The organism is Shinella oryzae (assembly GCF_023038235.1).
GTDB lineage: Bacteria > Pseudomonadota > Alphaproteobacteria > Rhizobiales > Rhizobiaceae > Shinella > Shinella sumterensis.
Genome location: NZ_CP081987.1, coordinates 2,594,991 through 2,650,000, shown reverse-complemented (window position 1 = coordinate 2,650,000; position 55,010 = coordinate 2,594,991). Strand labels below are relative to the sequence as shown.

At 63.8% G+C, this 55,010-nt stretch carries 52 protein-coding genes, 1 tRNA gene, 2 rRNA genes and 2 pseudogenes (2 of these 57 cut by a window edge); 22 read left to right on the top strand and 35 right to left on the bottom strand.

Going from position 1 to position 55,010, the window contains the following annotated elements:
• From K6301_RS12950 to K6301_RS12940, 3 genes are all read left to right on the top strand, one after another.
• Positions 1–1,077: ribosomal RNA gene (locus tag K6301_RS12950) — 23S ribosomal RNA — on the top strand; it begins 1,828 nt to the left of the window's first position.
• A 279-nt stretch (positions 1,078–1,356) separates the two neighbouring features.
• Positions 1,357–1,471 (top strand): 5S ribosomal RNA (gene rrf, locus K6301_RS12945).
• 252 nt (positions 1,472–1,723) lie between these two features.
• A tRNA-Met gene (locus tag K6301_RS12940) sits at positions 1,724–1,800 on the top strand.
• 162 nt (positions 1,801–1,962) lie between these two features.
• On the opposite strand, the gene K6301_RS12935 is transcribed toward K6301_RS12940, so the two are convergent.
• Entirely contained in the window at positions 1,963–2,361 is a 399-nt protein-coding gene (locus K6301_RS12935; RefSeq protein WP_247217482.1) for a response regulator, read from the bottom strand.
• Between the two features lie 10 nt (positions 2,362–2,371).
• The gene (locus tag K6301_RS12930; RefSeq protein ID WP_247220613.1) at positions 2,372–3,475 is read right to left on the bottom strand and encodes a histidine kinase dimerization/phosphoacceptor domain -containing protein; all 1,104 of its coding nucleotides are present in this window, start codon (positions 3,473–3,475) and stop codon (positions 2,372–2,374) included.
• A gap of 243 nt (positions 3,476–3,718) precedes the next feature.
• Here K6301_RS12930 and K6301_RS12925 point away from each other — a divergent pair.
• Positions 3,719–3,901, top strand: a pseudogene (locus K6301_RS12925) (PAS domain-containing protein); the annotation flags it as partial.
• A gap of 53 nt (positions 3,902–3,954) precedes the next feature.
• Here the strand turns inward: K6301_RS12925 and istB are convergent.
• Both istB and istA read right to left on the bottom strand, forming a co-directional pair.
• Positions 3,955–4,767, bottom strand: coding sequence for an IS21-like element helper ATPase IstB (istB, locus tag K6301_RS12920; protein WP_220360291.1), 813 nt, complete (start codon positions 4,765–4,767; stop codon positions 3,955–3,957).
• The gene (istA, locus tag K6301_RS12915) at positions 4,757–6,283 is read right to left on the bottom strand and encodes an IS21 family transposase (RefSeq protein WP_220360292.1); all 1,527 of its coding nucleotides are present in this window, start codon (positions 6,281–6,283) and stop codon (positions 4,757–4,759) included. Before istA ends, istB begins: the two co-directional genes overlap by 11 nt.
• 99 nt (positions 6,284–6,382) lie before the next feature.
• Between istA and K6301_RS12910 the strand changes: the two genes are divergently transcribed.
• Positions 6,383–7,099, top strand: coding sequence for a sensor histidine kinase (locus K6301_RS12910; RefSeq protein WP_247217480.1), 717 nt, complete (start codon positions 6,383–6,385; stop codon positions 7,097–7,099).
• A 12-nt stretch (positions 7,100–7,111) separates the two neighbouring features.
• On the opposite strand, the gene xth is transcribed toward K6301_RS12910, so the two are convergent.
• Entirely contained in the window at positions 7,112–7,894 is a 783-nt protein-coding gene (gene xth / locus K6301_RS12905; RefSeq protein ID WP_247217477.1) for an exodeoxyribonuclease III, read from the bottom strand.
• Positions 7,895–7,925: 31 nt separating this feature from the next.
• On the bottom strand, positions 7,926–8,363 hold the full coding sequence (locus K6301_RS12900; RefSeq protein WP_247220612.1) for a DUF1810 domain-containing protein: 438 nt from the start codon (positions 8,361–8,363) through the stop codon (positions 7,926–7,928).
• A gap of 485 nt (positions 8,364–8,848) precedes the next feature.
• On the opposite strand from K6301_RS12900, the gene K6301_RS12895 reads away from it, so the two are divergent.
• The 4 genes and pseudogenes from K6301_RS12895 to epsC form a co-directional block, all read left to right on the top strand.
• Positions 8,849–9,802 (top strand): sulfonate ABC transporter substrate-binding protein, encoded by a 954-nt coding sequence (locus K6301_RS12895; RefSeq protein ID WP_247217475.1) that lies wholly within the window; start codon positions 8,849–8,851, stop codon positions 9,800–9,802.
• Positions 9,802–10,641 (top strand): ABC transporter permease subunit, encoded by an 840-nt coding sequence (locus K6301_RS12890; protein WP_247217473.1) that lies wholly within the window; start codon positions 9,802–9,804, stop codon positions 10,639–10,641. Before K6301_RS12895 ends, K6301_RS12890 begins: the two co-directional genes overlap by 1 nt.
• Entirely contained in the window at positions 10,638–11,381 is a 744-nt protein-coding gene (locus tag K6301_RS12885) for an ABC transporter ATP-binding protein (protein ID WP_247217470.1), read from the top strand. Before K6301_RS12890 ends, K6301_RS12885 begins: the two co-directional genes overlap by 4 nt.
• 5 nt (positions 11,382–11,386) lie before the next feature.
• Positions 11,387–11,902: pseudogene (gene epsC / locus K6301_RS12880) on the top strand (serine O-acetyltransferase EpsC); the annotation flags it as partial.
• A gap of 116 nt (positions 11,903–12,018) precedes the next feature.
• On the opposite strand, the gene K6301_RS12875 reads toward epsC, so the two are convergent.
• The 9 genes from K6301_RS12875 to K6301_RS12835 form a co-directional block, all read right to left on the bottom strand.
• A complete protein-coding gene (locus tag K6301_RS12875; RefSeq protein ID WP_247217468.1) occupies positions 12,019–13,083 on the bottom strand; it encodes a substrate-binding domain-containing protein in 1,065 nt (354 codons plus the stop codon).
• A 61-nt stretch (positions 13,084–13,144) separates the two neighbouring features.
• Positions 13,145–14,176: an ABC transporter permease gene (locus tag K6301_RS12870; RefSeq protein WP_247217466.1), complete on the bottom strand. Its 1,032-nt coding sequence runs from the start codon at positions 14,174–14,176 to the stop codon at positions 13,145–13,147.
• The gene (locus tag K6301_RS12865) at positions 14,176–15,699 is read right to left on the bottom strand and encodes a sugar ABC transporter ATP-binding protein (protein ID WP_247217464.1); all 1,524 of its coding nucleotides are present in this window, start codon (positions 15,697–15,699) and stop codon (positions 14,176–14,178) included. The genes K6301_RS12870 and K6301_RS12865 overlap by 1 nt, the downstream gene beginning before the upstream one ends.
• 227 nt (positions 15,700–15,926) lie before the next feature.
• Complete coding sequence (locus tag K6301_RS12860; protein ID WP_247217462.1) at positions 15,927–16,649, bottom strand: ABC transporter ATP-binding protein; 723 nt, start codon at positions 16,647–16,649, stop codon at positions 15,927–15,929.
• A gap of 1 nt (position 16,650) precedes the next feature.
• Positions 16,651–17,412: an ABC transporter ATP-binding protein gene (locus tag K6301_RS12855; RefSeq protein ID WP_247220611.1), complete on the bottom strand. Its 762-nt coding sequence runs from the start codon at positions 17,410–17,412 to the stop codon at positions 16,651–16,653.
• Between the two features lie 2 nt (positions 17,413–17,414).
• A complete protein-coding gene (locus K6301_RS12850) occupies positions 17,415–18,389 on the bottom strand; it encodes a branched-chain amino acid ABC transporter permease (RefSeq protein ID WP_247217460.1) in 975 nt (324 codons plus the stop codon).
• Positions 18,386–19,264 carry a branched-chain amino acid ABC transporter permease gene (locus K6301_RS12845; RefSeq protein WP_247217458.1) on the bottom strand — a complete coding sequence of 293 codons (879 nt, stop codon included), beginning with the start codon at positions 19,262–19,264 and terminating at the stop codon, positions 18,386–18,388. Before K6301_RS12845 ends, K6301_RS12850 begins: the two co-directional genes overlap by 4 nt.
• Positions 19,265–19,358: 94 nt before the next feature.
• Entirely contained in the window at positions 19,359–20,486 is a 1,128-nt protein-coding gene (locus K6301_RS12840; RefSeq protein ID WP_247217456.1) for an ABC transporter substrate-binding protein, read from the bottom strand.
• A gap of 227 nt (positions 20,487–20,713) precedes the next feature.
• Positions 20,714–21,613, bottom strand: a complete 900-nt coding sequence (locus K6301_RS12835; RefSeq protein WP_247217454.1) for an NAD-dependent epimerase/dehydratase family protein — start codon at positions 21,611–21,613, stop codon at positions 20,714–20,716.
• A 200-nt stretch (positions 21,614–21,813) separates the two neighbouring features.
• Between K6301_RS12835 and K6301_RS12830 the strand changes: the two genes are divergently transcribed.
• Complete coding sequence (locus tag K6301_RS12830; protein ID WP_247217452.1) at positions 21,814–22,872, top strand: Gfo/Idh/MocA family protein; 1,059 nt, start codon at positions 21,814–21,816, stop codon at positions 22,870–22,872.
• Positions 22,873–22,902: 30 nt separating this feature from the next.
• Here K6301_RS12830 and K6301_RS12825 read toward each other — a convergent pair whose 3' ends face one another.
• The gene (locus tag K6301_RS12825) at positions 22,903–24,807 is read right to left on the bottom strand and encodes a bifunctional sugar phosphate isomerase/epimerase/4-hydroxyphenylpyruvate dioxygenase family protein (RefSeq protein ID WP_247220610.1); all 1,905 of its coding nucleotides are present in this window, start codon (positions 24,805–24,807) and stop codon (positions 22,903–22,905) included.
• Positions 24,808–24,920: 113 nt separating this feature from the next.
• Between K6301_RS12825 and K6301_RS12820 the strand changes: the two genes are divergently transcribed.
• Positions 24,921–25,601: a TetR/AcrR family transcriptional regulator gene (locus K6301_RS12820; protein ID WP_247220609.1), complete on the top strand. Its 681-nt coding sequence runs from the start codon at positions 24,921–24,923 to the stop codon at positions 25,599–25,601.
• Positions 25,602–25,607: 6 nt separating this feature from the next.
• Here the strand turns inward: K6301_RS12820 and K6301_RS12815 are convergent, their stop codons facing one another.
• The 5 genes from K6301_RS12815 to pcaD are packed head-to-tail and all read right to left on the bottom strand — an operon-like array spanning position 25,608 to position 29,256.
• Positions 25,608–26,675, bottom strand: coding sequence for a 3-carboxy-cis,cis-muconate cycloisomerase (locus K6301_RS12815; RefSeq protein ID WP_247217449.1), 1,068 nt, complete (start codon positions 26,673–26,675; stop codon positions 25,608–25,610).
• A 2-nt stretch (positions 26,676–26,677) separates the two neighbouring features.
• Positions 26,678–27,298: a protocatechuate 3,4-dioxygenase subunit alpha gene (pcaG, locus tag K6301_RS12810; protein WP_247217447.1), complete on the bottom strand. Its 621-nt coding sequence runs from the start codon at positions 27,296–27,298 to the stop codon at positions 26,678–26,680.
• Position 27,299: 1 nt separating this feature from the next.
• The gene (gene pcaH, locus K6301_RS12805) at positions 27,300–28,040 is read right to left on the bottom strand and encodes a protocatechuate 3,4-dioxygenase subunit beta (RefSeq protein ID WP_134652252.1); all 741 of its coding nucleotides are present in this window, start codon (positions 28,038–28,040) and stop codon (positions 27,300–27,302) included.
• Positions 28,037–28,456, bottom strand: coding sequence for a 4-carboxymuconolactone decarboxylase (gene pcaC, locus K6301_RS12800; protein ID WP_247217445.1), 420 nt, complete (start codon positions 28,454–28,456; stop codon positions 28,037–28,039). The genes pcaH and pcaC overlap by 4 nt, the downstream gene beginning before the upstream one ends.
• Positions 28,453–29,256: a 3-oxoadipate enol-lactonase gene (gene pcaD, locus K6301_RS12795; protein WP_247217443.1), complete on the bottom strand. Its 804-nt coding sequence runs from the start codon at positions 29,254–29,256 to the stop codon at positions 28,453–28,455. The genes pcaC and pcaD overlap by 4 nt, the downstream gene beginning before the upstream one ends.
• 86 nt (positions 29,257–29,342) lie before the next feature.
• On the opposite strand from pcaD, the gene pcaQ reads away from it, so the two are divergent.
• From pcaQ to K6301_RS12765, 6 genes are all read left to right on the top strand, one after another.
• Positions 29,343–30,281 carry a pca operon transcription factor PcaQ gene (pcaQ, locus tag K6301_RS12790; RefSeq protein WP_247217441.1) on the top strand — a complete coding sequence of 313 codons (939 nt, stop codon included), beginning with the start codon at positions 29,343–29,345 and terminating at the stop codon, positions 30,279–30,281.
• 101 nt (positions 30,282–30,382) lie between these two features.
• Positions 30,383–31,174 (top strand): shikimate dehydrogenase family protein, encoded by a 792-nt coding sequence (locus K6301_RS12785; RefSeq protein ID WP_247217439.1) that lies wholly within the window; start codon positions 30,383–30,385, stop codon positions 31,172–31,174.
• 7 nt (positions 31,175–31,181) lie between these two features.
• Positions 31,182–31,994, top strand: coding sequence for a sugar phosphate isomerase/epimerase family protein (locus K6301_RS12780; protein ID WP_247217437.1), 813 nt, complete (start codon positions 31,182–31,184; stop codon positions 31,992–31,994).
• Positions 31,995–32,156: 162 nt separating this feature from the next.
• A complete protein-coding gene (locus K6301_RS12775; protein ID WP_247217435.1) occupies positions 32,157–33,971 on the top strand; it encodes an FAD-dependent oxidoreductase in 1,815 nt (604 codons plus the stop codon).
• The gene (locus tag K6301_RS12770; protein ID WP_247217433.1) at positions 33,934–35,697 is read left to right on the top strand and encodes an FAD-binding protein; all 1,764 of its coding nucleotides are present in this window, start codon (positions 33,934–33,936) and stop codon (positions 35,695–35,697) included. The genes K6301_RS12775 and K6301_RS12770 overlap by 38 nt, the downstream gene beginning before the upstream one ends.
• Positions 35,684–36,295: an NIPSNAP family protein gene (locus tag K6301_RS12765; protein WP_247217431.1), complete on the top strand. Its 612-nt coding sequence runs from the start codon at positions 35,684–35,686 to the stop codon at positions 36,293–36,295. Before K6301_RS12770 ends, K6301_RS12765 begins: the two co-directional genes overlap by 14 nt.
• Positions 36,296–36,353: 58 nt before the next feature.
• Here the strand turns inward: K6301_RS12765 and K6301_RS12760 are convergent, their stop codons facing one another.
• The 4 genes from K6301_RS12760 to K6301_RS12745 form a co-directional block, all read right to left on the bottom strand.
• Positions 36,354–37,148, bottom strand: coding sequence for an IclR family transcriptional regulator (locus tag K6301_RS12760; protein WP_247217429.1), 795 nt, complete (start codon positions 37,146–37,148; stop codon positions 36,354–36,356).
• Between the two features lie 143 nt (positions 37,149–37,291).
• On the bottom strand, positions 37,292–38,497 hold the full coding sequence (gene pcaF / locus K6301_RS12755; protein ID WP_247217427.1) for a 3-oxoadipyl-CoA thiolase: 1,206 nt from the start codon (positions 38,495–38,497) through the stop codon (positions 37,292–37,294).
• Between the two features lie 13 nt (positions 38,498–38,510).
• Positions 38,511–39,200, bottom strand: a complete 690-nt coding sequence (locus K6301_RS12750; protein WP_247217425.1) for a CoA transferase subunit B — start codon at positions 39,198–39,200, stop codon at positions 38,511–38,513.
• Complete coding sequence (locus K6301_RS12745; protein ID WP_247217423.1) at positions 39,197–39,904, bottom strand: 3-oxoacid CoA-transferase subunit A; 708 nt, start codon at positions 39,902–39,904, stop codon at positions 39,197–39,199. Before K6301_RS12745 ends, K6301_RS12750 begins: the two co-directional genes overlap by 4 nt.
• 130 nt (positions 39,905–40,034) lie before the next feature.
• Here K6301_RS12745 and K6301_RS12740 point away from each other — a divergent pair, with 130 nt between their 5' ends.
• Positions 40,035–40,796 (top strand): IclR family transcriptional regulator domain-containing protein, encoded by a 762-nt coding sequence (locus tag K6301_RS12740; protein ID WP_247217420.1) that lies wholly within the window; start codon positions 40,035–40,037, stop codon positions 40,794–40,796.
• On the opposite strand, the gene pobA is transcribed toward K6301_RS12740, so the two are convergent.
• The 3 genes from pobA to K6301_RS12725 all read right to left on the bottom strand — a co-directional run bounded on the left by pobA (position 40,797) and on the right by K6301_RS12725 (position 43,541).
• Positions 40,797–41,963, bottom strand: a complete 1,167-nt coding sequence (pobA, locus tag K6301_RS12735; protein WP_247217417.1) for a 4-hydroxybenzoate 3-monooxygenase — start codon at positions 41,961–41,963, stop codon at positions 40,797–40,799.
• Positions 41,964–41,982: 19 nt separating this feature from the next.
• On the bottom strand, positions 41,983–42,549 hold the full coding sequence (locus tag K6301_RS12730) for an NIPSNAP family protein (RefSeq protein ID WP_247217415.1): 567 nt from the start codon (positions 42,547–42,549) through the stop codon (positions 41,983–41,985).
• Between the two features lie 92 nt (positions 42,550–42,641).
• Positions 42,642–43,541, bottom strand: a complete 900-nt coding sequence (locus K6301_RS12725) for a helix-turn-helix domain-containing protein (protein ID WP_247217414.1) — start codon at positions 43,539–43,541, stop codon at positions 42,642–42,644.
• Positions 43,542–43,658: 117 nt separating this feature from the next.
• On the opposite strand from K6301_RS12725, the gene K6301_RS12720 reads away from it, so the two are divergent.
• Genes K6301_RS12720 through K6301_RS12710 form a run of 3 tightly spaced genes read left to right on the top strand, consistent with a single transcriptional unit; the run spans position 43,659 to position 46,907 of the window.
• Entirely contained in the window at positions 43,659–45,371 is a 1,713-nt protein-coding gene (locus tag K6301_RS12720) for an FAD-dependent oxidoreductase (protein ID WP_247217411.1), read from the top strand.
• Entirely contained in the window at positions 45,368–46,153 is a 786-nt protein-coding gene (locus K6301_RS12715) for an SDR family NAD(P)-dependent oxidoreductase (protein WP_247217409.1), read from the top strand. The genes K6301_RS12720 and K6301_RS12715 overlap by 4 nt, the downstream gene beginning before the upstream one ends.
• Positions 46,146–46,907: an SDR family NAD(P)-dependent oxidoreductase gene (locus tag K6301_RS12710; protein WP_247217407.1), complete on the top strand. Its 762-nt coding sequence runs from the start codon at positions 46,146–46,148 to the stop codon at positions 46,905–46,907. Before K6301_RS12715 ends, K6301_RS12710 begins: the two co-directional genes overlap by 8 nt.
• On the opposite strand, the gene K6301_RS12705 is transcribed toward K6301_RS12710, so the two are convergent.
• The 6 genes from K6301_RS12705 to K6301_RS12680 form a co-directional block, all read right to left on the bottom strand.
• Positions 46,904–47,629, bottom strand: a complete 726-nt coding sequence (locus K6301_RS12705; protein WP_247217406.1) for an aspartate/glutamate racemase family protein — start codon at positions 47,627–47,629, stop codon at positions 46,904–46,906. The two genes, K6301_RS12710 and K6301_RS12705, sit on opposite strands and share 4 nt — an antisense overlap.
• 1 nt (position 47,630) lies before the next feature.
• Complete coding sequence (locus tag K6301_RS12700; protein ID WP_134646193.1) at positions 47,631–48,353, bottom strand: ABC transporter ATP-binding protein; 723 nt, start codon at positions 48,351–48,353, stop codon at positions 47,631–47,633.
• Between the two features lie 3 nt (positions 48,354–48,356).
• Positions 48,357–49,139, bottom strand: a complete 783-nt coding sequence (locus tag K6301_RS12695) for an ABC transporter ATP-binding protein (RefSeq protein ID WP_247217404.1) — start codon at positions 49,137–49,139, stop codon at positions 48,357–48,359.
• Positions 49,136–50,107, bottom strand: a complete 972-nt coding sequence (locus tag K6301_RS12690; protein ID WP_247217402.1) for a branched-chain amino acid ABC transporter permease — start codon at positions 50,105–50,107, stop codon at positions 49,136–49,138. The genes K6301_RS12695 and K6301_RS12690 overlap by 4 nt, the downstream gene beginning before the upstream one ends.
• Positions 50,108–50,111: 4 nt before the next feature.
• The gene (locus K6301_RS12685; protein WP_247217399.1) at positions 50,112–50,981 is read right to left on the bottom strand and encodes a branched-chain amino acid ABC transporter permease; all 870 of its coding nucleotides are present in this window, start codon (positions 50,979–50,981) and stop codon (positions 50,112–50,114) included.
• A 93-nt stretch (positions 50,982–51,074) separates the two neighbouring features.
• The gene (locus K6301_RS12680) at positions 51,075–52,262 is read right to left on the bottom strand and encodes an ABC transporter substrate-binding protein (protein WP_246665749.1); all 1,188 of its coding nucleotides are present in this window, start codon (positions 52,260–52,262) and stop codon (positions 51,075–51,077) included.
• 222 nt (positions 52,263–52,484) lie between these two features.
• Here K6301_RS12680 and K6301_RS12675 point away from each other — a divergent pair, with 222 nt between their 5' ends.
• The gene (locus tag K6301_RS12675) at positions 52,485–53,192 is read left to right on the top strand and encodes a GntR family transcriptional regulator (RefSeq protein WP_247217397.1); all 708 of its coding nucleotides are present in this window, start codon (positions 52,485–52,487) and stop codon (positions 53,190–53,192) included.
• Positions 53,193–53,221: 29 nt separating this feature from the next.
• Here the strand turns inward: K6301_RS12675 and treY are convergent, their stop codons facing one another.
• On the bottom strand, positions 53,222–55,010 hold the 3' portion of the coding sequence (gene treY / locus K6301_RS12670) for a malto-oligosyltrehalose synthase (protein WP_247217395.1). 815 nt of this gene lie beyond the right edge of the window; 1,789 of the gene's 2,604 nt are visible here — the last part of the coding sequence; its start codon lies beyond the right edge, outside the window — the gene reads right to left on this strand; it ends in the stop codon at positions 53,222–53,224.

Genomic DNA, 55,010 nt, shown 5'->3' with positions numbered 1-55,010 from the left:
AAGTCGCAAGACGACGTATAGGGTCTGACGCCTGCCCGGTGCTGGAAGGTTAAGAGGAGAGGTGCAAGCTTTGAATCGAAGCCCCAGTAAACGGCGGCCGTAACTATAACGGTCCTAAGGTAGCGAAATTCCTTGTCGGGTAAGTTCCGACCTGCACGAATGGCGTAACGACTTCCCCGCTGTCTCCAGCAGAGACTCAGTGAAATTGAATTCCCCGTGAAGATGCGGGGTTCCTGCGGTTAGACGGAAAGACCCCGTGCACCTTTACTATAGCTTTACACTGGCATTCGTGTCGGCATGTGTAGGATAGGTGGTAGGCTTTGAAGCAGGGACGCCAGTTTCTGTGGAGCCATCCTTGAAATACCACCCTTATCGTCATGGATGTCTAACTGCGGCCCGTTATCCGGGTCCAGGACCGTGTATGGTGGGTAGTTTGACTGGGGCGGTCGCCTCCGAAAGAGTAACGGAGGCGCGCGATGGTTGGCTCAGACCGGTCGGAAATCGGTCGTCGAGTGCAATGGCATAAGCCAGCCTGACTGCGAGACTGACAAGTCGAGCAGAGACGAAAGTCGGTCATAGTGATCCGGTGGTCCCGCGTGGAAGGGCCATCGCTCAACGGATAAAAGGTACGCCGGGGATAACAGGCTGATGACCCCCAAGAGTCCATATCGACGGGGTTGTTTGGCACCTCGATGTCGGCTCATCGCATCCTGGGGCTGGAGCAGGTCCCAAGGGTTTGGCTGTTCGCCAATTAAAGCGGTACGTGAGCTGGGTTCAGAACGTCGTGAGACAGTTCGGTCCCTATCTGCCGTGGGTGTAGGAATATTGACAGGATCTGTCCCTAGTACGAGAGGACCGGGATGGACATATCTCTGGTGGACCTGTTGTCCTGCCAAGGGCATAGCAGGGTAGCTATATATGGAATGGATAACCGCTGAAGGCATCTAAGCGGGAAACCAACCTGAAAACGAGTATTCCCTTGAGAGCCGTGGAAGACGACCACGTTGATAGGCCGGGTGTGGAAGCGCAGCAATGTGTGAAGCTTACCGGTACTAATAGCTCGATTGGCTTGATCGTTCTCATTGTTCATGCTCATCAGCGCGCCAAGGCGCACTGATGATGCTGATCTTTTGTCCTCAAGGGCTGTAGGCCCTGCGGACGGCGCGCCATCTAGGGTGTTTTGCTGAAGCGAAAACCCGGGATTGGCGACGCGCCTTGCGCTTGCGGCCGACAGCGAAGGAGAAGATCGAAAAGACGTGTTCATGACCAGCGAAACCGGATGAAAAATAGCTATTCGCTATTCGCCACTCCCTATTCGCTCAAAATCCAGCTTCTCATTACATTGCCCTTAGCCGACCTGGTGGTTATGGCGGGGTGGCCGCACCCGTTCCCATTCCGAACACGGCCGTGAAACGCCCCAGCGCCAATGGTACTTCGTCTTAAGACGCGGGAGAGTAGGTCGCTGCCAGGTCTGCTAAAGGCAATGCGCTTCAAACGAAGCAAACAATCTTCTCGACACGCATTCGGCCCTGCCGAAACCAAAGGGCCGCATCAAGCGGTCCTTTTTTGTTTGCAGAATGAAACCGCATCTCAGGGAACGAAGCATCGAAACCGGTGCGCCCCTGACAGGAGACAAATCGCCTTCGGCAATTTGCTCCGGCACAGTCCGCCATCGCAACGCGATGGCGTAATCGCGATAAATCCCATAGGGATTTACGCTTGGCGCGGGGTGGAGCAGCCCGGTAGCTCGTCAGGCTCATAACCTGAAGGCCGCAGGTTCAAATCCTGCCCCCGCAACCAAATACCTAAAACCCAAAAGCCCTCTCGTCACGAGAGGGCTTTCTTGCGTTGGGACCGCCCCAATCATCCCCGCGTCCCGAAGCGGCCGTAGCTGTTCTGGATTGATGACCTTGCTTCGTTCCGACTCTCCAGTCACCGATCAAACGCCCACCGCCCACGCAATCACGCGGGGACTTTCAGGCTTGCCGGCGCGCTCGGTGTTTCCACTCCCGAGACCACCGCTTTGAGATATTGAAGCGCATTCTGAATTCCGTTCATCGTATACGGCTTCTCGATCGCCCCGATTGCGCCGGCGAAATCCTCGGGTATGCGCTTCAGATTGCCCGACACGAAGACATAGGGAATGCCCTCGGCGGCCAGCCGCTTCCCGACATCGATCCCGGTCGGACCATCCAGCAGGTGGATGTCGACAAAGGCCATGTCGGGCCTTGCCGACTGGATCAAGGCGATGGCTTCCTTGCTGTCCGCAGCAAAGCCCGACACCTTGCATCCGCTTGCCTCGACCTCACTCTCGAGTTCCATCGCCAGCAGAACCTCGTCCTCTACGATCAGTACATTCAACAATCGTTCCTCACTTATCGACCAGCAGTGTCACCTGGACGTCGGTCGTATGGCCGTCCGACGTCCGTTCAATTTTCGCGCGAAGCTGTCGTAGCGACGCATCGAGCATGGAGGCGGCGAAGGCGGCTTCCTCGGCGTCAACTTCAACCGGTGTCACCGTGTCGGTCACCCTGATCAGGAAATGTCCGTTCAGCCGGCGGATCTCGAGATGGATCGCGCCGCCGCCGTCGCTCAATCCGCGCCGGACGGCATCCCCTATCAACTCGTTGATGATCAGGGCGAGGGGGGAAGCCTTGGTCGCCGGTACGACGACCTCGTGCAAATCGGTTGTCAGCCTGATGTCGTCGCGTTTCAGCGCGTCAACGACATCGTGGACAAGGTCCCGTGCGAAATCCGCCACATCGAAGTGCCCGACGTCATCGTCGTTCAGCAGCTTTCGCTGAACGGTACTCAGCGCCTCCACCCGGTTGAGCATCGCGCGCACGGTTCGTCTCACGGTATCGTCCGAGGTGATGCGCGCCTGAAGTTTCATGATCGAGGCGATGGTCGCGAGGTTGTTTTTTACGCGGTGGTCCACCTCATGGACGAGGGCGGTCTTGACGCGCAGAGCCTCCGTGAGGTCCGCGGTACGACGGGCGACCTCGTCTTCGGCGAGATGCCGCGCGCGGGCCAGCTCCGCCTCGTTGCTCTTGATGTCGGTGAAGTCGAGTTGCGAGGCGAAGAAGTACATCACCTCGCCGCTGGCGCTCCGCACCGGGCTCACGAAGAGCGCGTTCCAGAAGGCGCTGCCGTCTTTCCTGTAATTGAGGATGTCGACCGAGACGTCATATTCGCCCTGGACCGCGGCCCTGAGCTTCGCCACCGCCTCACCGCTCGTTTCGGGGCCTTGCAGCAGGCGACAATTTCGCCCCACAAGCTCGTCCGGCGCGTAGCCGGTCAATTCGGAGAAAGCCTTGTTCGAGAAGATGATGGGGTTGTCGTCCTGGTGGGGATCGGTAATCAACATCGGCATACGCGTCGCCTTGAAGGCCGCCGAAAAGGGGTTTTCCGACAGCTGCGCCGCGATCAGCCTGTCGCCAGCATCGCGTGCATCGCCGACTTTGTCATTGCTCATGTTTGATCGTTCCAGAAGATGACATGTGCCCAATGGTTGAATTAGCGCTCCGGTTCCATTTCGAAAGACCGAAGGCGCCATCAAAACGATATTTTGGTGAAACGCACACGAACCCCGGGGTGCTCCCTTGCCGTCGCGGGGAAGTGCTATAATGTTTGTTTCCGTTTAAAATGAACGCCTTGGCGTATATCGAATATCGAACGAGGGATGACGGGGGTGGATCGCGAAGCGCAGCTGTCACCAATGACCTCGGTAACCGAGCTTCTCGATACCGTGGATTGGGCGTCGGGGCCGCTTGGTCCGAAGACGGAATGGCCTGCCTGTCTGCACGCCGCAATCGACATCATGGTGCCGTCGCAGGCTCAGATTGTCATGTTCTGGGGCCCTGAATTCGTCGCACTCTACAATGACGTTTACGCGCCCACGTGTTGATTTGCACTGAGAGCTGACCCGGGATTTGCGCCGAGAAGTGACCCGCCTTAGGTATCGTCCGTCGTGGTTGGGGTGGTCAAGTTCCTGCGTTTCTCCTTCGTCGTTTTGGGCTCATGGGCCGAACTGTTTTTGAAGCGGAAGCTGTCGTTGCCGGTTTCGAGGATGTGGCAATGATGTGTGAGGCGGTCGAGCAGCGCGGTGGTCATCTTGGCATCGCCAAACACGCTGGCCCATTCGCTGAAGCTCAGGTTGGTGGTGATGATGACGCTGGTGTGCTCGTAGAGCTTGCTTAGTAGATGGAAGAGCATCGCACCGCCTGAAGCACTGAATGGCAGGTAGCCCAGCTCGTCGAGGATGACGAGATCGGAGTGTGCCAGGCGGTTGGCGATCTGGCCTGCACGACCTTGGGACTTCTCCTGCTCAAGCGCGTTGACCAGTTCCACGGTTGAGAAGAACCGAACCCGCTTGTGATGATGTTCGATGGCCTGGACGCCGATGGCCGTGGCAATATGCGTCTTGCCCGTGCCGGGACCGCCGACCAGGACGATGTTGTTGGCGTCGTCGAGGAAGTCGCAGCGATGAAGCTGACGGACCAGTGCCTCGTTGATCTCGCTGCTGGTGAAGTCGAAGCCGTTCAGATCACGATAGGCTGGAAAGCGTGCCGTCTTGAGCTGGTAGGCCGTCGATCGCACTTCACGTTCCGCGGTCTCAGCCTTGAGGAGCTGCGATAGGATCGGGATGGCAGCCTCGAACGCCGGCGATCCCTGCTCGGTGAGTTCGCCAACGGCCTGGGCCATGCCGTGCATCTTCAGTTGCCGCAGCATGATGACGACAGCGCCGCTTGCCGGATTATGACGCATGGCGAACCTCCGTCTTTCTCAGCGCATCGTAACGTTCGACATTCGCCTTGGGCTCATTGGTGAGCGTCAAGGCCTGAGGCGCGTCGATGGTGGGCGGTGTGAAGGATTTGCCGTCGACGAGGCGATGCAGCAGGTTCAGCACATGCGTCTTGGTCGGAACGCCGGACTTCAGCGCCATGTCCACGGCCGACAACACGGCCTGTTCGTCATGCTGGAGAACAAGGGCCAGGATATCGACCATCTCGCGGTCGCCACCCGGCTTCTTCAGGAGATATTGCTGCAAGGCCCGGAATGCCTCCGGTAGCTCAACGAATGGAGCGCCATTGCGAAGAGCACCGGGCTTGCGCTGCACCACCGCCAGATAGTGCCGCCAGTCGTAAATGGTCTGTCCTGGCCGATCGTGAGAACGGTCGATCACGCGGCGATGCTCGCACACGATCTGCCCCTCCGCTGCGACGACGACACGATCCGGGTAAACCCGCAGGCTCACCGGTCGATTGGCGAAGGATGCCGGGACGCTGTAGCGATTGCGCTCCAGATGGACGAGGCAGGTTGGCGTGACCCGCTTTGTATACTCGACGAAGCCGTCGAACAGGCGGGTAACAGGCATCAGCGCCAGAGCTTCCTCAGCCCAGATGTCAGCAATGGTGCCGCGCATCTGTCCGTGTGGGGTCTTTGCCCAGAACTCCTTGCATCGACGCTCCAGCCAGTCGTTCAGGGCATCCAATGATGGAAACCGTGGAACAGGTTGGAAGAAGCGATGACGCGCATCCTGAACATTCTTCTCGACCTGTCCTTTCTCCCAGCCGGACGCGGGATTGCAGAACTCGGGCTCGAACACATAGTGACTGGCCATTGCCAGGAAACGGACATTGACGTCGCGCTCCTTGCCACGGCCGACCTTGTCGATCGCCGTGCGCATGTTGTCGTAGATACCGCGGCCGGGAATGCCGCCAAACACGCGGAATGCATGATTGTGGGCATCGAACAGCATCTCATGCGTCTGAAGGAGATAGGCCCGAACAATGAAGGCACGGCTATAGCTTAGCTTCGTATGTGCGACCTGCAGCTTGGTGCGCTCGTTGCCGATAATGGCCCAGTCTTCCGACCAGTCGAACTGGAACGCTTCGCCTGGTTCGAAGGCCAGAGGCACGAACGTTCCGCGCCCTGTCGTCTGGAATTCCCTCTGCCGGTCTGACTTCCATTCCCGGGCAAAGGCTGCAACGCGGCAATAGGAGCCGTCGTAACCGAGGCTCACCAGGTCGGCATGAAGTTGCTTCAGGGTGCGCTTCTGCTTGCGGCCCTTCTTCGATTCCGTCTTCAGCCAGGCCGACAGCCGATCCGCGAAAGGATCAAGCTTGCTCGGTCGCTCCGGGACCTTGAACTTCGGCTCCACGCCGTCCAGGCGCAGGTATTTGCGGACGGTGTTCCGGGACAGGCCGCTCCTGCGGCAAATCTCCCGGATCGATAGATGCTCTCGAAAATGCCAGCGTCGTATTACGCTCAGTAACGCCATGTCGATCACTCCAGAGCCCCCGCTGAAACCTCGCGAGGGATGATTGAAACATGGGTCAAATCTCAGTGATAATTTCCCGCAATCCCGGGTCAGCTCTCAGTGCAAATCAACATTCTGCTGAGTGTGTCGCCCATTCACGATGCCAGCGGACGTGTCGTGGGCGCTTCGAAATCGGCACATGACATCACGGTCAAAAAGGAAGCCGAGCGCCTTCAATCCGTGCTTGTCAACGAGATGCACCATCGTGTCAAAAACATCCTCGCGACGGTCATTGCGATCGCGAGGCAGACGATTGGAAGGGACAAGGCGAACAACGACGATATCGAGGCCTTCACAAGCCGAATTGCTTCGCTCAGCCGGGCGCAGGATCTTCTCGTCAACCGGGACTGGCAGAAAGCGGACCTCAGGGCGATCGTGGAACAGGCCACATCGCCATATCCGGCAGACGCATTCCGTATAAGCGGTCCGACGGTCTCGCTCCCGCCGAAAGCAGTGATTTCCCTTGCGCTCGCGCTTCACGAACTGGCGACGAATGCCGCAAAGTACGGCGCGCTGTCGAGCCCGGATGGACGCGTGTCCATCACCTGGCAATGCGATCCGCTGACCGACCCGTTCCTACGCATGACATGGAAAGAGTCCGGCGGGCCCGAGGTCGTTCCGCCCACCCGCAAGGGTTTCGGGACCACGCTGATCGAGCGTCTTCTGGCGGCCGAGCTGAAAGGGGAGGCCCGCCTGGCTTACGACACGGACGGCGTCATGTTTGTGCTCGAAGCCGATATCTCCCGGATTGCCGATGAAGCTGCAGCGGATCGGTAGCGGCTCTCCGGCTCAGCGCGACGGTGGTTCGATCTCGATCATGACAGGCGCGTGGTCGCTGGTGTGATCCCAGCCGCGTGGGCCGCGGCGCACGCGCGCCGTTCTCAGCCAGGGCGCCAGCGTCGGGCTCAGGAGGAGATGGTCAATGCGCAGGCCTGCATCGCGTTCGAACGCGTTGCGCCAGTATTTCCAGAACGTGTAGATGCGTTCGTCCGGATGGAGATGGCGGACGGCGTCGGTCCAACCCTGGGCGAGGAGATGGGCGTAGGCATCCCGGACCTCGGGCCGGAACAACGCGTCATCGCGCCAGCGTTGTGGCGCATAGACGTCGATATCCGTGGGCATCACGTTGAAATCCCCGACGAGCGCGACCGGAACGTCGAGCGACAGCAGATCGGCCGCATAGGACTGGAGCCGCTCGAACCAACGCAGTTTGTAGCTGAATTTCGGCCCGGGCGCGGGGTTCCCGTTCGGAAGGTAGAGGCAACCGACCAGGAGGCCATCGACAGCGGCCTCGATATAGCGGCTATGGGTATCGTCCGGATCGCCCGGCAGTCCACGTCGCGTCAAGATCGGCGGCGTGTCCCTGGCCAGGATCGCAACGCCGTTCCAGCTCTTTTGCCCGTGCCAGACGGCCTCGTATCCCATGCGCTGAAGCTCGCGCTGCGGAAACCGTTCGTTCGGCGACTTGAGCTCCTGCAGGCAGACGACATCGGGCGCATCCTCTTCCAGCCATCGCAACAGGACGGGAAGTCGGCCGTTGATACCATTGACATTATAGGTGGCGAGTTTCACGCGGCGGTCTCCGGCGTTTCAATTGTTCTGGTCAATCGTTCTGGCGCGCAAGTAGCTCAAGCGTGCGCTCGTCCGGTCGGCCGTCGTAATAGCGTTCCAGGGCAACCTGAAACCGCGCGTTTTCATGGTTCGAGGCTGCATCGAACAGCGTCATCGACGATCGGAACTTGAGGTCGTCGGGCGAGCCGAAGATGTCATGGGCCGATCGGTCGTGGTGGATGAGAACCGCATCGGTGGCCCGGGCCAGCCGGTCTGCCAGAAGAGGGTGCCGGAGATAGGCCCGTGCCTCGTCCAGAGAGGTTATGCCGTAGAATTCCGCGGTCGCCGAGCGGCCAAGCGCGCGCAACTGCGGAAAGATGAACCAGATCCAATGGGTCTGTTTGCGGCCGGCACGCAGCTCTGCAAGAGCGGTGTTAAAGACAAGCTCCTGAGCGTCGACGAACCGCTTGAGCTGGAAAGGATCATCCATAAAAATCGACAGCTCCACCTGGGGATTTGCTCGGCAGATAGCGCGCCCGTCATCTGCAACAAGATGGCAGAGCCGGAGAAGTCGACCGGCCATTGCAATGCGTCGGGGTGTTCCTATCTCTTGTGCACTCTCGTTGGAGATACCCGCGATGGCACATAATCAGACCGAAAATCTCTTCGACGGCTTGGTCGAAATCCTGCCGCCGCACCGGTGCAGCAAAGCTGCTCCAAGGGCCGCAGCCTGTATCTGTTGTGGGCGGGCCGATCAGGCGATTGACGACGATGGCTGTGGCATCTGCGATGCCTGCATCGGTGCTCCGGCAGGACCGGGCTTGGGTCCATTAACGACTGCCGACATCACGCGTTCCGATCCGTCGCTAGGAGAAAAAACTACAAGCTCCGGGTAGCTTTGGAATGGGCGTCCTCGAAAGAGAAAGAAATCTATAGATTATATGTAGTTCAAAGATTTCGGTACAGGGGAACGCCATGACGATTTCACGCCGCCTTTTCTCGACGGCTCTTGCCGCCGTGCTCGCCTTGCCGCTGTGGAGCGGAGGGCTGGCTCAAGCCGCCGACAAGACGGTCCGCATCGGCTACCAGAAGTACGGCACGCTTGTCCTGCTCAAGGGCAAGGGCCTTCTCGAAAAGAAGCTGGAGAAGATCGGCTATACCGTGACTTGGACGGAGTTCCCTGCTGGTCCGCAGCTCTTGGAAGCGCTCAATGTCGGCGCCGTCGATTTCGGCACCACCGGCGAAACGCCGCCGATCTTTGCGCAGGCCGCCGGCGCGCCGCTGGTCTACATCGCGCATGAGCCGCCGGCAGCACGCGGCGAAGCGATCCTCGTGCCCAAGGACAGCCCCATCAAGACGGTGGCTGATCTCAAGGGCAAGACGGTGACGCTCAACAAGGGCTCGAACGTGCACTACCTGCTCGTCAAGGCTCTGGAAGAGGCGGGTCTGAAGTATACCGACATCAAGACCTCCTTCCTGCCGCCGGCCGATGCCCGTGCCGCCTTCGAACAGGGCGCGGTCGATGCCTGGGTCATCTGGGACCCGTTCCAGGCGGCCGCGGAAGTGGCGATCGAGGCGCGTGAGTTGCGCAATGGTGAAGGCATCGTGCCGAACCATCAGTTCTATCTCGGTGCGAAGAGCTTCGTGGACAACAATCCCGAAGCGGTCGACGTGGTGATCGAGGCTGTCGGCGAGATCGACGAATGGGCAAAGGCCAATACCGCTGCGGCCGCCGCTGAACTGGCGCCGTCGGTGGGCATTCCCGAGGATGTGCTTGCCGTCGCGCTGGAGCGCCAGTCCTACGGCGTCAAGGCGATCGACGAGAGCGTCGTCAAGCAGCAGCAGGCGATCGCCGACACGTTCTTCGAACTCGGCCTGATCCCCGAGAAGATCTCGATTGCGGATGTCGTGCGCAAGGGTGGTGCCTGATGGCGGACACGTCGGTGGCCGGTTACGCTGCCGGCGATACCCGCAGCAAGCCCAATTTCAAACGTCTGGGAAGCGCCCTGTTACCCTGGGCCCTTCCTATCGTGCTTCTGGTCGTGTGGGAGATCGCTGCGCGGACTGGCCTCGTGACGGCCCGTCTCATGCCGGCGCCGACGACCGTTGCCGCTGCCTTCTGGAAGTCGCTGCTGAACGGCTCGCTCATCGTCCACACGCTCGCCTCCACGCAGCGCGCGCTGATCGGCCTTGCCATCGGCGGTGGGCTCGGTTTCATCGCGGGCGTCGTCAACGGGCTCTGGAAACCGGCCGAGACGCTGCTCGACAGCACGCTGCAGATGGTGCGCAATATCCCGCATCTCGCGCTCATCCCGCTCGTCATCCTCTGGTTCGGCATCGATGAGACGGCGAAGATCTTCCTCGTTTCGATCGGCGTCTTCTTCCCGATCTATATCAACACGTTCTACGGCGTGCGCACCATCGATCCGCAACTCGTCGAGATGGCCTCGGTTTACGGGCTCGACCGCAAGGCGATGATCACGCGGATCATCCTGCCGGGCGCACTGCCTTCTATTCTCGTCGGCCTGCGCTATGCGCTGGGCTTCATGTGGCTGACGCTCATCGTTGCCGAGACGATCTCTGCCACTAGCGGCATCGGCTACATGACGATGAACGCGCGCGAGTTCCTGCAGACCGATGTCGTCCTGCTGGGCATCATCGTCTATGCCCTCCTCGGCAAGCTTGCCGATGTCGCGACCCGCGCGATCGAAAAGCGCGTGCTTGTCTGGCACCCCGCCTACCAGGGCGGGCAGGAGGGCGGGCGATGAGTGCCGCCGACTTCTTTGTGCCGGAGAGCGAGGCGGGTCTTCCGATCTCGTTGTCGCGCGTCGGGAAAACCTTCGGCAAGCTGAGCGTGCTGGGAAATTTCAATCTCGACGTTCCGGCTGGCCAGTTCCTTGCCGTCGTCGGCCGGTCGGGCGGCGGGAAGTCGACGCTGATGCGCCTGATCGCCGGGCTCGATACGCCGAGCAGCGGCCGCGTCGCCATCGGTGGGCGCACGGTCGAACGCCTGCATCCCTCTGTGCGCTTGCTGTTCCAGGAGGCCCGCCTGGTGCCCTGGCAGCGTGTCGGGGAAAATGTCGGCATTGCCCGCGGCCCGGATTGGCAGGAAAAAGCGCGGCGGACGCTGGCCGATGTCGGACTGGAAGACCGCGAGAACGACTGGCCGAGCGTGCTTTCCGGCGGCCAGCGGCAGCGCGTGGCGCTGGCCCGTGCCCTTGTCAGCGAGCCGCAAATCCTGCTGCTGGACGAACCCTTCGGCGCGCTGGACGCGTTGACGCGCATCGAGATGCACCGTCTGTTGGAGCGGATCTGGACGGACCGCGGCTTCACCACGGTCCTGATCACCCACGACGTGGCAGAAGCCGTTGCACTGGCTGACCGGGTCGTCGTGCTCAGCGGTGGCGCCATCTCGCTCGATATTGCTGTCGAGCTCGACCGGCCTCGGCGGGAACTCGCGGATCCGCGTGCCGTCGATCTCCAGCGCCAGATCCTGGAGGCGGTATAGGCGGCGAGGTTCTGACGCCATTTCTTTATTTCAAGGGCTTTTCCGCATTGCAGGCCTATCGTGTCGGCCATTGGCTGTGGACGATGGGTCGCCGGCACCTTGCCCGCCACATCCAGAGCCGGATTTCGGAAGCCTTCGCGATCGATATTCATCCCGCGGCCGTCATGGGGCGCGGCATCATGCTGGATCACGGCAGCGGACTCGTCATCGGCGAGACGGCGGTCGTCGAGGATGATGTCTCCATTCTCCAGAACGTCACGCTCGGCGGAACCGGAAAGCAGACCGGCGACCGCCATCCGAAGGTTCGCCGCGGCGCGCTGATCGGGGCGGGCGCCAAGATTCTCGGCAATATCGAGGTGGGCGTCGGCGCGAAGATCGGCGCCGGCAGCGTCGTCGTCGCTCCGGTCGCGCCGTACACTTCCGTCGTCGGCGTTCCGGCGCGACCGGTGGGCAAACCTCACACGGCTCTGCCGGGCGTGACCATGGACCAGAGCCTGAGCGAGCCGGAATACATCATCTGAACGCGATGGCGAGTGCGGTGCGCAGTCAGGCCGGGCCAGATTTATCTGCTCGAACGGTTCAACGAATTAGGGGCCGACGATGCGGCCCCCGATTTTCGCAAAGTTTGCGCGTCGCTTCAGTTCGAGGGCGCGGCAGCCTTTGTAATCCACTCGGCCGTCACCGCATGTTCAAGCGCGAATTCCGGCAGCTTGGCGTTCAGCTCTTCTTCCGTCTTCACATCGTTATCGAGCAGGAACTGGCGCGTGATGAGGGTCGGCGGCAGAAGGATGTTGGTTTCCTTGAGTTCGCCCGTCAGCGACAGGGCAATGGCGCGCAGTGCAGCCGCGCCGGTTCCAGCGGCGCTGATGGCCGAGGTCGCGACCCACGGGCTGTTCGGTTCGCGGATCGCCTGGATGTCCGACGTCGAGACGTCGACGCTGTAGATCTTCACCTGGTCGTTGAGACCGGCTTCGTCCACGGCGATCTTCGCACCGCGCGCGAACTCGTCCCACGGTGCCAGAACGACATTGATGTCGGGATTGGCGCGGAAGACGGCAGCGGTCTGGTTTGCGACGGTCTGTGCCGGCGTGTCGTCGACCGCGCCCCACTGGGCGAGCTGGCTTACGCCGGGATGGCTCTTCTTGAAGGCCTGCCAGGCGACGTCGCGCTTGTCGAGGGCCGGGAAGCCTTCCACGTAGATATAGCCCGCCTTGAAGTCGTCGCCGTTGTCCTTGACCGCCTGCTCCAGCACGAGGTTCAGCTGCTTGCTTTCGTCCTGGTCGATGACGATGATCTCCTTCTGCGGCAGCGTGATGTTCTGCACGGCGATCTTAATGCCGGCGTCCAGGGCTTCCTGCACCACGTCGGAGACCGCCTCGCCCTTGCCGCCGGCGATGATGATGCCGCTGACGCCGAGATTGATGGCCTGGCGAATCTGCTCGCGCTGTTCGTCAGGCTTCTGGCGGCCCTGGAAAGAGCGCAGCTCGATGCCGAGTTTGTCGGCCTGGCGCTTCACGCCCGCTTCGTAGTTCTGGTAGTAGTCGCCGCCCGAGAGGTAGACGATGAGCGCGACCTTGACGCCGCCCTTGTCGAAGGGTGCGGGCGCGCCGCTGATGCCCTGCGCGCTGGCTATGCCGCTCATGATGCCGGAGGCGGCCAGAAGCGTGCCGGTTGCGAGACCGAGAAGAGTACGTCGTTTCATGTGTTTCTCCGATTTTGATGCCCGTCCGGGCTGATGTTGAGATGGCAGTGCGGTTGTCGTTTCAGTTTCGGCGATGCGACAGGCTGAAGGTGAGCGCGAGGGCACCGATCAGCACGAGGCCTTTCACGAAATCCTGGATGTAATAGGGGGCGTTGAGCATGGTCAGGCCGTTGAGAAGCACGCCCACGAAGACGGCGCCGACGACCGTGCCGAAGACATTGGGCCTGTTGGCGCCAAGCACCGCGTAGCCGATAAGGCAGGCTGCGACGGCGTCGAGCATCAGGGAGTTGCCGGCACTGACATCGCCGCGGCCGAGGCGGGCGGCAAGCAGGATGCCGCCGAGGGCCGCAAGAACGGACGAGACGATATAGGCGGTGAAGCGGTAGGTCTTCGTCGGCGCGCCCGCCAGATGGGCCGCCCTCGGCGAGCCGCCGACGGCATAGAAGACGCGTCCCCAGCGCGTTCTTTCCATGATGAACCAGAAGACCAGCGCGACGACACCAAGCACGATCACCGGAACCGGCACCACGCCGCCGACCCTGTAGCGTCCGAGCGCCAGGAAGAATTCGGTGAAGGAGCCCGTCGCGGCGCTGCCGTCGAGCAGCGCCATGCCGGGAGCGACGGAGCGCCCGCCTGTCGGGATGAGTTGGGCGCCGGCAAGCAGGAACAGCGTGCCGAGTGTCGCCAGCAGATCCGGAACGCGCAGGATGACGATGAGCAGCCCGTTGAACAGGCCGACCAGCACGCCGATCAGCAGCGTGCCGGCGATCGCCTCGAAGGCGGAGCCGTTGAGCACGATGAGAATGTAGGCCGCGGCCATCTGGCTGAGGGCCGCCAGCGCGCCGACCGAGAGATCGAAGCCGCCGATGGCGCAGCTTACCGTGACGCCGATGCCAAGCAGCGCCACGATCGCGACAGCCTGAAGGATGCTGAAGATGTTGGCGACCCTGAGGAACGCCGGCTCGTTCAGCTGGAAGATGATCATCATGGCCGCGAGCAGGACGAAGATGCCCGACTTTATGACGATAGTCTGCCAGGGCCAGCCGGGTGCCGCGCCGGTATGGTCGGGAGAGGACGATGCTGTGATGGACATTAGACTGTTTCCAACTGCGGCTCCGCCGCCGGGGATGATGCAGGGATGGCGGTCTCGGCGGCCGTATCGGCCTGGATTGCGCCGTTTTCGATGGTCAGGATGCGGTCGCCGACTTCCAGCGCCTCTTCGTAGTCGCTGACGAAGACGATCGTCGCGCGTCCGGCACTGCTTGTCCTGATGGCGCGGATGATGTCGTCGCGCGCGCCGACATCGACGCCCTGGAAGGGTTCATCGAGCAGCAGGAGCCGTGCGGGCTCCGCCTGCCAGCGTGCGAGCACCACCTTCTGCTGGTTGCCGCCGGACAGTGCCGTGAGCGGTACGTTGCGCGACTGCGCCTTGATGCCGAAGGTGGCGATGGCGTTGTCGGCAACCCTGCCTTCCTGGCGGATGGGGAGCAGGCCGAAGCCGCGCCAACGGCGCAGAAACGGAAAGCTGATCGTGCCGGCAACCGAGGCGAAGGGCACGGTGGAGGGAAAGAACGATGTCCGCCACCGATCTTCTCCGGCATAAAAGACGCCCGAGGTGATCGACTGGGCGGGTCCGGAAGGCCGCCACGGCTGGTCTTCCAACCACATTTGCCCCTCTGCAAGAGGCCACAGCCCGAAGATCGCGCCGGCAAGCGCGCTCTTGCCGGAGCCAAGCGGGCCGGTGATGGCGATGATCTCGCCGGCACCGACATCGAGGTCGAAGCTGGCTTCGCGCTTTCTCAGGCGGGCATTCCTGATCCGGAAAATCGGTGGTCCGTCGCTCGTCGCCCGTGGCCGCGCCGCCGGCAGGTCGTGACCGATCATGGCGCGAATGGCCGCATTGATCTCGATAGGGCGTTCGAAGCTTGCCGAAATGCGGCCGTCCCGCAGGACGACGACACGGTCGGCAAGACGGCGTATATCGGCGGTCTTGTGGGACACATAGATGATGGCGACCCCGCTTGCGCGCAGCCCTTCGATAACGCGGAAGAGCTTTTCCGTTTCACCTGCGGAGAGGCTGGCGGTCGGTTCGTCGAACAGCATGACGGTCGGGCGATGGCTGACGGCACGCGCTATCGCGATCAGTTGCTGGTCGGCCAGCGACACGTCGGCGAGTTGCGCATCGAGGTCGATGTCCAGGCCGATCCGTTCGGCCCGCTCCTGCGCGCGGCGGCGCACATTGGCGGGCGTGGCCACCAGCGGCCCCGCGCCGGTGCAGAAGAGATCCAGCAGCAGATTTTCCGCGACGCTGAGCGTCGGGACACCGACATCGGCGATCGACTGGTGAACGGCGACGATGCCGCGTTCCTGCGCCTGCGCGGGAGATGCGATATCGACAGAGCGGCCCTCGATTTCGATCGCGCCGGAATCCGCCCGCTGAATGCCGCAGAGGATTTTGATGAGCGTCGACTTGCCTGCGCCATTGGCGCCCATCAACGCGACGATTTCCCCGGCATGCACATCCAGATCGACCGAACTCAGCGCTCGGGTCGGGCCGTAGGACTTGTTGACCGAGCGCAACCGCAAAGCGGGCGGGACAGGCCGCGATGCCGTCATTCTCGAACTCCCTTCAGGGCGTATAGACTTTAGTCAAACCTAAAAGGAGCGCGCAGCCGGGATAAGAAACAATCTACTAATTTTATATATAATAGTGATTTTAGCTTGCGCGTACTACGGGGTTCGCTCGTTTCTCGTCACAAATCGCGAAGCGTCCGCGCCGAAATCAGAAGGCCCGGCAGGGTGATCCTGCCGGGCCTTTCACGCGTCGCGCCTGCGGAGGAGCGTCAGGCGGCGTCCTCGATGTGGCCGCCGAGGAAAAGCTGGCCCACCCGAGGATCCTTCAAAAGCGCATCGGCCTTGTCGAACATGCGTGTCTGGCCGAGTTCGAGCACGAGGCCGTAGTCGGACATCGCGAGCGCCGCCTTGGCGTTCTGCTCGACCATGAGGATGGTCACGCCCTGGTCACGCAGGCGGATGAGCGTCTGGAACACCTCCTGCACGAGATTGGGCGACAGGCCGATGGAGGGCTCGTCGATGAGGATCAGCTTGGGGTCGAGCAGCAGGGCGCGGGCGATCTCCAGCTGCTTCTGCTGGCCGCCGGACAGCTCGATCGCCTTCTGGTCCTTGCGCTCGCGTAACATCGGGAACTGGTCCATGACCTCTTCCATGCGGCGCTTCACCTTGGTCTGGTCTTTCGACGTTATCCCGCCGAGTTCGAGATTGTGCAGCACGGAAAGCTGCGGCACGACATTGCGACCCTGCGGCACGTAGGTGACGCCGCGGGCGATCATCTCGGCCGGCGACTTGCGCGTGACGGTCTCGCCGTCGAGCAGGATTTCGCCGGACTGGATGTTGAGCAGGCCGAAAATCGCCTTGAACACGGTGGACTTGCCCGCCCCGTTGGGGCCGATCACCGTGGTGATGGATGCCTTGGGAATGGTGAAAGAGGTGCCGTTGAGAATGGTGATCCGGCCGTAGCCGCCGGTGATGGTCTTCAGCTCCAGCATGTCAGCCTCCGAGATAAGCGTCGATGACCATCTGGTTCGACCGGATCTCGTCCGGGCTCCCCTCGGCGATGATCTCGCCCTGCGCCAGCACGATGATGCGCGTGCACAGCGACATCACGAACTCCATGTTGTGTTCGATGACGACGAAGGTCGTGCCGTGTTCGCGGTTATAGGTGATCAGCCGTTCCTTGAGGTGGCCGAGCATGGTGAGGTTCACGCCGCCGGCCGGCTCGTCGAGAAGGACGATGCCGGGGCCGGCCATGAAGGCCATGGCGGCGTCGACGAGCTTCTGTTGGCCGTAGGAGAGCGATCCCGCCGCCGTATCGCGGTAGGGCGTCAGGCGGAAGAACTCGATCAGCTGCTCGGCTTTTTCCGTGAGCCCCGCATCGGATTTGCCGAAGAGGCGCGAGAGCATCGAGCCCTCGTGTTCCTGCCCGGCAAGGATGACATTGTCGAGCACCGACATTTTCGGGAAGACCGAAAGCTGCTGGAAGGTGCGTCCGACGCCCATCAGGGAAAGGTCTGCGGGGCGCACGCCGTCGGTCGACCGACCTTCGATCTCGCAATGGCCTTCCGTTGGGCGCAGCTGGCCAAGGATGCAGTTGAACAGCGTCGACTTGCCGGAGCCGTTGGGGCCGATCAGGCCGAGGATCTCGCCGCGTTGGACATCGAAACTCACGCCGTTGACCGCGCGGATGCCGCCGAACTGCTTGGAAATATTGCGGACCGAAAGAATGGGGCCGTCGTGTTGCCTGGTGTGCATGTTCACAGCTGGACTCCCTGTTTGAGATCGCGACGGGCTTCGTGTTTCGGCTTCAGCTTCTCGAACAGCTTCTGCCCGAGGCCGATCAGGCCGTTCGGCGAATAGACCATGAGGACGATCACGAGGAAGGCGTAGATGATGAGGTAGTAGCCCTCGGTGAAGCGCAGCACTTCTGGCAGCAGGATGACCACCGCGGCCCCCAGCATCGGCCCGAAGAAGAAGCCTGCGCCACCGACGACGACCATGAGAAGCAGCTTCAGCGAATGCGTGAGGGCGAAGCTCGAAGGTTCGATGAACTGCACCAGCGGCGACTGGAGCGCGCCGGCGAGGCCACCGAAGGCCGAGCCGATGGCGAAGGCGAGCAGCGTCTGGCGGCGTACCTTCAGGCCGAGGCTTTCGGCGCGGATCGGGTTCTCGCGCAAGGCCTTGAAGGCGCGCCCCCAGGGCGAGCGCAGGATCCACCACATCGCGAAGGCGGCGATCAGGAAACAGACCAGCGAGAAGTAGTAGAAGGCGAGGTTGCTGTCCGTCGAGAAGCCGAAGAAGGACGGGCGCTCCATGCCGCTGAGGCCGAAGGAGCCGCCGGTAATGTCTTCCTCGTTGCGCAGCACGAGAAACAGCAAGGTGTTGAAGGCAAGCGTGACGAAGGCGAGGAAGTGATGCTGGACGCGCAGCGCCGGGTAACCGAGCAGCAGGCCGACGGCAAAGCTGGAGAGGATCGAGGCGATGACCGCCACGCCCCAGTGCATGCCGGCAAGCGTCATCAGCGCGGTGATATAGGCGCCGATGCCCATGAAGGCGGCCTGCGCCAGGCTGACCTGGCCGGCATAGCCGAGCGTCAGGTTCAGGCCCATGGCGGCGATGGAAAACAGGAGCCACGAGCAAAGCGTGTAGACGATGTAGTTGCCCTGGCCGATGGGCGCCAGGATGAGGGCCGCGACGCCGGCAAGCAGAAGAAGGGGGCGAAGACGGGTCATACGGTTCTCCCTTCCGGAGTGCCGAGCAGGCCCTGCGGGCGCAGCAGAATGATGACGATGAGCAGGATGAGCGGCATGGCCGAGCGATACTGGGCGGAGATGTAGACGGCCGAGAGATTGTCGATGACGCCGATCAGCAGTCCGCCGACGAGAGCGCCGCGGATCTGGTTGAACCCTCCGACGATGGCCGCGATGAAGGCGACGAGGCCGAGCGTTTCACCGTTCGAGAATTTCGCCAGATAGATCGGCGAGATGAGGACCGAGGCGATGGTGGCGAGCGTCGCGTTGATCAGGAACGTGTAGAGCACCATGCGCTTGACGTTGACGCCGAGGATTTCGGCGACGGCCGGATTCTGCGCGCTCGCCTGCATGCAGCGGCCCGTGCGGGTGCGGCTGAGGAAGAGCTGTAGGCCGCCGATGGCGAGCATGGAGACGACGAGATTGCCGATATCTTGCAGGGAAACGCTGGCGCCTGCGATGTGATAGACATCCTGCGGGAAGATGGCGGGGAAGGGCTGGGCGGTCGCGCCGTAGAATTCCTTCACGCTCTCCTTCATCAGAAGGCCGAGCGCGATCGTGGCGATGACCAGCGGCAGCGTGCCGTGCGGCAGCATGGGCTCGACGATCAGGCGCTTGAAGGCGACGCCGAGGATGAGGAGCGACAGCACCAGCGCGAGGATGACGGATGTCCACAACGGCAGGCCGAGCATGGTCATGCCGATGAGGACGAAGAAGGCCGGCAGCATGACGAATTCGCCCTGGGCGAAGTTGATCGTCTGCGACGCCTGCCAGAGCAGCGTGAAGCCGACGGCGGCAAGCGCGTAGATGGAACCTGCGGCGAGGCCGGAGATCAGGATTTGGAGAAGCTCGGCCATGATGAAGTCCTCAAGGGCTGGTGGTCGGCTTGGCGATGTTGGATAGGTATGCCGGCGGCGGAATGCACCGCCGGCCAGGAACCGGTCGGGCCGGTCAGTTCGCGGGCAGGATGGCCTCGACGACCTGCTTGCCGTTCTCGACCTTCACGAAGAAGCTCTCGCGCGACATTTCACCCGTTTCGTCCCAGCTCACATCCAGGAGGACGCCAGGATATTCGGCAGCTTTGAGGGTGAGGCCATGCATTTTTTCGGCAATGGCCTTGCTGTCCGGCGATCCGACCATTTCGGTGACGTATTTCAGCGTCCAGGCGGCGGTGTAGCCCTTGATGGCATTATGGTCCGGCGTGTACTTGAACTTGGTCTTGAAGCGCTCGACCATGTCCTTCAGGGCCGGGACATCGGCGTCCGGCGTCAGGCCGACATGGCCCATGGCGCCGTTCGCGGCATCGCCGGCAAGCTCGATCACCTTGTGGCCGATCAGGGTGGTTTCGCCGATCAGCGGCTTTTCGATACCCTGCTTGCGGGCCTCGCGCAGGAAGCGCGCGCTTTCTTCCTCGGTGTAGTAGACGAAGAAGGCATCGGCACCGGAATTCTTCAGCTTCAGCACGTCGGCGGAGAAATCGGCCTGGGCCTGTTCGGAGGGAACGTCCACGACGATCTCGAGGCCGGCCTTGGCCGCTTCGTCGATGAAGGCCTGATGGCCGCCCTTGCCGAACTCGGTGTTGGCCCAGGCGACGCCGACCTTCTTCACACCCATTTTCTCGACCATGTACTTCACCATCTTCGGCACGCCCTTCTGGGAGCCGAAGGCGGTGCGGAAGATGTAGGGATTGCCCTTGGCGGTGATGGAGGGCGCCTCGGAACCGGTGAACTGCGGAATGCCATACTGCTTGGCGACGATCATGTTCACGACGGTCGAAGACGAGAAGACGGTGCCCATGATGGCGTAGACTTCGTCATCGATCGCCTTCTGGACCATGGCGCGGGAAACCTGCGGATCGGTCTGGCTGTCATATTCGATGACGCTGACCGGCTCCTTGAGGATGCCGCCCTGGGCATTGATCTCCTCGAAGCCCATTTTCACGCCATCGCGGAAATTCGTGCCGGCGGCGGCGCCGGGGCCGGACAGCTCGACGATCGAGCCGACCTTGAGATCTGCGAGCGCGGGTGCAGCACCAAGCGCCAGCACCATTGCCGTTGCGGAAAGCAGTTTCTTGATCATCGTGTTCCTCCCTTGAATGATCATATGCCGAAAATCCGAAAGCGCACCCGAATGGTTCGTTTTCGAAACGCAGTCTCCAGGTCTCCTCCCCGGCAGGCCGCGATTTGCCTATTCTTGCCTTACCTTCTCTCTATATCCGCACACGGCGGTTCGTCTTGTCCGACAGGCGGTCGTCTTGATGATTGACAAGACCATGCCATCGGTGGCGGGGAAATGGACGATGGGGATTAAACATTGGACGATTCCACGGCCGCTGCGCCCGTCAGTTCGGCAAGCGACAGGCGGATGCCGGTCTTGATATCGGTGATCGGCTGAGCACCAAGCGCGGCCGGAACCGGGTCCGAGGCGAGGTCGGCGGGGATACGCAATGGCGGCCCGTCGATGGTGATGTCCGACCAGCCCGACTGCTGCGACAGCTCGGTCACGAAGTCATCCATTTCGGCGGTATCGCCGGCCATCGTGAGCGCGGTCGCGCCCGTCAGCGGCGCGGTCATCGCTGCGGTGAGCAGCCGGGCGACGTCATCGACGAAAACGAACCCGACACGGCCGGAAAAGCGGATTTGCGCCGGTTTGCGGTGCGCAGCCGCGGCAAGAGCGATCGACGGGCCGGCGGCGATGCCCGCGCTGATGCCCGGCCCGTAGACGATATAGGGACGCAGGCCCAGGCTCGGCACGCCATGGTCGAGGAAGAAGGCGCGGGCCGCGCCTTCCACCGCAAGCTTGGTCGCACCGTAGATGGTCATGGGCTTCGGATGGATGGCGTCTTCCGGACCGAACACGCCGGCCGTCGAGAGATAGGCAACCGGCAGGCGGCGGGCCTTTGCCGCCTCGAAGACATTGAGGCTGCCGATGAGATTGACGCGCGCACCGAGCACCGGGTCGCGGGCGCAGTCCACCGTCATCAGCCCCGCGAGATGGACAATTCCATCACAGCCATGCGCTGCCTCGATAACGGATGCGGTGTCCGTTATATCGCCCGCGACGATTTCCGCATCAAGGCCCGGCGGGAGCCGTTCGGGGCGGGGCGCGAGGTCGAAGACCCGCACGGAGTGGCCAGCGGCGGCGAGTGCAGCGGCCGCGCGCAGCCCGACGAAGCCGGTGCCGCCGGTGACGAGAACGCGGCTCACGCCCATATTCCGATGGTTCGGGCGCGGCGCGGCCGGGGCACGTCTGCTGTTTCAAACTGCTGCATGCGGCCTCCTCTTCCGGCAAGCGCGTTTCAGATCTGTCTTGATCATTGCAAAAAATGGAATGACGTTCAATATTAAACTTGAATTCCAATTTATTTTTGTTCTGTTACGTTTCCATCGTGGTCAGGGAGGACCTTATGAGAGAGAAGATCGCCGTAGCGGTTGTCGGTGCGGGCGTCATCGGCAAGACGCATATCGATACGCTGGCGCGCATGGACGGTGTGCAGCTTTCGGCCCTTGTCGATCCAGCACCTGCGGGGCGCGCGCTTGCCGAGGCGCATGGCGTGCCATGCCTGCCCGATGTGAACGCGCTGATCGATTCCGGGCTGGCACAGGCGGCGATCGTCGCAACGCCGAACGAAACGCATCTTCCGGTTTCCGAGGCGCTGATGAAGGCGGGCATCCCGGTCCTGCTGGAAAAGCCCGTTGCCGAGAGCCTTGCCTCCGCGCTGCGGCTTATCACTGTTGCCGAGGAAACCGGCGTGCCGCTCCTCGTCGGCCATCATCGCCGTCACAACCCGATCATCCGCGCCGCGCATGCCGCAATCCATGCCGGCCGGATCGGCGATCTCGTCATGGCGACCGTCACCTGTGCGCTGGCGAAGCCCGCCTCCTACTTTGAAGCGGGATGGCGGCGCGCGCCGGGCGCCGGGGGACCGCTTCTCATCAACCTCGTTCACGAAATCGACCTGATGCGCCATTTCTTCGGCGAGATCGCCACCGTGCAGGCGATTTCCAGCAACGCGCGGCGCGGCTTTGCGGTCGAGGATACGGCAGCGGTGGCGCTGACCTTCAAGCGCGGCGGGCTTGCCACGCTGTGCATTTCCGATGCGGCGACCGGTCCCTGGGCCTGGGACCTCACCGCGGGCGAGAACCTTGTGCGGTTCCCGGCCCATCCGGTCAGCGCGCATCACTATGCCGGCAGCCGCGCCGGGCTCTCCCTGCCCGACCTGACCCTGTGGGAGCCCGACGGCGAACCGGACTGGACGCGAAAGCTCAAGCCGTCCGTCCTGACGGTTGCGGCGGCAGACCCCTACGAGGCGCAGATCGCGCATTTCGCCACGCTGGTCCGCGATGGTGGTGCGCCGCTCGTCTCCGTGCGTGACGCGACCGCAAACCTCATCGTTCTCGATGCCATCCGCGCGGCTGCGGAAAGCGGACGGACGGTCGCGGTCGATCTCTCCGCGCTTGGCTGACGCAGCCGTGGCGTCCGGGCCGCGCATCGCTCAGCTCTTCGGCATGCCTTCGGGGCGCAGGAGGCGCCGTTGGGCGGCGATGCGGAACGGCGCGTTCATCGCGCCGTAGCCGGCATAGGCGCCGCGCCGCTCGACGATCTCGAAGAAGAAGCCTTCGCCGAAGGTACGGCTGTAGATCTGGAAATACTCGCCGTTGTCGTCGCGGTCGTAGAGGATGCTTGCCGCCCGAAGCGCGTCGGAAAATTCCGGCTCGAGGCCGAAGCGGGCTTCGAGATCGTCATAGTAGTTGCGTGAAATCGGCAGCGCCTGGAAACCGCGGGCCTCCAGCTGCTTTGCTGTGGTGAAGATGTCGTTCGTCGCCAGCGCGATGTGCTGGATGCTCGTGCCGAAGCCTTCCGCCAGGAACTTGCCGGCAAAGGTCTTGCGGCTGTCGGCGCCGTTCATCGTCAGCCGGAACGCCGGCTCGGGAACGCTCTCGATGGCCTGGCTGCGCACGAGGCCGCCCGGATCGACCACATCGACCATCGGCGTGCGCCGTGTCGAGAAGATGGACGTATAGAAGAGAAGCCAGGTCAGCATTTCGTCATAGCGCGTCGTCTGCGCCAGATGGTCGATGCGGGTGAGGCCGGCGCTCGCGGCGGTGTCGGATTTCGTGTCGACGGCGACGAACTCGTTGTTCCAGATGCCTGAGAGCGCCGGCGTGTCGTCGAGGAAATAGACCACCCCGTTGCCGACGCCCTGGATGGCGGGCACGGCGGCCTCGCCGGGCTGGCGCGGTTCGGCGAAGGTGGGCGCACCCAGTGCCGCTGCGCGCTTCAGCGCGTCGGCGGCATTCTCGACCTTGATCCCGAAGGCATAGGCGTTGGTGCCGTGCACGGAATAGGAGGCGCTGGCGAAACTGTCGCTGTCCGTGTCGGTGTTGATCACGATGCGGATGTCACCCTGCGTGTAGAGGTCCACGTCGCGGTTGCGGTGACGGGCCGAGCGGGAAAAGCCGAGCGTGGAAAGCAGGGCGGCGAGATCGTCCTTGTCCTCCGCCGCCGTCGTGAACTCGACGAACTCGACACCTTGCGCGTGAATGCGGTCGGGCATGTCGGGTGCCGTGATGGCGATATCGGGCTCCAGCCGCCGAACCTGATCCATGATGTAGACGAGCGAACGATGGCCGTCTTCGGCAAGTGCGCGCGCCGAGCCGCCGCGGAACTGGTCGTTGAAGATCTCGAGCGAGAGCGGGCCGGTATAGCCGGTGGCGGCGACGGCGCGCATGAAGTCGACGACCGGAAGGTCGCCTTCGCCCGGCATATTGCGGAAGTGGCGGCTCCAGTAGAGCAGGTCCATGTCGAACAGCGGCGCGTCGGCCAGCTGCACGATGAAGATCTTGTCGCCGGGGATCGAGCGGATCGAGTTGGGATCGATCTTGCGCGAAAGGGTGTGGAAGCTGTCGAGGATGATGCCGACATTGGCGTGGTCGGCGCGGCGCACCACTTCCCATGCGTCGCGGTGGTCGCTGACATGGCGGCCCCAGGCCAGCGCCTCGTAGCCGACCCGCACGCCGTGGCGCGCGGCGAGGTCGCCGAGCTCGTGGAAGTCGGCCGCGGCGCGGTCGATGCCGCCCAGCGAGATCGGCGAGACGTTCGAGCAGATCAGGATGAGATCGGTGCCGAGCTCGCCCATGATATCGAACTTGCGCTGGGCGCGGTCGAAGGCGCGGGCACGGTGCGGCTCGGGCATGCCCTCGAAATCGCGGAAGGGCTGGAACAGCGTGATGTCGAGCCCGTGATCGGCCGCCATCCGCGCCACTTCGCGCGGCGAGGCATCATAGGTCAGGAAATCGTTCTCGAAGATCTCGACGCCCGTGAAGCCGGCCTTCGCGATGGCCGCAAGCTTTTCGGGAAATTCGCCGCTGATGGAGACAGTGGCGATCGAGGTCTTCATTGCCACGCGAGCCTTGGCTGTGTCGACGGGGGCCATATTGCCTTCCTTTCGGGCGTTATGTACGATTCAGTTAATAATGTGACATGCGCCGGCGTGGCCGGCAATGGATGACGATGAAACAGGCCACCGCGACGCGCGAAAAGAAACAGGCCCGGCAGGCCAAGCGGGATCCTGAAGGCGTGCGTCGCGATATTCTGGCGGTTGCGATGGAGGAATTCTCGCAGAACGGCCTCTCCGGCGCGCGCATCGACGAGATCGCGGCACGCACGCGCACATCCAAGCGCATGATCTACTATTACTTCGGCGACAAGGAGGGCCTGTACCAGCGCGTTCTGGAAGAGGCTTATGCGAAGGTGCGTGGGGGTGAGAGCGAGCTTGAGCTGGAAGGGCTCGATCCTGTCGCGGCGCTGGTGAAGCTCTGTCGCTATACCTTCGACCACCATCGCCGCAATCCGTCCTTCATCCGCATGGTGATGATCGAGAACATCCATCATGGCCGGCACATGCAGCTTTCGGAAAACATCCGGGGACTGAACCGTTTGGCGATCGAGGCGCTGGAAGCCGTGCTGAAGCGCGGGCAGGAGGCCGGCCTGTTCCGCGAGGGGCTCAATCCGCTGGAACTGCACTGGCAGATCAGCGCGCTTTCGTTCTTCAACGTGTCGAATGCCGCCACCTTTTCCTTCCTCTTCGGCGACGCGCTCTTTACGCCTGATGGCCAGGACACGCTGTCCGGCCATGTCGCCGACATGGTGCTGCGCTACGTCAAGGTAGAGCATGGTCGTCCTGGCGCCTAAGCCGCCTCATCCCTCATGCGTTGCGCGCCCCAGCCGGTCGATCTGGCCGAGAAGGCGGATGGCCGTCGAAAGTGCGACGCCCGTCGCCGTCACCATCTGCGGCAGCACGAGCCATTCCAGCGTCCAGGCCGCGCCGGACCGTTCCTGTTCGTGCACAAGCGACTGGTGCATGGCGGAAAGCTGCACGGCGTTGAAGCGCGCGAGCGAGACGAGAAGTTCGGCCGCGACCGGGTTCTGCTTGTGCGGCATGGCGGAGGAACCGCCGCCGCCGGACAGGCGGATATCGCCGCCGACTTCTGCCAGCAGCGCCACATCCTGCCCGAATTTTCCGAGGCTTCCCGAGATGAGCGAGAGGATGCCGGCGAACTCCGCCAGACCGTCGCGCTGGCTGTGCCATTGCGGCCGGTCGGCAAGGTCGAGCCGGCGGGCCAGAGCCGCCCTCACATCCGCACCCTTGCCGCCGAGCTTTTCGAGGGTGCCGGCGGCCCCGCCGAACTGTACGGCAAAGCCTTCGGCGCTGAAATGCGCCAGCCGCTTTGCGCAGCGATCAAGCGGCGCGCGCCAGCTTTGAACCCGGTCCGCGACGGTGATGGGAATGGCCGCCTGCATGCGGGTGTGGCCCATCAGGGCATTTTCGCCGTCGCGCGCCTGAAGGGCGTCGAAGCCAGCGATTGCGGATGCCAGCCTGCCTGCGAGAACGCTTGTCGCGGCCTTCAGCCGGAGGATCAGGCTGGTATCGATGACGTCCTGGCTTGTTGCGCCGAAATGCACGTTTTCGGACGCCGCGCCGCCGACCGTCCGGCGCAACTGCCGCACGAACTCCGGGATCACGACGCCGTCGCTTGCCACCCCGTTTGCCAGAGCGTCCATGTCGGGCGTGAAGTCCGACAGAGCGGAGGCGATGGACGCAGCCGCGTCCCCGGGAATGACGCCGTGCTCGGCCTCGGCGTGTGCCAGCGCCGTCTCGAAACGCAGCATGGCGGCGATATCGGCCGCGGCCGAAAAGAGCGGCACGACCTCGGCGTCGCCCATCAGGCCGGAGAGGAAGGGGTGCTCGAACGGGGTGAGGCTCATCTTCAGATGTCGAAGAACACGGTTTCGCCTTCGCCCTGCAGCCGGATGTCGAAGCGGTAGGTGTTGTCGCCTTCCTTCTTCGCGATCAGCGTCGGGATGCGGTCCTTGTGCTCGATGCGGGCGAGAACCGGATCCTCTGCATTGGCCGCCTCGTCCTCGGGGAAGTACATGCGGGTATGCAGGCCGATATTGATGCCGCGCGCGACGATCCAGAAGGTGATGTGCGGCGCCATCCAGCGGCCGTCCTTGAAGGGCACGCGGCCGGGCTTGATCGTCTCGAACACGAACTCGCCGGTATCCATGTCGCCGGGCGAACGGCCCCAGCCGAGGAAATTCGGATCCGCTTCGCCGCGCGTTTCGCTCGGGCTGTTGTAGAAACCGGCATCGTCCGCCTGCCAGATTTCGACCAGTGCGTCCTTCAGCGCATAACCGCCGCCGTCATAGACGGTGCCGCGGATGGTGACGCGGGTTCCGCGCGTCTCGTCGTTATAGAGTGCGCCGGAACCGAGATCCCTGTCGAAGACGCCGTGAATGCCGACGAAGTTCGGCGTGCAGCCGATATGGACATAGGGACCTGCGGTCTGCGAGGCGCTTTCCCTGATATAGCCGAGCGGTTGAACCATGTCAGTTACCCTCCGGGCGGTTCTCGAAGAAGGTGGAGCGGCGGCCCCGCAGCACGATGTCGAACTTGTAGGCGCGCATGTCCATGGGAATGGTCGCGTTCATGTCGAGCGGGGCGACGAGACGGCGGATCGCATCCTCGTCAGGGACCGTCTTGACGATGGGACAACGCCAGATCAGCGGGTCGCCTTCGAAATACATCTGGGTGATTAGGCGCTGCTGGAAGCCGTGGCCGAAGATCGAGAAGTGGATATGCGCCGGGCGCCAGTCGTTGACGCCGTTCGGCCAAGGATAGGGGCCGGGCTGGATCGTCTTGAACCAGTAGTAACCGGTCTCATCCGTGATAGTGCGCCCGACGCCGCCGAAATTCGGATCGACCGCGGCCAGGTAGGTTTCCTTCTTGTGGCGGTAGCGACCGCCGGCATTGGCCTGCCAGAACTCGACCAGGGCGCCCGGAACACCTGCGCCGCGCTCGTCCAGCACGCGGCCATGCACGAGGATACGCGGGCCGATCGGCATTTCGCCGGGCTTGGCATAGTTCAGGATAAGGTCGTTATCGAGCGGGTTGAGCATGCCGTGGCCGAAAACCGGCCCGGTGATCTCGCTCTTGGTGCCCTCAAGCGAAATCAGCGCGCGCTGCGGGGAACGCAGGATGGAAGTCTTGTACCAGGGCGTGTAGGCCGGCGGGTGGATATCGCGGTCCCGTGCGAAGAAAGGCCCTGTCTCGGGCGGGCGGTTGCTCATTTCACTCCCTCCTTCTCGGTGTTTTCGGCGCGCATGCCGGCAAGCGTCTGCTTGGCGATCTTGAAGGCATGGTTGGCCGCCGGCACGCCGGCATAGATCGCGACATGCATCAGCGCCTCGCGAATGTCTTCCTCCGTGGCGCCGGTATTGGCGGTGGCGCGCACATGCATGGCCACTTCCTCATCCTGCCCAAGCGCGGCCAGAAGCGCGATCGTGACCATCGAGCGCTCGCGCTTGGTCCACTGGCTGCCCGACCAGACGGTGCCCCAGGCCGCTTCGGTGATCAACGTCTGGAACGGCTGGTCGAAGGGCGTCGCATTGGCGCTTGCACGGTCCACATGCGCATCGCCCAGCACGGCGCGCCGGGTCGCCATGCCCTCGGTGTAGCGTTCGGAGGGCTGCGTGGGTTCGGTCATGCTCGATGCTCCGGCAGGGATGTCAGAAAGGCGCGGACGGCGGCGCTGTAGGCGGCCGGCTGCTCGATACAGGGAATATGGCCGCAGCCGGGAATTTCGACGAAGGCGCTGCCGGCAATCAGGCCGGCAAGCGATCTGACCAGTTCGGGCGGGGTGGAGCCGTCCTGATCGCCCACGACGCACAGGGTCGGCACGGCGATCCGTGCGGCGGCCTCGGTATAGTCGGCATCGCGAATGGCCGCGCAGGTTCCGCAATAGCCGTCTACCGGTTGGCGGGCAAGCATGGTGCGGCAGCCGGCATAAAGCGCATTGTCGGCCGTGCGGAACGGCGGGGTGAACCAGCGTTCCATGATCGGGTCGATCATGCCGGAAAGGCCGTTGGCCAGAATGGTGTCGATGCGCGTGTTCCACATGTCGGGCGTGCCGATCTTGTGGGCGGTGTTGGACAGGACCAGCGCCTCTACGATCCCGGGGCGCTTGTCATGCACCGCCTGCGCGATGAGGCCGCCGACGGAAAGGCCCCAGACGATTGCCTTTTCGACCTTCAGGTGGTCGAGAAGGGCGATGAGGTCGTCTGCATGGCGGTCGATCGAATAGGGCGGCGTGCCGGTGCCGGAAAGCCCGTGGCCGCGCTTGTCGTGCAGCACATAGCCGTAATCGTCGCCCAGCGCGTCCATGACCGCATCCCATATGCGGAAATCGGTGCCGAGCGAGTTGATGAAGGCGATGACGGGCTTGCCCTGCGCGATGCCTGCGGTGCGATAGTGGATCGCGGCATCGCCGACGTGCAGAAACTTCATGATGGCGCTCCTCTTGATCCGGGTGTAGCAATTATAAAACGGTTAAGTAAAATGAGATTTTCGACGATAAATATAACCTGAGAGTTATGGTTTCACCAATCGACCCCCGGATCAAGTTTCGGCATTTGCAAGCCTTTCTGGAGGTGGCGCGTCAAAAAAGCGTCAACCGCGCGGCGGAACTCCTGCATGTCAGCCAGCCGGCGGTGACGAAGACGATCCGCGAACTGGAGGGCATTCTAGGCGTTGCACTCTTTGAGCGCGAGGGGCGCGGCACCCGCACCACGCGCTATGGCGAGGTTTTCATGCGCCATGCGGGCGCGACCTTGACGGCGCTTCGCCAGGCGGTGGATTCCGTTTCGCAGGAGGCTGCGCTATCCGGTCCCCCCGTGCGGATTGGCGCGCTGCCCACGGTCTCCGCCCGCATCATGCCGCAGGCGATGAACCGTTTCCTTGCCGGGGGAACCGTCGGTCCGGTCAAGATCGTGACGGGCGAGAACGCCGTCCTTCTCGAGCAATTGCGGGTCGGCGATCTCGATCTCGTCGTCGGCCGCCTTGCCGCGCCGGAAAAGATGACCGGCTTCTCCTTCGAACATCTCTATTCGGAGCGGGTGCTGTTCGTCACGCGCACCGGCCACCCGCTCCTCGATGCCTGTGCCAATGCCTTCGACCGGCTCGGTGCCTATCCCGTGCTGATGCCGACGCGCAACTCCGTCATCCGCCCGATCGTCGAACAGTTCATGATCGCGCACGGCATCCCTGCGCCACCCGTCCAGATCGAGACGGTTTCGGATGCCTTCGGCCGCGCCTATCTGCGCATGAGCGATGCCGTCTGGATCATTTCGGAAGGCGTGGTCGCGGGCGATATCGCCGACGGCGTGCTCGCGGCGCTCCCGCTGGAGACGGTGGAAACGCGCGGTCCCGTTGGATTGACGATGCGCGCCGACACGCCGCCATCTCTTCCGCTCTCCCTGCTGATGCAGGCGATCCGCACCGTTGCTGCCGAGATGGCGGCGACGGGCTCATAGCGCCTGCGGCACTATCGGCAGAAGAGACGATTCCCTCTGGACCTGATAATATTGGATGTGTATTCCATAATAGAATATCATTCAGTTTTATGGGAGGGATCATGAATCTGGAACTCGACGGCGCATCGCGCCTCCATTTCGTGATCGGTGATCCGATCGCGCAGGTGAAGTCGCCGGCGGGGGTCAGCGAGATGCTGCAGGCACGCGGCCATAACGCGCTATGCATTCCGGGCCACGTCTCGCCACAGGATCTCGATGTGTTCTGGGCGGGATTGAAGACGCTCAAGAATCTCGATGGCGTGATCGTGACCGTGCCGCACAAGATTTCCGCCGTGCACATGGTCGACCGGCTGTCGGAGCGTGCTGCGTTCCTCGGCGCCGTCAATACGCTGCGGCGCACGGAAACCGGCTGGGAAGGCGACATGTTCGACGGCATCGGCCATGTCTCCGCGCTGCGGAAGGCCGGTTGCGTGCTTGAAGGAAAGCGCGCCGTTCTGGCCGGCGCGGGCGGTGCGGGCAGCGCCATCGGGCATGCACTGGTGCTGGCGGGCGTTGCCGAGCTTGCCATCCATGAAATGGACGATATCAGGCGCACCGCGCTCATCGCACGTCTTTCGTCGCTCGGCATGGCGAAGGTCTTTGCCGGCAGTGCGGATCCGACCGGCTTCGATGTGGTCGTGAATGCGACGCCGTCGGGCATGAAGGACGGCGATCCGCTGCCCTTCGATGGCGACAAGCTGACACCCGACATGTTCATCGGCGAGGTCATCACCAAACCGGCGGTCTCGCCGCTGGTCAGGCGTGCGCGGTCTATCGGCTGCCGCGCGATTACCGGCGTCGACATGTTCGTCGAGGTCCGCGACCTGATGGTCGACTATCTGAGCGCGAGGTGAGGCCACCATGGAAAGACAGTATGCACTCGCCTTCCTGACGATACCGGACGTCGCACCCGCCGAGGCGATCCGCATTGCGGCCGAGACGGGATATTCAAGCGTCGGCCTGCGGCTGCTGCCGGCGGCAGCGAGCGGAGAGGCACCCTATCCCGTCCTGACCGACAAGGCCGTGCTCGCCGAAGCCCGCGCTGCGCTGGCCGACACCGGCATGCGGGTTGGCGACGTCGAGATCGTACGGCTGAAGCCGGAAACGAAGGCGACGGACTTCACGCCCTTCCTGGATTGCGCGGCCGCGCTCGGCGCCGCCAACATTCTGGTCGCGGGCGACGACACGGATCATGCGCGCCTCGCGCAGACCTTCGCATCCTTTGCCGAGCTTGCGGCGGGTTACGGCATGACCGCCGATCTCGAATTCATGCCCTGGACCGGCGTGCGAAATGCCGCCGAGGCCGTGGCGATCGTCAAGGCCGCCGGCCAGGCGAATGGCGGCGTGCTGGCCGATGCTCTGCATTGGGATCGCACGGGCGGGCGTGTCGAGGACCTCGCGCTCATCCCGCCGGAGACCATCCACTATTTTCAGCTCTGTGACGCCCCGGCCGAATACGACCCGAGCGACGCCGGGCTCATCGAAATCGCACGGGGTGGCCGCCTGCTGCCGGGGCAGGGCGGCATCGATCTTCGGGCGCTCATCAAGGCACTGCCCGAGACGGTGCCCGTGAGCATCGAGATTGCGAATGCCGGTTTCAATTCCAGCCTGTCGCCACGCGCACGCGCGTTGCAGGCACTTGCTGCCGGCAAGGCTGTCATCACCCGACTATGATTTAGAATGAAATTATTATTTTGAATATAATTCCATTTTGTGTATAGCTGGTCGTCGAAGGCGCAGAGGCGCGTGAACGACGGCCAGCGACACCTTCCGGACAAATCAGGATGCCGCCGCCCCGCAGGGGGGTGTGCAGCCACGCCTTCGGAGGAGGCAGGGATGAGGGCAATGGACGCGCGGTCCGATGATGACGGGCGTGCCGATAAGGCCGCGCCGCGCGCCGAGACGCCACGCCATGCGCAATGCGATGTACTGGTGATCGGCTCCGGTGCGGGCGGTCTTGCGGCCGCCGTGGCTGCCGCGCATCACGGCCTGGATGTGATCGTCGCCGAGAAGACGGAGACTTTCGGGGGCACAACCGCCTTCTCCGGCGGCTGGCTCTGGGTGCCGAACGCGCCGCATGCCGTTGCGGCCAACAAGGGCGAGAATCCGGAAGGGCCGCGGACCTATCTGCGCCACATCCTCGGCAACCGATACGATGCCGGCATGATCGACGCCTATCTGGAAGCCGCGCCGCGCATGCTGGATTTCTTCGAGAAGAACACGGCCGTGCACTTCCTGCCGGGCAGCGCCATGCCGGATTTCCACGGCAATCTGCCCGGCGCCGCCAAGGGATGGCGCTCCGTCGTCGCTGCGCCCTATGACGGGCGGGCGCTGGGCGGGCTCGCCGGGCGTCTGCGCCAACCCATTCCGGAGACCACGCTGCTCGGCATGGGCATCGGCTCGGGCGTGGACATGCGCATGTTCCTGACGGCGACCCGATCGCTTCGGGCCTTCGCCTATGTGACGGGCCGCGTGCTCAAGCATGCGCGCGATCTGGTCTTTCACCGCCGTGCCATGCAGCTCGTCAACGGCAATGCGCTGGTCGGCCGCCTCCTGCGGTCCGCCGCCGACCGGCGGGTCCGGCTGTGGCCGAATGCCGGGGCCCATGACCTGCTTCGTGACGGTCCCCGTGTCACGGGTGCCGTTTTGAAAACGCCCGATGGCCCCGTCCATGTCGTGGCCAAGCGCGGTGTCGTTCTGGCGACGGGCGGTTTTCCGAACGATGCCGATCGTCTTCAGGCCCTTCTGCCGCATGTGCAGGAGGGCACGCCGCATTATTCGGCCGCACCCGTCACCAATAGCGGCGATGGTCTGCGGCTCGCCGAAAGCGCGGGCGGCCGCGTGTCGCGTACCATGACCGATGCCGCTGCCTATGCGCCCGTCTCGCTGGTGCCGCGGCCCGACGGCAGCCTGGGACGCTTCCCGCACCTCATCGAACGCGGCAAACCCGGCATCATCGCGGTCATGGCGTCCGGCCGGCGTTTTGCCGACGAGGGCGGGCCCTACCACGACTATGTCCGCGAGATGATCGCGGCCACGGCGCCGGGAACGCCGGCCGTCTCGTGGCTGGTCTGCGACCGCCATTTTCTTCGCCGCTACGGCCTGGGGGCCGTGAAGCCCGCTCCGGTTCCGTTCGGCCGTTGGCTGCGCAACGGCTATCTCATCGAGGCGCCGACCATCGCGGAACTCGCGAAACGCTGCGGGATCGATTCGGTCGGGCTTGTCGCGACCGTCGAGGCTTTCAACCGCAATGCCGCGCGGGGCGAAGACCCGGACTTCCATCGCGGGACGACGCCGTACCAGCGGGCGCAGGGCGACCCCGATCATCGCCCGAACCCCTGCCTCGCGCCCATCGTCAAGGCGCCGTTCTACGCCGTGAAGATCGTGCCCGGCAGCCTCGGCACCTTTGCCGGCATCGAAACGGATGCAAGGGCGCGCGTGCTGGACGGGGCAGGGCGGCCGGTGCCGGGGCTCTATGCGACCGGCAACGACATGAACAGCATCATGGGCGGCCATTATCCGAGCGGTGGCATCACCCTCGGGCCGGCCATGACATTCGGTTTCCTGGCCGCCGAGACCATTGCCGCGGGCGATGTGGCGCAAGAGGCAAGGCATGAAGGAGAGCAAGATGCCGTCCAATCGCAATCCTGACGGTCTGGAGGAGGTTGATCTTCTCGTCTGCGGCGCCGGGGCCGGCGGCATGACGGCCGCTCTCGTCGCACGGCTGGAAGGGCTGGATGTCGTCCTCGCGGAAAAGACAGCGCAGGTTGGCGGCACGACCTCGACATCCGGCGGCACGACATGGGTGCCCGGTACGCATCTTTCCGAGCTTGCCGGCGTACCAGACCGTGTGGACGACGCCCGGGCCTTCCTGGAGTCCGTCGTCGCGAATCGTGGCGGCGCGCGGCTGCGCGAAGCCTTCCTCACATCCGGCCGCGTGGCAATCGAGGAGCTCGACCGCAGGACCGACGTGAAATTCGTAGCCGCCGCGGCCCATCCCGATTATCTCGACGGTCCCGGCGCCGCCTATGGCGGCCGGGCGCTCGGCCCGATCAATTTCGACGGACGTCTGCTAAGCCGGGAGGATTTCGAGCGCGTGCGCCCGCCGCGCGGCGAATTCATGGGACTGGGCGGCATGATGGTGGGACGTGCCGAGGTCGGCGCGCTGCTAGCGCCCTTCGCATCCCTCGCCAATCTTCGCACCACCATCGCCATCGTCGGCGGCTACATGCTCGACCGGCTGCGCTACAAGCGCGGCACGCGGCTGCTCATGGGGAATGCGCTGGTGGCCCGGTTGCTCTACAGCCTGCGCAAGGCGAAGGTTCCGATCCTGTTCGAAAGTGGCCTGAAGGAACTGATCGTCGAGAACGGGCGCGTCGTCGGCGCCGTTCTGGAGGGCGCTGCAGGCCCGCGCCGCATTCGCGCGCGCAAGGGCGTGGTGTTGGCCACCGGCGGCGTGTGCTGGAACAAGGCCCTCCGCGCGCGGCTGTTTCCGCAGGGGACGCGCGACTATGCGCTCGGCCCGGTCACGAATACGGGCGACGGTGCCGATGTGGCGATGGCCATCGGCGCGCGCTTCGAGGATGGCGGCGACAGCCCAGCCCTCTGGATGCCCTGCTCGTCCTATCGCCGGCCCGATGGAACGCTGGCCGTCTGGCCGCATATCATCCTCGATCGCGCCAAGCCCGGACTGTTCGCCGTCGATGCGAAGGGCCGGCGCTTCGTCAACGAGGCCAATTCCTATCATGACTTCGCCATGGGCCAGATCGCCACGGGCGCCATTCCGGCGCATCTCGTCTGTGACGCCGCGTTCATGCGCCGCTACGGCATGGGCATGATCCTGCCCGGCGCGAGGAACCTCAGGGCGATGGTGAAGGCCGGTTATGTCATCGAGGCGAACACGCTCACGGAGCTTGCCGGCAAGATCCAGTGCGACCCCGTGGCGTTGGCCGCCACGGTCGAGAGCTACAACCGCGCCGCGGCCTCGGGCGTCGATGAAGACTTCGGGCGTGGATCGAGCGTCGTGAACCGCTTCAATGGCGACGCCGCGTCGGGCGGCAAGAACCCCTGCCTCGGCCCGGTGGGCGCTGGACCCTATTACGCCATGGCGGTGCGTCCGGCCGATCTCGCCTCCAGCGCGGGTCTTTCCGGCGACGAATTCGGCCGCGTGCTCGATGAGGACGGCGAGCCGATCACCGGCCTCTATGCCTGCGGCAACGATCTCGCCTCGATCTTCCGGGGCACCTATCCTGGCCCGGGCACGACGCTCGGCCCGGCCCTGGTTTTTGGCTGGCGTGTGGCCAAGCACGCCGCCGGCACGCTGGCCGACAGCGCCGGCGCAATGACGGATGAAAGGAAACAGAATGCAACGCTATGAAATCGCGACACTCTCGACCACCATGGGCGCTGCGGCCAAGGCCGCGCCGGCCATCGAAGCCTTTGCCGGTGAGGGCAACGGCAGGCTGCTCGGCATCTTCTATGCCGATATCGGCGTGCTCAACCGCGTGCTCGTGCTGCGCGGCTTCGACACGGTGGCGGATTACGACGGAGAGCGCGAACGCACGCTCAGGGCTTCCAATCCTTTCGGTTCCGCCGAGTGGCTGACGGGGCTCACGCTGGAAGGATACGCGCCCTTTCCGTTCCTGCCGCCGGTCGAGACCGGCCGCTTCGGCCCGGCCTACGAGTTCCGCACCTATGTCCTGAAGACCGGCGGCCTGGAGCCGACGATCCGGGCGTGGGAAGCGGCGGTGCCGGCGCGCACCGAACTGTCGAAACTGATGATCTGCATGTACGGTATCGATGGTAAGCCGCGCATGACGCATATCTGGCCTTTCGCCTCGGTCAACGAGCGCGGGCAGGTGCGTGCGGATTCCGTTACGCAGGGCGTGTGGCCGCCAAAGGGCGGACCGGAATGGCTGACGACGGACATGCAATCCACCATCGCCTTCCCGACGGCGAACTCGCCGCTGAAATAAGGATCTGATGCCAATAAAAGCGCCCCTTCCGGCTGGAGGGGCGTCTTTCGTTGCGGGGTCAGTCCCGCTTGTGCAGTCCGGGAAAATAACGCGATCCGGTGGCGGACATGCCGATTTCTCGTGCGGCCTGTTCGAGATGCGGCGCAAGCTCCTTCATGCGCTCCGGCGTCATGCGCACGGCGGGGCCGGCAATCGACAGGCAGCTGATCACCCGGTCGTTGCCGAAGACCGGCACGGCCATGGCCGCCATGCCGACGATATAGCTGTCGATCGATACGGCATAGCCGCGCTTGCGGGTTTCGGCGAGAACGGTCAGCAGCTCTGCGATCGTCTTCGGCGCGCCCGGTCCCGTGGGCTTGGTGGAATCGATCAGCCCCTGCCGCGAAACCCTTTCCAGCGCTTCCTCGTCGCTCATCGCCGACAGCCAGGCCTGCCCGCCCGCGCTGGAGGCGAGATGCACCACCACGCCCTGCTCCTGGCCCGGGTCATAACGCAGGCCGCCGGTCGCACCCTGCGCCACAGCCACCCAGATGAGGTCGTCGCCGTCGATCACGGAAAGACGAATGAGTTCGCCGCTGGCCTGGGCGAGCCGGTCGAGAATAGGCTGCGCGACATCGCCGACGCCGGTCCTGCCCAGGAAGCCCACACCGAGGGCTGCAAGCTTCATGGTCAGCGCATAATCGCCCTGATCCTGCACCTGGCGGACATAGCCTAGCCGTATCAGCTCGTTGAGCGTGCGGTGCACCCCGCTTGCAGGCTGGTTGACCTTGCCTGCGATGGCGGAAACAGAAAGCCCGCCCGGCTTGACGGCCAAAAGCTCTATGATGTTCAAGGATTTTTCAAGCGTGCTCATGCGCGTTCCATTATGGATTGTTATTCCATTTTGACCTTGCGTGCTGTGCAGTCAAGGTCTTTCCTCACGGAAAGCGAGCACGAAAAGGCCGCACGCGGAAACCGTGTGCGGCGATCGATGGCACGGACTTGAAAAACGGGTGCTCAGACCCTTTCGAGGGCGATGGCAATGCCCTGGCCGACGCCGATGCACATGGTCGCCAGCCCCTTCGACTTGCCGGTGAGCGAGAGTTCGAGGGCTGCGGTGCCGGCAATGCGCGCGCCGGACATGCCGAGCGGATGCCCCAGCGCGATCGCTCCGCCGTTCGGGTTGGCGCGCGGGTCGTCATCGGCGATCCCGAGTTGGCGGAGCGTTGCAAGGCCCTGGGAGGCAAAGGCTTCGTTGAGTTCGATGACGTCGAGATCGCCCGCCGTCCAGTTGATGCGGTTGAGCAGCTTCTGCGAGGCCGGTGCCGGGCCGATGCCCATGATGCGTGGCGGAACACCCGCCGTCGCGCCACCGACGATGCGGGCGATCGGGGTGAGGCCGTACTTCTTCGCGGCCGCTGCCGAGGCGATGATGAGCGCAGCTGCGCCGTCATTGACGCCGGAGGCATTGCCAGCGGTGACGGTCGCGCCGTCCATGCGGTTCACCGGCTTCAGCTTGGCGAGCGCCTCCAGGCTGGTGGCGCGCGGATGTTCGTCCTGCGCCACGCTCAGCGGATCGCCCTTCTTCTGGGGAATGCTGACGGGCACGATTTCCCTGTCGAGACGGCCGTTGGCCTGTGCGGCGGCGGCTTTTTCCTGACTGCGGACGGCGAAGGCGTCCTGATCCTCGCGCGAGACCTTGTAGTCGATGGCGACATTGTCGCCCGTCTCCGGCATGGAATCGACGCCATAGAGCGCCTTCATGACAGGATTGACGAAGCGCCAGCCGATGGTCGTGTCATGGATCTCGGCCTTGCGGGAAAAGGCGGTGTCGGCCTTGGGCATGACGAAGGGGGCCCGGCTCATGCTTTCCACGCCGCCGGCGATCATCAGTTCGGCTTCTCCGGCCTTGATCGCACGTGCGGCGATGATGACGGCATCCATACCCGAGCCGCACAGACGGTTGACGGTCGTGCCGGTCACCGAGACCGGCAGGCCCGCCAGCAGCAGCGACATGCGCGCGACGTTGCGGTTGTCCTCGCCCGCCTGGTTGGCGCAGCCGAAAATCACGTCTTCGACGGCTTCCCAATCGACGGATGTGTTGCGTTCCTGCAGCGCCTTGAGCGGAAGGGCACCGAGATCGTCGGCGCGCACGGAGGACAGCGCACCGCCGAAACGGCCGATGGGGGTGCGGATGTAATCGCAGATGAAGACGTCGGTCATGATCTAGATATCCTCACAGTTCCGGGGCGACGAGGTCGGCGACTGGGCCATCGGTGTGCAGCTTTGCACCGGTCTTGGCCTGGAGATCCTCGAAGGAGAGGCCCGGCAGCTTTTCCCGCAGCACGAAGCGGCCGTCCACGATGTCGATCACGGCGAGGCTGGTATAGACGCGCGTGATGCAGCCGACGCCGGTCAGCGGGAAGGTGCAGGCTTCCACCAGCTTGGGCTTGCCGTCCTTGGTGACGTGTTCGGTGATGACGAAGACCTGCTTTGCGCCGTGCACCAGGTCCATGGCGCCGCCGACGGCGGGCACGCCCTTGGAGCCGACGCGCCAGTTGGCGAGGTCACCGTTCTGGGCGACCTGGTAGGCGCCGAGGATGGCGACGTCGAGATGGCCGCCGCGCACCATGGCGAAGCTGTCGGCGTGGTGGAAGAAGGAGGCGCCGGGCTTCAGCGTCACGGCCTTCTTGCCGGCGTTGATCAGGTCCCAGTCCTCTTCGCCCTCGGCCGGCGGTTCGCCGAAATCGAGGATGCCGTTCTCCGTGTGGAAAATGGCCTGCCGGCCGGGCGGCTGGTAGCGCGCGACCATTTCGGGAAAGCCGATGCCGAGATTGACATAGGCGCCGTCGCGGATGTCCTGCGCCGCGCGCCAGGCGATCTGGGCGTTGGAAAGCTTGAGGTCTTCGGTGGTTTCGACGGTCATACGTAGACGGCTCCCGACCGGATGAGGACTTCTTCCTGTTGCGCATTGGCGATTTCGACGACGCCGTCGACGAAAATGCCCGGTGTCACCACGTGCTCAGGGTCGATGCCGCCGAGCGGCACGATCTTCGAGACCTGCGCGATGGTCTTGGCCGCGGCCATGCACATGAGCGGATTGAAGTTGCGCGCGGCCTTGTTGTAGGTGAGGTTGCCGTGGATGTCGCCGACATGTGCCTTGACGATGGCGAAGTCCGCCTTGAGCCAGCGCTCCTGCACATAGGCCCGGCCATCGAATTCGGCGATGACCTTGCCTTCGGCCAGTTCCGTTCCGTAGCCCGTGGGCGTGTAGAAGGCGGGAATGCCGGCGCCGCCGGCGCGGATGCGCTCGGCGAGCGTGCCTTGCGGCACGAGTTCCAGCTCCACCTTACCGGCGAGATAGGCTTCCGTGAAGGCACGGGGGTCAGACGAGCGCGGGAAGGAGCAGATCATCTTCTTCACGAGCCCGGTATCGATCATCGCGGCAATGCCGATGCGGCCGTTGCCCGCATTGTTGTTGATGACGGTCAGGTTCTTCGGGCCCTTATCGATCAGGGCGTGGATCAGCTCGATCGGCGCGCCCGAGCCGCCGAAGCCGCCGATCATGACGGTTGCGCCATCGCCGATCCCGGCGACGGCCTCGGCCGCACTCGCGATTGTCTTGTCCATGTTCCAAACCTCCATGCGACGGCTGAGCCGCCGTTTTCGGCTGGGACTAAAGGCGCAAAAGCGTTCGACGGCAATCAATTTGTGCGTTATATGACTTTTGTTCGAATATCGCACAAACCAGGATGCGCCGATGACGGTGAAGGAACGGGACATGATGGGCGGCCTCGCCAAGGGGCTGAAGGTGATCGAGGCCTTCAGCGCCGAGCGCCCGCGCCTTTCCATTGCCGAAGCGGCCGACATCGCCGGGCTCGACCGTGCCACCACGCGGCGCTGTCTGCTGACGCTTTCCGAACTCGGCTATGCGGCCTATGACGGCAAGTTCTTCACCGTCACCCCGCGTATCCTGCGCCTCGGCACGGGCTGTCTTGCCACAATGCCGCTGCCGCGCATCGTCCAGCCGACGCTCGACCGTCTGTCGGAGGAGATCGGCCAGAGCACGTCGGTATCGATCCTCGACGAATGGGAAATCGTCTATGTGGCCCGCGCCGCCCAGCAGCGGGTGATGTCCATCGCGCTGATGCCGGGTTCGAGGCTGCCGGCCTATTGCACCTCGATGGGACGCGTGCTGCTCGCCGCGCGCGCTGAGGATGAGGCGCGGGCGCTGCTGGAGGCGTCCCCGCGCGTGGCCCGCACCGAGCGCACGGTAACGGAGATGTCCGCGCTGATGGCGGCGCTGGAGGATGTGCGCCGGCTCGGCTTCGCGACCATCGATCAGGAGGTGGAAACCGGCCTGCGCTCCATCGCCGTGCCGTTGCGCACGTCGCGCGGCAAAACGATCGCCGCGCTGAATGTCGGGCTTGCCGCGACCGCGGAACCGATGGCGGCCATCGTCGAGCGCTATCTACCGGCGCTCTTGAAGCGGCAGGCCGAACTCGCGTCGATGCTGGCCTGATCAGTAGGGCAGGCCGACATAGTTCTCGGCGAGCGCCGTCTGTGCCGCCGGCGAGCCTGCGAGATACTCCATTTCCGCCCCCTGCATGCGGCGAAGGAATTCGCCTTCGTCCGGGAAGACATGCAGCATGCGCGTCATCGCCCAGGAGAACCGGGAGGCCTTCCAGACGCGGGCGAGCGCGGTGGCGGAGTAGGACGTGAGATGACCATCGTCGCCGGCGTAGTGGGCGATCAGCGCCCGCGACAGGTAATAGACATCGGAGGCGGCAAGGTTCAGGCCCTTGGCACCGGTTGGCGGCACGATATGGGCGGCATCGCCGGCCAGATACAACCTTCCCCAGCTCATCGGTTCGGAGATGAAGCTTCGCAGCGGCGCGATGGATTTCTCGATCGAGGGGCCGGTTTCCAGGCTTTCCGCCAGTTCCGCCGGCAGGCGACGGCGCAGTTCCGCCCAGAAGGCGTCGTCGCTCCAGTCCTGCGGCTTGTCGGTCAGCGGCACTTGCAGGTAGTGGCGGCTGAGATGGGCATTGCGCATGGAGCACAGCGCAAAGCCGCGGTCCGAGCCGGCATAGACCAGCTCGTGCTGCAGCGGTTTCGTCTCGGAGAGGATGCCGAGCCAGCCGAATGGATAGACGTGCTCATAGTCGCGGCGCGTCGTCTCGGGGATCGTCCTGCGGCTGACGCCGTGGAAGCCGTCGCAGCCGGCAATGTAATCACAGTCGATGCGATAGCTCGTTCCGCCATGGGTGAAGGTCACATAGGGCGCGTCGCTATCGGCACCGTGAATCTCCACGCCTTCCGCCTCGTGGTAGACCGGCGCATCGGTGCGGTCCAGTTCGTCATAGAGGTCGCGCGTCACCTCCGTCTGGCCGTAGATCGTCACGGAACTGCCGGTCAGGGCCTTGAAATCGATATGGACCTGTGTGCCATGGGCGGCAAGCAGAGTGCCGTCATGCACGAAGCCCTCGGCATCCAGCCGCTTGCCGACGCCGGCCTCGCGCAGCAGGTCGCAAAGGCCCTGTTCCAGCACGCCCGCCCGGATGCGGGCGAGCACATAGGCGCGCGTGCGCTGTTCCAGCACGACGGCATCCACCCCCTTGCGACGCAGAAGAAGAGACAACAACAGGCCCGAAGGCCCGCCGCCGATGATGACGACCTGATGACGCATGGTGCATTCGCTCCCGAAATTACAGCGGTGAAAAGGCAAGCGGGCGCAGCACGATATGGCTGCTGCCCTCCGCCAGAGGGATGGACGGAACGGGATCGGGGCTGCGTGGCAGAAGCGAGAGGGAGCCCGCCGCCCGGCCGGAAATCACCCTCCATGTCGCAACCGCACCGTCGATCGGCTCGCCGGACACGAGCGCGGCGCAGGCCGGCGCAAAGAGCGGCGCGCCCGTCGCCCGCGCCGGATGCGGTTTTCGCCTGCCCGCAACGACGGCCTCGAAGGCAGCGGAAGATGCCACCGTTTGAAGGAAGCGGTTTTCCTGTTCCTCCACCAGCGTGAAGGCCTTGGGAATGAAGCCTTCAACCCAGGCCGCCTCGGTGGCGAGCGACGCGCGGCAGGCCTCGCGCTCGGCCCAGTCGGCATAGGACCAGAGGTGGTGGATGGTGTTGAGCGGGCCGGTCTCGCCCAGCCAGTAGCCGACAAGCGGCAGGTGCCGCGTGACCAGCGGCAGTCCCTCGTCGGCCAGCAGTGCAAGGTAATCGCCCGCCGCGCCCGGCTTCAGGCGGTAGCTTCGCCACTCATGGATCATGTCTGTCTCCCATGGTGCGCAAACTGACCATGGGGACCGATTTGGGAAATGGACGGAGCGTCGGAAAGATTGGACGATACCAGGTCGGGCCGTCAGCTGTCGTGATGCAGCGCCTGTTTGCGGAACGCCCCGGGCGAGAGGCCGACGCGCTGGGTGAAGAAGCGGTTGAAGTAGGCGGGATCGTCGAAGCCCGTGAGATGCGCCACCTGCGCCACGCTGCTTTCGGTATAGACGAGGTAACGTTTCGCCTCGATCACGATGCGCTCGTAGAGGAGATCGGAGGCCGTCTTGCCGGCCCTGGCCTTGCAGGCCGCATTCAGGCGCGCCTGGGTGACGGCGAGGTCGCCGGCATAGAAGGCCAGCGAGCGTTCGTTGCGGAAATGCTCCTCGAGAAGGCCCCGATATCGAACGAGGAGATCGTAGTCGCGGTCGGGCGCGGCAATGCCGGGATCGTCATGGGAGACACTCAGCCGGAGCACCACGACGAGCACGCGCATGAACTGCGCCATGATCGCCGTGCGTCGGCCGGGTGCCGACCAGATGAACTCGCGGTGCATCCACTCGAAGGTTTCCATGACGGCTGGTATGGAGACGCCGGTGCCCTCCAGCGGATAGACGGCCGGCCGTTCCGATGCGTGGGCCAGGCGTGCATCGGATGCCGAGGCGGCCTTGAGGCAGCCGAGCGCGGCGGTGACGACGAAGCCGTCGGTGCCGGGGTTGAAGTCGATCTGGTGCACGATCCCGGCCGGCACGACGAGGATGCCGGGGGCGGGGATCGACAGCACCTGTTCTTCCATGCGGATGGAGCCGCCGCCGCTTTTCACCAGCAGAACCTGCATGTGATCGGGGTGGGAATGCGGACGAATTCTCCAATCGTTGGGGCCGCTGCGGTCGCGGATCGGCTCGACATGCAGGAAGTCGAGTTCGACGTCTGCGCCTTGATCGCCATAGAGATAGTAGTGCGGAATGCTGCGCCCGGTGCCGTTCGCCATTTCTCCTCCCCGGTTTCTCCCGATCGAATTGTGCAACAATTCCACGGGTGCGTCCATTGGTTCGGCCCGGGCCGCGGCGTAGCAAGATGTCCTGCCATTCATGACAGGGAGGAACCGATGGAGCGGCTTGAGGAGAAGGGGCGCGTCTGCGATGTGCTGGTCATAGGCTCGGGTGCCGGCGGTCTCGCCACGGCCATCGTCGCGAAGAAACATGGTCTCTCCGTCATCGTCATCGAGAAGGAGCCGGTGTTTGGCGGAACCACCGCCTTCTCCGGTGGCGTTCTGTGGATACCCGGCAACCGCCACGGCAAGGTCAACAATCCCGCCGACACGCGCGAGGCCGCACGTCGCTACATGAAGGCGGAGACGGGGAACTGGTTCGACGAGGGCGCCGTCGATGCCTTTCTCGATGCCGGGCCGAAGATGCTCGACTGGTTCGAGAGGCAGACCGCCGTCAAATTCGTGCCGACGCTCTACCCCGATTACCATCCGACGGTGGATGGCGGCGCGGATGTCGGGCGCTCCGTGCTTGCAGAACCCTTCGACACGAGCGCGCTTGGTGACAACCTGAAGCGCCTGCGCCCGCCGCTCTCGACGATCACCTTCATGGGCATGATGTTCAATTCGTCCAATGCGGACATCAAGCACTTCTTCAATGCCACGAAATCGCTGACGTCGTTCGCCTATGTTCTGAAGCGGCTTGCCGCCCATGCGGGTGAAGTGGTGCGCCATGGACGCGGCGTGCAGGTGACGAGCGGCAATGCGCTTGCTGCGCGACTGGCGAAAAGCTGTTTCGATCTCGGTATCCCGATCCTGACGGAAACGCCGGCTCTTCGTCTCGTCAAGGAGGGCGACCGCGTGACTGGGGCGGAGGTCGGCGGTGCCGAGCCGGGCACCATCAGCGCCCGGCGTGGCGTCGTGCTGGCCTGCGGCGGCTATGCGCAGGACCTCGCGCGGCGGGCCGATGTCTTTGCCCATCTCAGGTCCGGCCAGGCGGGGCATTATTCGCCGGTGCCGGAGGGCAATACCGGGGATGGCATTCGTCTCGGGGAAACCGTGGGCGGTGCGTTCGACGCAGAATTTCCGCAACCCGCGGCCTGGATGCCGGTCAGCCGGGTGCCCGGACAGGGTGTCTTTCCGCATCTGCTCGACCGCTACAAGCCGGGCATGATCGCTGTGCTTTCCAACGGAAAGCGATTCACGAACGAGAGCGAGAGCTATCACGATGTGGGGGCTGCGATGATCGCCTCGGGCGAGGCCGCCGCCTGGCTGATTTGCGATCATCGCACCATCCGCAAATACGGCCTCGGCCATGCCAAGCCCGCGCCGATGCCGCTCTCCCTCTGGCTGCGCTCCGGTTATCTCAAGAAGGGCCGCACGCTGGCAGAGCTTGCGCAGGCCTGCGGCATCGATCCCGCCGCGTTGGAGGCGACGGTGGCCGACTTCAACCGCGGAGCACGGGAGGGACGCGACGAGGCGTTTCATCGCGGCGAGACCTCGTTCAACCGCTATCTCGCCGATCCCGAAAACAAGCCGAACCCCTGCGTTGCGCCCGTGGAACAGGGGCCGTTATACGCGGTGAAGCTGGAGATGGGCGATCTCGGCACCTTCGACGGCCTGAAAACCACCGTGCCCGGCGAAGTGCTGGATCGCGCGGGGGCCGTCATCCCCGGCCTGTTTGCCGTCGGCAACGACCGCGCGTCGATCATGGGCGGCAACTATCCCGGCGCCGGCATCACGCTCGGCCCGGCCATGACCTTCGGCTGGATCACCGGCCGCTACCTTGCGGGCATCGCGCCCGATGCGACGAAGAGGGAGGAAGCCGCATGAGCTGGCTTGGATTGGACGGAAAGACCGCCGTCATCACGGGCGCGGGAGGCGGGATCGGCCAGGCTCTGGCGCGGGCCTTTGCGGCCGAGGGCGTGCGTGTCGTGCTGCTTGACCGTAACGAGGAGCGCACCCGGCAGCTTGCGGACGAACTCGGCAACGGCGCTTTCGTGCTGTCTTGTGACCTCTCCAAAGGCGACGAGATCGCCGCGGCTGCGGAGACGGTAGAGGCAGAGACAGAGGGCGGGGCCGACATTCTCATCAACAATGCCGGCATCCTGCGGCCGGGCCCGCTCGAAAGCGTGAGCGAGGCCGACTGGTCGGCCATGCTGTCGGTCAATCTCAATGGCTATCTCGCGGCTGCGCAAGCCTTCGGCAGGAGCATGATTGCGCGCGGCGGCGGCACGCTCGTCCATGTGGCGAGCATTGCCGGCACGCATCCGCAGCCGGCGAGCGGCGCCTATTCGGCCTCCAAGGCGGCGATCCTGATGCTCTCGCGCCAACTTGCCTATGAATGGGGTCCGAAGGGGATTCGTTCCAACACCGTCAGCCCCGGCCTTGTGCGAACACCCCTCTCCGAACCCTTCTACCGCGATGCCGGGGTGAAGGCGAAGCGGGAGGCCATGGTGCCGCTCGGGCGGATCGCCGAGCCGAAGGACATGGCGGATGTCGCGCTGTTCCTCGCCTCGCCGCGTGCCTCCTATGTCACCGGGCAGGACATTGTGGTCGATGGCGGCCTGTCGCAGACGCTGATGGGGCTGGTGCCGAGGCCCGGCTATGCGTGAGGAAAAACACGCGCTCGTCACCGGCGGCGCCGACGGGATCGGGCTTGCCATCGTACAGGCGCTGGCGGGTGCCGGCTATCGCGTCACCATCGCCGATCTCGACGGCGAGAAGGCCGCGGCGCGGGCACTCGAGCTGGGCGAGGGGCATCGGGGCCTTGCCTGCGACATCACCGACGAGGCGCAGGCGATTGCGGCGGCGTCTACCGCACCCTTCGACGTTCTCGTCAACAATGCCGGCATCGGTGACAGCCACCTGCCGACGCTGGAGCAGGGCATCGATGCCTTCCGCAAGGTGCTCGACGTGCATCTGGCGGGCACCTTCCTGATGTCGCGTGAAGTCGGCAGGGGCATGGTTGCGCGGGGATCGGGCGCCATCGTCAACCTGTCCTCCATTGCAGGGATCACCGGCCTGCCGAAGCGCAACGCCTATGGCGCCGCCAAGGCCGGTATCGTCGCCATGACGCGGGCCATGGCCTGCGAGTGGGCGGGCAGGGGCGTGCGGGTCAATGCGGTCGCGCCGGCCTTCGTGGAAACGGCGCTTGTCCGCAAGCTCGCCGATGCTGGGCGCATCGACCTGCCGACGCTGCGCCGTCGCACGCCGATCGGCCGGTTGATCGCCGCGCAGGAAGTGGCGGCGGCCGTGGCCTTTCTCGCATCGCCGGCAGCGTCGGGCATTACCGGTGCCGTCCTGCCGGTCGATGGTGGTTGGACTGCCTTCGGTGATTTCGGGGATGCGTGGCGGGGCGACGCCTAGCCGGCCACGGCGGGGAAAACACCCGCCAGCTTGGCGGGCGGCGGCGGGGCGTAACCGCCGAGGCGGGAGGTGCGGATATTGAGGCCGGCCATCGCTTCGGCCAGCTTCACCGCGCAGGACACGCCGTCGAGAACGGGAAGCCCATGTTCGGCGGCAAGGTCCGCCGCGAGGCTCGCCATGCCGGCGCAGCCGAGCACGATCGCTTCCGCACGATCTTCGCCGATGGCCAGCCCGATCTCGGCGCTGATCTTCTGGCGGGCGTTGGAGCCAGGCTGTTCGAGCTCCAGCACGGCGACTTCCGAGGAGCGCACGCGGGCGCAACGCACATCGAGCCCGTAGCGGGCGAGATTGTGTTCCAGCGCCGGCACCGAGCGGGCGAGCGTGGTCACGACGGTGAACTTGTTCGAGATCATCGACGCGAAATGATAGGCGGCCTCGCCGATGCCGATCACCGGCTTGTCGGTCAGGCAGCGGGCGGCGTCGAGGCCCGTGTCGTCGAAACAGGCGATGACGACCGCGTCGCAATCCGGATTGCGGCGGATCGTGTCGAGCAGGCCGGCCAGGCTCATCGCCTCGTCGAAATAGCCTTCGATCGAGACGGGGCCGTGGACGGGATTGATTGCGGTCACCTGCGTGCCGGGAGAGGCGGCGGCACGCGCCGCCTTCCCGATATGCGCCGTCATCGAAGCGGTCGTGTTGGGGTTGACGACGAGAATTTTCATGTCAGAGTTCGCCTCCGAGGTAGGCAGCCTTGATGCGATCGTCGTTCATCAGTTCCCTGGAATTGCCTGACAGCGCGATGGATCCGGTGGAAAGCGCGTAGGCGCGATTGGAGATGGACAGCGCCATGCGGCTGTTCTGCTCGACGAGGAGGATGGAAACCTTCTCGTCGCGGCTGATCGCGACGATGGCGCGCGCGATATCCTGCACGAGCTTCGGGGCGATACCGAGCGACGGTTCGTCCAGAAGCAGGAGCTTGGGGCGGGCCATCAGGGCGCGGCCGATCACCATCATCTGCTGCTCGCCGCCGGACATGGTGCTGGCCTGCTGGTGATACCGTTCGCGCAACCGCGGAAACCGCGTCAGCACGCTTTCCAGGGTCTGTTCGATCTCGGCCTTGTCGGTGCGGGTAAAGGCACCCATCAGGAGATTGTCCTTTACCGACATCAGCGGAAAGGCGCGGCGGCCTTCCGGCACCATGGAAATGCCCCGGCGGACGATGTCCGACGCCGATGCGCCATCGAGCCGTTCGCCCTGGTAGAGGATCCGCCCGGACTTGAGGGGCCGAAGCCCGGTGATTGCCCGCAGGATCGAGGACTTGCCCGCACCGTTCGCGCCGATCAGCGCGACGGTCTCGCCTTCGGCCACATCGATGGACACGCCTTTCAGCGCATAGATGTGGTCGTAATAGAGTTCGATGTTCTCAACGCTCAATATGTTCGTCATGGCTTACATCCCGATCGCCGCATCTTCGGAGCCGAGATAGGCCTCGATGACCTGCTCGTTCTCCCGGATTTCCTGGGGCGTGCCTTCGGCGATCTTCTGGCCGAAATTGATGCACACGATCCGGTCGCTGATCTTCATGACCGCAGGCATGTCGTGCTCCACGAGCAGCACGGTGACGCCGCGTTCGTCGCGCAGGCGCCGCACGAGCGCGACCATCTTCATGGTCTCGTCGTGGTTCATGCCGGCGAAGGGTTCATCCAGCAGGATGACCTTCGGATCGGTGGCAAGGCCGATGGCCATGCCGAGTGCGCGCAGATGCCCCTGCGGCAGGTTGGAGGCGAGTTCGTTGCGGATGGCCTGAAGGCCGAGGAAGTCGACGATGTCGTCGGCCGAGGCTGCGAAGGCTTCCTCGTCTTCCTTCGCCTGTTTCGTGCCGAGGAAGAAGCCGAGGAGGCTCGCCTTCGAACGCAGGTGGTGGGAAACGATGATGTTTTCGCGCACCGTCATCGAGCGGAAGATCGTCGTTTCCTGGAAGGTCCGCACGACGCCCATGCGGGCCACCTTGTGCGGGGCGAGGCTCGATATGCGCTCGCCGTTGAAGATGACCTCGCCCGATGTCGCCGGCACGAAGGAGGAGATCAGCTTGAACAGCGTCGACTTGCCGGCGCCGTTCGGGCCGATCACCGAGAGGATCTCGCCCTTGTTGACGTGGAAGGAGACGTCGTTGACCGCCGTCAGGCCTCCGTAGCGCTTGGTGATGTTGCGGATTTGCAGGATCGGGCTCATGCGCGGCCCTCCTTCTTGTCGAGAAGGCTGAGCACACCGTTCGGCAGGACCAGCATGAGCAGGATCATGATGCCGGAATAGATGAGAAGCTGGTATTCGCGGGCGATCGACAGCAGGTCCCAGCCGAAATAGAGCAGCAGCGTTCCGAGCATCGGGCCGAAGACATAGCCCAGGCCGCCGAGGAAGCAGTAGAGCATGAAGTTCACGCTGTCCGCGACCACGAAAGAAGATGGGTAGATCGACTGGGCGATGGAGGCGAACATGGCGCCCGCGATGCCGCCGAAGAACGACGAGATCGCATAGGCGAGCACCCGGAGATAGGCAGTGTTGACGCCGATGGACGCCGAGAGTTCCTCGTTCTGCTGAAGGCTGCGGCAGAGATGGCCAAGCCTGGAGTTCACGATGCGCCAGAGCACCAGATAGGTGACGATCATCAGCACGACGGCCATGATGTAGAAGCCGAAACGTGGATTGGCGAGCGAGCCGAAGGCCGGGATGATCGTGATGCCGAAGAGCGAGAACTCGCCCGGCAGCGGAATGGAGGTGATGCCCTTGGCGCCGTTGGTGATCGGCAGAGCAAGCGCCGTGAGCCGCGCGACCTCGGTCAGCACCAGCGTCACCATGGCGAAGTAGACGCCGCGGAGGCGCAGGATCGGTAGGCCGATCAGGACCGAGATCAGCGCGCAGAACAGGCCGGCCAGCGGCAATGTCAGCCAGAACGAGACACCGGTCTGTGTGACGAGGATGGTCGAGACATAGCCGCCCACCAGCGCATAGGCGCCCTGGCCGATATTGATGCGGCCGATATAGAAGGTCAGCCAGACACCGGCGGCACCGACGGAGAGAAGGGCGACGGAGGTAAGAGTATAGTAGAAATCCGACCGTCCGGTCGCCTTGATGATGAGCGGCACCAGCACGAAGACGGCGAGAAGGAAGGCGGCGAAGCCGAGGAGTTTTTTCACGTTCATGGTCTCAACCCCACGGCTTGCCCATCAGCCCCTGCGGGCGGACGGCCAGGAACACCATCAGCGTGGCGAAGATGACGAGATAGGTGATGTCGCCATAGGCCGAGAGCACGGTCAGGCCCACGCTTTCCATCATGCCGAGGATGAAGCCGCCGGCGATCGCGCCCGAAATGACGCCGGCGCCGCCGATCATGATCATGAGGAAGGCCTTGACGGACGTCGGCCCGCCCATGCCGAGATTGACGCCGGTGATGGTGACGAGCAGACCGCCGACGAGACCGGCGAGCATGGCGCCGAGCGCAAAGCCGATCATGGAATAGCGCGCGACATTCACGCCCATGAGCTGGGCGGCCATCTTGTCCTGCGCCAGGGCACGCATGGCGCGGCCGGTGCGCGAATAGTTCATGAAGGCGATGAAGACGACGATCAGCAGGATGGCGAGGACGCCGATCAGGATGCGGTCGTAGGGCATGATGATGCGCATGTCCCAGTTGAATACGCCGTTGACGATCTTCGGCACGCCGCGCTGCTTTTCGCCGAAGGCGAGCAGGATGACGGCATCGAGGAAGAAGGCGATGCCGGCCGCAAGCAACATGGTCGATTCATCGCGCTTGGAGCGTCGTATGACCGGCGCGAAAAGGAATTTCTCGATGGCGGCGCCCAGAATTGCCAGCACGATGGCCGACGCGAAGAGGCCGACGACGAAGGGCAGGCCGAGCTGCACCACGACCGTATAGGTGACGAAGCCGCCGAAGACATACATCTGCCCATGGGCAAAGTTCAGCACGTTCATCAGCGAGAAGATCAGGGTCAGGCCGAGGGCGATCAGCGCGTATTGCGCGCCCAGGTACAGACCGTTGGCGATTATCTGTTCCATCGTGAGCCTCCAATGGAAGGTTCAGGCAAGGTGGGACCCGGCCGGACTGCGCGTGCGCTCCGGGTCCCGTTCTTGGGAATGCCTGGGCTCTGATCAGTCGACCTGGCCGACGAACAGCGTTTCGAACTTGCCGCCCTTGAATTCGTTGACGACGAGGGGAACGGAAACCTGACGCTTCTGGCCGAAGGAGGTCATGCCGACATATTTCAGCTTGGCGTCGCCCTTCATGAAGGGGTTGGCGGCCTCGAACGTGTCCATGGTCTTCTTGTATTCCTCGACATTGTCGATGGCCGCCGGGTTCGCCTTCAGCGTTTCGATGATGTATTCGAGGGCATAGACCTTGGTGTTGGACTCGTCGTTGTATTCGCCGAACATCTTGGTGTAGCGGTCGACGAATTCCTTCATCGTGTCGCTGGCGAGTTCCGGCGTGGATGCGCCGCCGACCGAGATGAAGCCTTCGGCAAGCTCGCCGGCACCTTCCTGCAGAACCGTGGCATCCTGCCCCGTCTCCGTGGAAATGAAGCCGGTATAGCCCAGCTCGCGGGCGGAACGGATGAGCTGCGGCGCGTTGGCGGGCGAGACGCCCGAGAGCACGAGCAGGTCCGGCGAAGCCTGGATGACGGGCAGAAGGACCGGCGTGAAGTCCGTCGTATCCACCTGGTATGTCACGTTGCCGGACACCACTTCGAGGCCCAGCGCCTGCGCGGCGGCAATGCCGGATTCACGCTGGCTGAGCGGATCGGACTCGTTGGCGGCGACGAAGGCCACCTTCTTCACTCCCTTGTTTTCCTTAAGATATTTGTAGATCGCCGGGCCGGACTGGTAGTTCGCCACCATGCCGAGGATCGCATTGGACGCCGGCGCGGTGAAGAGTTCCTTGGGGAAGGCGTAGGGGAAATACATGATGCCGTTCTGCTCGGCGACCGGGCGAACGGCGGCCGCGCCGTCATCGACGTTCGGGCCGACGACATAGTGCACGCCGTCCTGCGCCATCTTCTCCATGCCGGCGATGGCGCGCTTCGGGTCCTTCTGGTCGTCAAAGGGCACGATCTGGATGTTGTAGGTCTTGTCGCCGATCTTTACGCCGCCGAGTTCGTTCAGCCAGGCGGCACGCGTCTCCATTGAGCGCTGGTTGGAGATACCCCAGGCCGCAGCCGGGCCGGAGGTGACGCCGACGAAGCCGATCTTCAAGGTGGCGTTCTCGGCATGGGCCATCAGCGGCATCGACAGGACGGTCGCTGCGGCGAGGGCGGAAAATTTCAGGAATGTACGCTTGTGCATGATGTTCTTCCTCTGGGCCATTGATTATTTTCTATCGGCAAGCGGGCCGCAAACGGCGGTCATGCTCAGCCTTGGCCCGATCATTGAGCGTATTGTTAACAATCTTGTCAAGTGGGTGTAAACAAATCATGCGATGCCGTGTTGACGAAATGGACGCTTGTTGGTGAACCAAATCGGACCTATTTAGAGATATGCGATCCCGAGGCGCATGAGGTGAAATCGGTGGTGAATGTAGACAGGGACGACCTGGTCGAAGCGGACGAGATCGACGAGGGCGATATCGTCGATCGCATTTTCGAAGCGGTGATCGAGCAGCGATTGCCCCCGGGAACGAAGCTTTCCGAGTCCGCGCTGTGCGAGGCGTTCGGTGTCGGACGCATGCGCATTCGCCGCAGTCTGCTTCTGCTCGCAAGCCGCGAAGTCGTGGAACTGCACGCTAATCGCGGCGCCTTCGTCGCCTCGCCGACCGCCGAGCAGGCGCGCGAGGTGTTCGAGGCGCGCCTGGCGCTGGAGCCCAACATCGCCCGCCTCGCCGTTCAGCGTGCGACGGACGAGGATATCGCGCAACTCAACCGGCATCTTGAAATGGAATATGTCGCCCACAAGGAGCGGCACCGGCATGATGCCATCCGCCTGTCCGGCCAGTTTCATACCCTGATGGCGCAGATCGCCGGCAACGCCGTTCTCCTGCGTACGATGAAGGAACTGGTGACGCGGACGTCGCTGATCATTGGAATCTTCGGAGCGCCCGGCGTCAGCAACTGTCGCGACGACGACCACGCGGCCATTGTCGGGTCTTTCCACACGCGGGATGCCGAAAAGGCGGCGTGGATGATGACGCTGCATCTGCGCCATATCGAAAGCCATCTTCAGCTCGGCTCGCCCGAGACGGGCGCGGTGGATCTCGTCCAGCTCTTCGCCAAGGGCTGACCTGCTCGGCGCCCGGCTATTGCGTGATGCTACGCGGAGACCAAAAGCGCGACCGGATCCGTACGGAAGATGTCCGAAAGCGGCAACGCGCTGCCCAGTGTCAGGGTTCGGTCATCCAGGACGGAGCGGACTGTGCGGCCTTCGAATGCGGGCGGAATCGCAAGCGATATATCGCGGATCGCAGCCTCTGAGAGACACAGTGTTCCCGCACTCATCTTTCCGAAAGCGAGGCGCGGTACCACGGTGATGGCAAAGGCGTGCGTGTTTCCGCGCAGGAATGCCAGGGCTTGATGCCCGCCGTCCGAGAGCTCGAGTGCTTCGTAGGGGCCGTGAAAGACCTCTGCAAACTGCCCGCGGCAGCCAAGCACCTTGGCCGTCAGCCATTGTTTGTAATCGGCGAAATGCGCTCGCGTCGGGGCCGGCCTTGAGGGTATGCGCAGGGGCTCCGTCGCAAGCGTCGTCCGGTTGTCGGGATCGACCAGCGAGAAATCGCTGCGTTCGCTTCCCTGATAGATATCGGGAACACCCGGAGCCGTCAGCTTGACCAGGGTCTGGGCGAGCGCGTTCGACAGGCCCGCATCGATGAAGGGCGAAAGCGTCCGGATGAAATCCTCGATGAATGTCGTGTCCGACAGCACGTTCTCCACGTATCCGGCGACGCTGGCCTCATAGTCGAGATCCGGCTCGCTCCAGTTCGTCTGCAGCTTCGCCTCGCGCAGCGCCTTCTCGACATAGGCCTTCATGCGTTCCGGCAGCGCCGCCATCGCGGCGCGGTCATCGCGTCCATCGATCGGCCATGTGCCGGCAAGAGCCTGATAGATCAGCCATTGTATATCGGCTGCGGGTTCTATCCCTTCGTGTTGCGGGAGGGCGCGCCAGCGCTGCGTCGCCGCCACCCATTCTTCGGGTGCCTCGCTCAATGTATAGAGGCGTGCGCGCGCATCTTCGCCGCGTTTCGTGTCATGCGTGGAGGTCGCGGAGAGGCCGAGCGGCCAGTTCCCGGCACGATCCTGCATCGCTGCGTGGAATGCGGCCGGTCCCCCCGGAGGGTGTCCCGGATCGCCGCCCACCTCGTTGAGGGCGATAAGGGCATTCTCGCGGTAGAACAGGGTGTCCTCGAGCGCCTTGGCCATGATCGGCCCGGTCAATTGCTGGAAACGGGTGCGGAATTCGATGCAGTCCGGTATCTTTTCGCAGGTCTTCTCATCGGTCAGCAGTTCCCAGATGAGGTCGATCGCCTCGCGCACTTCCGGGCGTACGCGCACCTGTGCTTCGCACCGCGCCGTCGCCAGGATGTCATGATCGCGTGGATCGATGCTTCGCCCGGATGCGAGATAGGTGCGATAGACCGGCAGGGCGATGATCAGCGCGCAGATCGCCTCGGTCAGCGCGCTCCGCGAGAAATCGGCGTTCAAACGGTCGGCCACGCGCTTGGAAAGTCTGCCGAGACGGCGCACTTCGCCGCGGAAATTGTCGGCCAGCATCTGCCGCTTGCAGGCATACATCTCATCCGAATAGGCGTGCCGGTCGTCATCGTTCTTCAGTGTGTTGAACGCTACGGCCAGTCGCCCGTCTTCCTTCTCGTCGGCAAAGGCGTCGGCCAGCGCCGTGATGAATTCGTAGCCCGTCGTGCCGGCTATCGGCCAGTCGGAGGGGAGGGGCTCCTGCCGTTCCAGAATTTTCTCGACCAGGATGATGACGTCAGGTCCGACTTCCGCGCGCAGACGTTCGAGATAACCCTGCGGATCCGCAAGGCCGTCGATATGGTCGATCCGCAAACCATCGACCGTGCCGTCGCGAACGAGGTCCAGGATGAGG

Coding starts and splice junctions, on each gene's coding strand:
- K6301_RS12780 (WP_247217437.1), top strand. CDS start 31,182: ATGGAAAGACAGTATGCACTCGCCTTCCTGACGATACCGGACGTCGCA.
- istB (WP_220360291.1), bottom strand. CDS start 4,767: ATGCGTCATAATCCGGCAAGCGGCGCTGTCGTCATCATGCTGCGGCAA.
- K6301_RS12785 (WP_247217439.1), top strand. CDS start 30,383: ATGAATCTGGAACTCGACGGCGCATCGCGCCTCCATTTCGTGATCGGT.
- K6301_RS12900 (WP_247220612.1), bottom strand. CDS start 8,363: ATGGATGATCCTTTCCAGCTCAAGCGGTTCGTCGACGCTCAGGAGCTT.
- K6301_RS12680 (WP_246665749.1), bottom strand. CDS start 52,262: ATGCACAAGCGTACATTCCTGAAATTTTCCGCCCTCGCCGCAGCGACC.
- K6301_RS12890 (WP_247217473.1), top strand. CDS start 9,802: ATGGCGGACACGTCGGTGGCCGGTTACGCTGCCGGCGATACCCGCAGC.
- K6301_RS12750 (WP_247217425.1), bottom strand. CDS start 39,200: ATGACCGTCGAAACCACCGAAGACCTCAAGCTTTCCAACGCCCAGATC.
- K6301_RS12700 (WP_134646193.1), bottom strand. CDS start 48,353: ATGACGAACATATTGAGCGTTGAGAACATCGAACTCTATTACGACCAC.
- K6301_RS12690 (WP_247217402.1), bottom strand. CDS start 50,107: ATGAACGTGAAAAAACTCCTCGGCTTCGCCGCCTTCCTTCTCGCCGTC.
- pcaC (WP_247217445.1), bottom strand. CDS start 28,456: ATGACCGAACCCACGCAGCCCTCCGAACGCTACACCGAGGGCATGGCG.
- K6301_RS12725 (WP_247217414.1), bottom strand. CDS start 43,541: ATGGCGAACGGCACCGGGCGCAGCATTCCGCACTACTATCTCTATGGC.
- K6301_RS12705 (WP_247217406.1), bottom strand. CDS start 47,629: ATGAAAATTCTCGTCGTCAACCCCAACACGACCGCTTCGATGACGGCG.
- K6301_RS12695 (WP_247217404.1), bottom strand. CDS start 49,139: ATGAGCCCGATCCTGCAAATCCGCAACATCACCAAGCGCTACGGAGGC.
- K6301_RS12745 (WP_247217423.1), bottom strand. CDS start 39,904: ATGGACAAGACAATCGCGAGTGCGGCCGAGGCCGTCGCCGGGATCGGC.
- K6301_RS12770 (WP_247217433.1), top strand. CDS start 33,934: ATGAAGGAGAGCAAGATGCCGTCCAATCGCAATCCTGACGGTCTGGAG.
- K6301_RS12930 (WP_247220613.1), bottom strand. CDS start 3,475: ATGAGCAATGACAAAGTCGGCGATGCACGCGATGCTGGCGACAGGCTG.
- K6301_RS12740 (WP_247217420.1), top strand. CDS start 40,035: ATGACGGTGAAGGAACGGGACATGATGGGCGGCCTCGCCAAGGGGCTG.
- K6301_RS12830 (WP_247217452.1), top strand. CDS start 21,814: ATGAGAGAGAAGATCGCCGTAGCGGTTGTCGGTGCGGGCGTCATCGGC.
- K6301_RS12845 (WP_247217458.1), bottom strand. CDS start 19,264: ATGGCCGAGCTTCTCCAAATCCTGATCTCCGGCCTCGCCGCAGGTTCC.
- pcaF (WP_247217427.1), bottom strand. CDS start 38,497: ATGACCGACGTCTTCATCTGCGATTACATCCGCACCCCCATCGGCCGT.
- K6301_RS12895 (WP_247217475.1), top strand. CDS start 8,849: ATGACGATTTCACGCCGCCTTTTCTCGACGGCTCTTGCCGCCGTGCTC.
- pcaG (WP_247217447.1), bottom strand. CDS start 27,298: ATGGTTCAACCGCTCGGCTATATCAGGGAAAGCGCCTCGCAGACCGCA.
- pcaH (WP_134652252.1), bottom strand. CDS start 28,040: ATGAGCAACCGCCCGCCCGAGACAGGGCCTTTCTTCGCACGGGACCGC.
- K6301_RS12685 (WP_247217399.1), bottom strand. CDS start 50,981: ATGGAACAGATAATCGCCAACGGTCTGTACCTGGGCGCGCAATACGCG.
- K6301_RS12865 (WP_247217464.1), bottom strand. CDS start 15,699: ATGACGGCATCGCGGCCTGTCCCGCCCGCTTTGCGGTTGCGCTCGGTC.
- pobA (WP_247217417.1), bottom strand. CDS start 41,963: ATGCGTCATCAGGTCGTCATCATCGGCGGCGGGCCTTCGGGCCTGTTG.
- K6301_RS12730 (WP_247217415.1), bottom strand. CDS start 42,549: ATGATCCATGAGTGGCGAAGCTACCGCCTGAAGCCGGGCGCGGCGGGC.
- pcaD (WP_247217443.1), bottom strand. CDS start 29,256: ATGAAGTTTCTGCACGTCGGCGATGCCGCGATCCACTATCGCACCGCA.
- K6301_RS12825 (WP_247220610.1), bottom strand. CDS start 24,807: ATGAAGACCTCGATCGCCACTGTCTCCATCAGCGGCGAATTTCCCGAA.
- K6301_RS12760 (WP_247217429.1), bottom strand. CDS start 37,148: ATGAGCACGCTTGAAAAATCCTTGAACATCATAGAGCTTTTGGCCGTC.
- pcaQ (WP_247217441.1), top strand. CDS start 29,343: ATGGTTTCACCAATCGACCCCCGGATCAAGTTTCGGCATTTGCAAGCC.
- istA (WP_220360292.1), bottom strand. CDS start 6,283: ATGGCGTTACTGAGCGTAATACGACGCTGGCATTTTCGAGAGCATCTA.
- K6301_RS12885 (WP_247217470.1), top strand. CDS start 10,638: ATGAGTGCCGCCGACTTCTTTGTGCCGGAGAGCGAGGCGGGTCTTCCG.
- K6301_RS12870 (WP_247217466.1), bottom strand. CDS start 14,176: ATGTCCATCACAGCATCGTCCTCTCCCGACCATACCGGCGCGGCACCC.
- K6301_RS12860 (WP_247217462.1), bottom strand. CDS start 16,649: ATGCTGGAGCTGAAGACCATCACCGGCGGCTACGGCCGGATCACCATT.
- K6301_RS12875 (WP_247217468.1), bottom strand. CDS start 13,083: ATGAAACGACGTACTCTTCTCGGTCTCGCAACCGGCACGCTTCTGGCC.
- K6301_RS12840 (WP_247217456.1), bottom strand. CDS start 20,486: ATGATCAAGAAACTGCTTTCCGCAACGGCAATGGTGCTGGCGCTTGGT.
- K6301_RS12850 (WP_247217460.1), bottom strand. CDS start 18,389: ATGACCCGTCTTCGCCCCCTTCTTCTGCTTGCCGGCGTCGCGGCCCTC.
- K6301_RS12815 (WP_247217449.1), bottom strand. CDS start 26,675: ATGAGCCTCACCCCGTTCGAGCACCCCTTCCTCTCCGGCCTGATGGGC.
- K6301_RS12855 (WP_247220611.1), bottom strand. CDS start 17,412: ATGCACACCAGGCAACACGACGGCCCCATTCTTTCGGTCCGCAATATT.
- K6301_RS12715 (WP_247217409.1), top strand. CDS start 45,368: ATGAGCTGGCTTGGATTGGACGGAAAGACCGCCGTCATCACGGGCGCG.
- K6301_RS12775 (WP_247217435.1), top strand. CDS start 32,157: ATGAGGGCAATGGACGCGCGGTCCGATGATGACGGGCGTGCCGATAAG.
- K6301_RS12820 (WP_247220609.1), top strand. CDS start 24,921: ATGAAACAGGCCACCGCGACGCGCGAAAAGAAACAGGCCCGGCAGGCC.
- K6301_RS12765 (WP_247217431.1), top strand. CDS start 35,684: ATGCAACGCTATGAAATCGCGACACTCTCGACCACCATGGGCGCTGCG.
- K6301_RS12720 (WP_247217411.1), top strand. CDS start 43,659: ATGGAGCGGCTTGAGGAGAAGGGGCGCGTCTGCGATGTGCTGGTCATA.
- K6301_RS12710 (WP_247217407.1), top strand. CDS start 46,146: ATGCGTGAGGAAAAACACGCGCTCGTCACCGGCGGCGCCGACGGGATC.